Source organism: Vreelandella nigrificans (assembly GCF_002374315.1).
GTDB lineage: Bacteria > Pseudomonadota > Gammaproteobacteria > Pseudomonadales > Halomonadaceae > Vreelandella > Vreelandella nigrificans.
In genome coordinates, this window is the sequence record NZ_NWUX01000002.1 from 234514 (window position 1) to 292184 (window position 57671).

Annotated in this window: 45 protein-coding genes (2 of these 45 only partly in view); 34 read left to right on the forward strand and 11 right to left on the reverse strand. The window is 52.9% G+C overall.

From position 1 onward, the window contains the following. The 8 genes from CPA45_RS04300 to CPA45_RS23255 all read left to right on the forward strand — a co-directional run. Positions 1–2619 carry the 3' portion of an ATP-binding protein gene (locus tag CPA45_RS04300; protein WP_096650400.1) on the forward strand. The gene continues 1044 nt to the left of window position 1, outside the view, so the window shows 2619 of its 3663 coding nt (coding positions 1045–3663); its start codon lies beyond the left edge, outside the window; it ends in the stop codon at positions 2617–2619. Then, positions 2616–3245: a condensin complex protein MksE gene (locus CPA45_RS04305; RefSeq protein ID WP_078088594.1), complete on the forward strand. Its 630-nt coding sequence runs from the start codon at positions 2616–2618 to the stop codon at positions 3243–3245. The genes CPA45_RS04300 and CPA45_RS04305 overlap by 4 nt, the downstream gene beginning before the upstream one ends. After that, a complete protein-coding gene (locus CPA45_RS04310; protein WP_096650401.1) occupies positions 3242–4471 on the forward strand; it encodes a hypothetical protein in 1230 nt (409 codons plus the stop codon). The genes CPA45_RS04305 and CPA45_RS04310 overlap by 4 nt, the downstream gene beginning before the upstream one ends. After that, on the forward strand, positions 4468–5334 hold the full coding sequence (locus CPA45_RS04315; RefSeq protein ID WP_096650402.1) for a DUF7281 domain-containing protein: 867 nt from the start codon (positions 4468–4470) through the stop codon (positions 5332–5334). Before CPA45_RS04310 ends, CPA45_RS04315 begins: the two co-directional genes overlap by 4 nt. A 99-nt stretch (positions 5335–5433) precedes the next feature. After that, a complete protein-coding gene (locus tag CPA45_RS04320) occupies positions 5434–6279 on the forward strand; it encodes an EamA family transporter (RefSeq protein ID WP_096650403.1) in 846 nt (281 codons plus the stop codon). A gap of 368 nt (positions 6280–6647) precedes the next feature. After that, positions 6648–7532, forward strand: a complete 885-nt coding sequence (locus tag CPA45_RS04325) for a hypothetical protein (protein WP_096650404.1) — start codon at positions 6648–6650, stop codon at positions 7530–7532. Between the two features lie 371 nt (positions 7533–7903). Then, positions 7904–8860, forward strand: coding sequence for a ribonuclease Z (locus CPA45_RS04330; protein ID WP_096650405.1), 957 nt, complete (start codon positions 7904–7906; stop codon positions 8858–8860). 121 nt (positions 8861–8981) lie between these two features. Next, positions 8982–9137, forward strand: a complete 156-nt coding sequence (locus CPA45_RS23255) for a hypothetical protein (protein WP_422822001.1) — start codon at positions 8982–8984, stop codon at positions 9135–9137. 154 nt (positions 9138–9291) lie between these two features. Here CPA45_RS23255 and CPA45_RS04340 read toward each other — a convergent pair whose 3' ends face one another. The 3 genes from CPA45_RS04340 to CPA45_RS04350 all read right to left on the reverse strand — a co-directional run bounded on the left by CPA45_RS04340 (position 9292) and on the right by CPA45_RS04350 (position 13149). Further along, positions 9292–10485, reverse strand: coding sequence for an E22 family MetX-like putative esterase (locus CPA45_RS04340; RefSeq protein WP_096650406.1), 1194 nt, complete (start codon positions 10483–10485; stop codon positions 9292–9294). A 240-nt stretch (positions 10486–10725) separates the two neighbouring features. Continuing rightward, positions 10726–11967 (reverse strand): PD-(D/E)XK nuclease family protein, encoded by a 1242-nt coding sequence (locus CPA45_RS04345; protein WP_096650407.1) that lies wholly within the window; start codon positions 11965–11967, stop codon positions 10726–10728. Between the two features lie 9 nt (positions 11968–11976). Next, positions 11977–13149, reverse strand: a complete 1173-nt coding sequence (locus CPA45_RS04350) for a UbiH/UbiF/VisC/COQ6 family ubiquinone biosynthesis hydroxylase (RefSeq protein ID WP_096650408.1) — start codon at positions 13147–13149, stop codon at positions 11977–11979. Positions 13150–13264: 115 nt separating this feature from the next. On the opposite strand from CPA45_RS04350, the gene CPA45_RS04355 reads away from it, so the two are divergent. From CPA45_RS04355 to CPA45_RS04375, 5 genes are all read left to right on the forward strand, one after another. Further along, complete coding sequence (locus CPA45_RS04355) at positions 13265–14128, forward strand: NAD-dependent protein deacetylase (RefSeq protein WP_096650596.1); 864 nt, start codon at positions 13265–13267, stop codon at positions 14126–14128. A gap of 42 nt (positions 14129–14170) precedes the next feature. Next, entirely contained in the window at positions 14171–15634 is a 1464-nt protein-coding gene (locus tag CPA45_RS04360; protein WP_096650409.1) for a protein adenylyltransferase SelO, read from the forward strand. A 44-nt stretch (positions 15635–15678) separates the two neighbouring features. After that, on the forward strand, positions 15679–16725 hold the full coding sequence (gene dinB, locus CPA45_RS04365) for a DNA polymerase IV (RefSeq protein WP_096650410.1): 1047 nt from the start codon (positions 15679–15681) through the stop codon (positions 16723–16725). Positions 16726–16865: 140 nt separating this feature from the next. After that, positions 16866–17687: an alpha/beta fold hydrolase gene (locus tag CPA45_RS04370; protein WP_096650411.1), complete on the forward strand. Its 822-nt coding sequence runs from the start codon at positions 16866–16868 to the stop codon at positions 17685–17687. Positions 17688–17705: 18 nt separating this feature from the next. Next, the gene (locus CPA45_RS04375) at positions 17706–17954 is read left to right on the forward strand and encodes a YkoF family thiamine/hydroxymethylpyrimidine-binding protein (RefSeq protein WP_038481590.1); all 249 of its coding nucleotides are present in this window, start codon (positions 17706–17708) and stop codon (positions 17952–17954) included. A 77-nt stretch (positions 17955–18031) separates the two neighbouring features. On the opposite strand, the gene gabT is transcribed toward CPA45_RS04375, so the two are convergent. The 4 genes from gabT to csiR form a co-directional block, all read right to left on the reverse strand. Then, the gene (gene gabT / locus CPA45_RS04380) at positions 18032–19306 is read right to left on the reverse strand and encodes a 4-aminobutyrate--2-oxoglutarate transaminase (RefSeq protein ID WP_096650412.1); all 1275 of its coding nucleotides are present in this window, start codon (positions 19304–19306) and stop codon (positions 18032–18034) included. Positions 19307–19435: 129 nt separating this feature from the next. Continuing rightward, on the reverse strand, positions 19436–20650 hold the full coding sequence (locus tag CPA45_RS04385; RefSeq protein WP_096650413.1) for a CaiB/BaiF CoA transferase family protein: 1215 nt from the start codon (positions 20648–20650) through the stop codon (positions 19436–19438). A 71-nt stretch (positions 20651–20721) separates the two neighbouring features. Then, entirely contained in the window at positions 20722–21900 is a 1179-nt protein-coding gene (locus tag CPA45_RS04390; RefSeq protein WP_096650414.1) for an acyl-CoA dehydrogenase, read from the reverse strand. Between the two features lie 130 nt (positions 21901–22030). Next, a complete protein-coding gene (gene csiR / locus CPA45_RS04395) occupies positions 22031–22720 on the reverse strand; it encodes a DNA-binding transcriptional regulator CsiR (protein ID WP_096650415.1) in 690 nt (229 codons plus the stop codon). Positions 22721–22817: 97 nt separating this feature from the next. On the opposite strand from csiR, the gene lhgO reads away from it, so the two are divergent. The 4 genes from lhgO (at position 22818) to CPA45_RS04415 (ending at position 27709) form a co-directional block, all read left to right on the forward strand. Further along, complete coding sequence (gene lhgO / locus CPA45_RS04400) at positions 22818–24014, forward strand: L-2-hydroxyglutarate oxidase (RefSeq protein WP_096650416.1); 1197 nt, start codon at positions 22818–22820, stop codon at positions 24012–24014. A gap of 143 nt (positions 24015–24157) precedes the next feature. Then, positions 24158–25117 (forward strand): TAXI family TRAP transporter solute-binding subunit, encoded by a 960-nt coding sequence (locus CPA45_RS04405; protein ID WP_078088573.1) that lies wholly within the window; start codon positions 24158–24160, stop codon positions 25115–25117. A 24-nt stretch (positions 25118–25141) separates the two neighbouring features. Continuing rightward, positions 25142–25657 carry a DUF1850 domain-containing protein gene (locus tag CPA45_RS04410; RefSeq protein WP_096650597.1) on the forward strand — a complete coding sequence of 172 codons (516 nt, stop codon included), beginning with the start codon at positions 25142–25144 and terminating at the stop codon, positions 25655–25657. A gap of 33 nt (positions 25658–25690) precedes the next feature. Beyond that, positions 25691–27709, forward strand: a complete 2019-nt coding sequence (locus tag CPA45_RS04415; RefSeq protein WP_096650417.1) for a TRAP transporter permease — start codon at positions 25691–25693, stop codon at positions 27707–27709. A 165-nt stretch (positions 27710–27874) separates the two neighbouring features. Here CPA45_RS04415 and CPA45_RS04420 read toward each other — a convergent pair whose 3' ends face one another. Beyond that, positions 27875–30403, reverse strand: coding sequence for a penicillin-binding protein 1A (locus CPA45_RS04420; protein ID WP_096650418.1), 2529 nt, complete (start codon positions 30401–30403; stop codon positions 27875–27877). A gap of 194 nt (positions 30404–30597) precedes the next feature. On the opposite strand from CPA45_RS04420, the gene pilM reads away from it, so the two are divergent. The 9 genes from pilM to CPA45_RS04465 all read left to right on the forward strand — a co-directional run bounded on the left by pilM (position 30598) and on the right by CPA45_RS04465 (position 43457). Beyond that, a complete protein-coding gene (gene pilM, locus CPA45_RS04425; protein ID WP_096650419.1) occupies positions 30598–31659 on the forward strand; it encodes a type IV pilus assembly protein PilM in 1062 nt (353 codons plus the stop codon). Beyond that, entirely contained in the window at positions 31656–32222 is a 567-nt protein-coding gene (locus CPA45_RS04430; RefSeq protein ID WP_096650420.1) for a PilN domain-containing protein, read from the forward strand. The genes pilM and CPA45_RS04430 overlap by 4 nt, the downstream gene beginning before the upstream one ends. After that, positions 32219–32863 (forward strand): type IV pilus inner membrane component PilO, encoded by a 645-nt coding sequence (locus CPA45_RS04435; protein ID WP_096650421.1) that lies wholly within the window; start codon positions 32219–32221, stop codon positions 32861–32863. The genes CPA45_RS04430 and CPA45_RS04435 overlap by 4 nt, the downstream gene beginning before the upstream one ends. Next, a complete protein-coding gene (locus CPA45_RS04440; protein ID WP_096650422.1) occupies positions 32860–33381 on the forward strand; it encodes a pilus assembly protein PilP in 522 nt (173 codons plus the stop codon). The genes CPA45_RS04435 and CPA45_RS04440 overlap by 4 nt, the downstream gene beginning before the upstream one ends. 29 nt (positions 33382–33410) lie before the next feature. Then, complete coding sequence (locus CPA45_RS04445) at positions 33411–35432, forward strand: type IV pilus secretin PilQ (protein ID WP_096650423.1); 2022 nt, start codon at positions 33411–33413, stop codon at positions 35430–35432. Next, a complete protein-coding gene (aroK, locus tag CPA45_RS04450; protein WP_096650424.1) occupies positions 35432–36010 on the forward strand; it encodes a shikimate kinase AroK in 579 nt (192 codons plus the stop codon). Before CPA45_RS04445 ends, aroK begins: the two co-directional genes overlap by 1 nt. Beyond that, on the forward strand, positions 36007–37113 hold the full coding sequence (gene aroB, locus CPA45_RS04455; protein WP_096650425.1) for a 3-dehydroquinate synthase: 1107 nt from the start codon (positions 36007–36009) through the stop codon (positions 37111–37113). Before aroK ends, aroB begins: the two co-directional genes overlap by 4 nt. A 448-nt stretch (positions 37114–37561) precedes the next feature. After that, the gene (gene gltB, locus CPA45_RS04460; RefSeq protein ID WP_096650426.1) at positions 37562–42004 is read left to right on the forward strand and encodes a glutamate synthase large subunit; all 4443 of its coding nucleotides are present in this window, start codon (positions 37562–37564) and stop codon (positions 42002–42004) included. Between the two features lie 34 nt (positions 42005–42038). After that, positions 42039–43457 (forward strand): FAD-dependent oxidoreductase, encoded by a 1419-nt coding sequence (locus tag CPA45_RS04465; RefSeq protein ID WP_096650427.1) that lies wholly within the window; start codon positions 42039–42041, stop codon positions 43455–43457. Positions 43458–43486: 29 nt separating this feature from the next. Here CPA45_RS04465 and CPA45_RS23165 read toward each other — a convergent pair whose 3' ends face one another. Then, a complete protein-coding gene (locus CPA45_RS23165; RefSeq protein ID WP_279628795.1) occupies positions 43487–43609 on the reverse strand; it encodes a hypothetical protein in 123 nt (40 codons plus the stop codon). Between the two features lie 147 nt (positions 43610–43756). On the opposite strand from CPA45_RS23165, the gene CPA45_RS04470 reads away from it, so the two are divergent. The 3 genes from CPA45_RS04470 to eno all read left to right on the forward strand — a co-directional run bounded on the left by CPA45_RS04470 (position 43757) and on the right by eno (position 47690). After that, positions 43757–45412: a CTP synthase gene (locus CPA45_RS04470; protein WP_078088560.1), complete on the forward strand. Its 1656-nt coding sequence runs from the start codon at positions 43757–43759 to the stop codon at positions 45410–45412. A gap of 55 nt (positions 45413–45467) precedes the next feature. Continuing rightward, the gene (kdsA, locus tag CPA45_RS04475; protein ID WP_096650598.1) at positions 45468–46331 is read left to right on the forward strand and encodes a 3-deoxy-8-phosphooctulonate synthase; all 864 of its coding nucleotides are present in this window, start codon (positions 45468–45470) and stop codon (positions 46329–46331) included. Positions 46332–46400: 69 nt separating this feature from the next. Continuing rightward, positions 46401–47690, forward strand: a complete 1290-nt coding sequence (eno, locus tag CPA45_RS04480; protein WP_096650428.1) for a phosphopyruvate hydratase — start codon at positions 46401–46403, stop codon at positions 47688–47690. A gap of 570 nt (positions 47691–48260) precedes the next feature. On the opposite strand, the gene fdxA is transcribed toward eno, so the two are convergent. Together fdxA and mutS are read right to left on the reverse strand one after the other, a co-directional pair. After that, the gene (gene fdxA, locus CPA45_RS04490) at positions 48261–48584 is read right to left on the reverse strand and encodes a ferredoxin FdxA (RefSeq protein ID WP_044628866.1); all 324 of its coding nucleotides are present in this window, start codon (positions 48582–48584) and stop codon (positions 48261–48263) included. Positions 48585–48737: 153 nt separating this feature from the next. Continuing rightward, positions 48738–51311 carry a DNA mismatch repair protein MutS gene (gene mutS, locus CPA45_RS04495; RefSeq protein WP_096650430.1) on the reverse strand — a complete coding sequence of 858 codons (2574 nt, stop codon included), beginning with the start codon at positions 51309–51311 and terminating at the stop codon, positions 48738–48740. Between the two features lie 148 nt (positions 51312–51459). Here mutS and CPA45_RS04500 point away from each other — a divergent pair, with 148 nt between their 5' ends. From CPA45_RS04500 to CPA45_RS04520, 5 genes are all read left to right on the forward strand, one after another. Further along, positions 51460–51987: a CinA family protein gene (locus CPA45_RS04500; protein ID WP_096650431.1), complete on the forward strand. Its 528-nt coding sequence runs from the start codon at positions 51460–51462 to the stop codon at positions 51985–51987. A 96-nt stretch (positions 51988–52083) separates the two neighbouring features. After that, a complete protein-coding gene (recA, locus tag CPA45_RS04505; RefSeq protein ID WP_096650432.1) occupies positions 52084–53148 on the forward strand; it encodes a recombinase RecA in 1065 nt (354 codons plus the stop codon). Positions 53149–53192: 44 nt separating this feature from the next. Then, complete coding sequence (locus CPA45_RS04510; RefSeq protein ID WP_096650433.1) at positions 53193–53672, forward strand: regulatory protein RecX; 480 nt, start codon at positions 53193–53195, stop codon at positions 53670–53672. Positions 53673–53811: 139 nt separating this feature from the next. Next, positions 53812–56424 carry an alanine--tRNA ligase gene (gene alaS, locus CPA45_RS04515; protein WP_096650434.1) on the forward strand — a complete coding sequence of 871 codons (2613 nt, stop codon included), beginning with the start codon at positions 53812–53814 and terminating at the stop codon, positions 56422–56424. Between the two features lie 106 nt (positions 56425–56530). Further along, positions 56531–57671: the 5' portion of an aspartate kinase gene (locus CPA45_RS04520; RefSeq protein WP_078088551.1), read on the forward strand. 110 nt of this gene lie beyond the right edge of the window; 1141 of the gene's 1251 nt are visible here — the first part of the coding sequence; it begins with the start codon at positions 56531–56533; its stop codon lies beyond the right edge, outside the window.

Consider the following 57671-nt stretch of genomic DNA (forward strand, 5'->3'; position numbering starts at 1 on the left):
GGCTTGGAGCGGGATATTAACGCGCTGCCCCAGTGGCGTGAACAGCGTGACCAGCTCCAGCAGCACCTGCAAGTAATGCAGGAGGCGGTGAAAGAGAGCCAAGCACGTTTGGATGGCAGGCTACGGGAGCTTTCGGAAGTGTTAGCTCGGCAGACTCAGGAAACGCAGGCGCTGATTGATGCTCTGACCGAGGAAAAAGCCGAGCGCCGAGAGCAACAGTGGCAGGCTGAGCAGCAGCACAATGAGCGCTATCAGCAAGAGCGTCAACGCCTTGAAGGGGAGTATCAGGCTCAGTTAGAGCTAGGCGTAGAGCAACTGGCCGAGCTAAAAGCGCAGCTGGCCATGCCCAGCCAAACCGCTGAAGAGCTCCAAGAGGCTGAGCTGACCCAGGCGCGATTAGATCAGTCGCAGCAGGAGCGCAGCGCAGCGGCAGCAACCCTCGAAGCACTGCGCCGCGAGCTTGAAAGCCACAAACGGGAGCGGGCGTCTGCCGAGCAGCAGTTGGTGCAGTGCCGCCAGCAGCGTGAGCGTACCGAGCAGCACTGCTTTGCGCTCTATCAGCAGCGTGATCCTGAGCAGGGGAGTTTGCGCCATTTCCTGCGTTACCACCGCCCTGGTTGGGAGCAGCAACTTGGCAAGGTGATCGCGCCAGAGCTGCTTGAGCGGCGAGACCTTGCACCTCAGTTAGCTGAAGGGGCAAGCGAGGATCTGTTCGGCCTGGCGTTAGATCTAAGTGCGATTGCCCTACCTGATTACGCCCAAGACGAAGCCAGCCTGCTAGCTGCCATTGAAGATGCCGACAGCGCCAAGCAGCGTGCCCAGTCTGAGTGCCTTGCTGCAGAAAAAGCCCTGAAGCAGCATAACGAACGGGTGCAGCAGGCTGATGAGGCTCAAGACCAAGCACGCATGGCCCATCAACGCGCTGAACAGGAAGTGGAGTATGCCCTTGAGGCTCGCCGCCAGCAGCAAGAGCGCCATGCCAAACGCCAGCAGCAGCGGCGGGCGGATTACCAAGCCGCGTTGGCTCGCCAGGAGCAGGCACAAGCTGAACTGCGTGAAGAAAAACAGCAGGCGCTTGCTGCTCTTGCCGAGACCCACCAAGGTCAGCTGCTGGAGCTAAAAGCCGACGCCCAAAGCCAGCTGGATGGTCTTGATGCACAGCTGCGCCAGTATAAGCAGCAGCTCAACGATGCCAATGCTGAACACCAGCGCCAACGTAGCGAACTGGAAGCGGCCTTTAGTCAGGAGCTTGCCGAGCAGGGTGTTGACCCCGCGCAGTTAAAATCCACCAAAGCACGTTTAGAGCAGCAGAGCGATCGCATCCGTAAAACAGCTGCTCGCCAGGAAGAACTCACCGAGTACCAACGCTTTATGCGTGTGGAATGGGGGCAGCATAAGCCGCAGCTAGTCGCCCAGGAAGCAGAGCTGGAGCAGCAGGATCAACAACTCAAGCGTGACAAAGCCCGTTTGAAAAATGACTTTCACGCTGCAAGAGAGGCGTATCAACGCGCAGTTAATGAGTTAAAAACTCAACGCAGCCATGCCCACGGTAGCTTGGAGGCGCTCACACCGCTACTGACACAGCTAGAAAGCCTGGAGCTTGTGGCAGAAAATGCTTCTGTAGAAGCCTCTGTTGGTGATATGGATGAGCGTATTGAGCGTGCCCGTCAGGCGTTGGCGAGCCGTCATCAGCAGCTAGAACAGCTGCGACGGGGTTGCCTGGAGGTGGAAAGCCAGCTAATTAAAGATGCCAGTAGCGGCTTTGCTGATGCCCTGCAAAGCGAGCGTGAAAAGCTGCCAAACGATAGCCCACGACTGCTATTGCCACTGCTACGTGGCATGCTAAAACTGCTGGAAGATCAACAGCAGCAACTGATTCAGGAAGGGCGCAATTTAAGCGATGACCTGGATAAGTTCTTTATCGTTTTTCGTGATCTTAATCGGCGCATTAGTGCCCAGAGCCGTCGTCTTTCCGATGAGGTGGCTGATGACCTACGATTAGAGGGCATCAGCAAGGCGGAAGTACGCATTCAGTCCACCATCGACGAGCTAGGGTTCTGGGAGCCGCTGAAACTGTTCGCTCAGCGTTATAAAGCGTGGCGGGAATCTGGACAGGCGCTGCCCAGCGATGATTATCTCAACGCCCTGGCAGATGTTGTCGATTTGCTGCGCAGTGACCAACAGTACAGCTTTGAAAGCCTACTGCGGTTAGAGCTGCACTTAAACGAAGGCGGCACGGATTTGGTGATCAAGAATGACCGCCAATTGCTGGAGTCTTCCAGCCACGGCATGGCTTACCTGATTTTATGTAAGTTTCTGCTGGCGTTTACGCGGCTGCTGCGGGGTGATGCACAAATCGCCATTCACTGGCCTATCGATGAAATCGGTACATTGGCCTACCACAACGTCGAGAAGTTGTTCGACGCCTGTGATAGTAACCGCATTCATATCGTCGGAGCCTTCCCCAATCCGGAGTCGGATGTACTGCTATTATTCGCCAATCGCTACCTGATTGAGCGGGGCGCAGGCAACAACCAGCGCCAGCTAAAACGTATTGAGCCACGCCTTAGCCCCATCGCGCAGCGGATCAAAGAGCGTCAGCAGGAGGTTAGCGCATGATTGAACATGGCCCGCTACTGGAACGCCTGCTGGCAGGAGAGTTTATCTGCGCCGTAAGCGATGAAAATGCCTTCCGCCATTTAACAAACGAAGAGACTCGTGAAGCCATCGACAGCTACCTGCGCCCGCTCAACCGTCGGCTGGCCAGTAATGATGAAGGTAGCGTTTACTTCTTGGCTTGGCGGCAGCTTAACGAAGCTGCTCGAGACCAACTTTCACGCCAGTTGGGTGAGACAGTCAACAGCCTGCTGCCGTTGCTGGAGTGGTTGCAACTGGTTCAGGAAGCGTTAGGTCGCGATACCTTAGCGGCCCCTGGCGATGTGCTCAAACCCGCCGAGTTCAGCGCTAAGTGTGAAGATAACCAAAGCCTGCGCGAACGCTTGGAGCGGCTGGCAACGGATAGCTTCTTTGGCTCTCAGAGTGACCAACTAGATGCTCAGGTCAAGCAGCTGTTTAAGCGTTTAAAAGAGCATGGTTACTTGCTTCAGCCTCATACCGAACGCCAAGTATTTGTAGTCACCGGTAAAATCGACTACTTGATTGAGGTGGTGCGCTTTATCCGCGATGAAGAAAATCTGCCGATTGATGCGGAGCGCGAAGAGGGCACCCAGGAGGCGCTGCTGTGAACGAGCTGGAAAGTCGCCTGCTGAAAACCGGTGCTGAACGGCTGGCGCTGTTGGGCAAGCATGCCGAACGTCTGATGCAGGGTTACACCCGGGACGACGTACCCTTAGAAGGTTTAAGCGATGGCGCGCTGCGTAAGTTGTTAGCCGCTCGGGTGCTATGGCGGCCTGACGAGCAGAGTGGGGTGAAACTGGCTCCCAAGGTGCGCGATCTGATTGCGGAAATGCTCGCCGATGAAACTCGCCGCCATGTAAATGCCGACGTGGCGGAAACCCTGGAGCTGGTACGCTCGTTGGTGGATAGCTACCGGGAGGCTCGCAGCCGTGGTGAGCACTGGCGACAGGAGCAGCAACTGTTGCGCCTGCGCCAGGAAGTTGATGACCTGAATGGCCGCTTCGCTGATGCCATCGATAGCCTCTGGCAGCGGTTGAATAGTGATTTCGGCTTTGTCAGCCAGTTGAACGATAAAATTCGCGAAAACGACCGCGCCCAGAAGCAGATTGTCCGGCTACTGGATGGCTTGGCGTTGATCGACTTCGACGAGCTCATTGAGCTGGTGGGTAGTGATGGCAGCCTGCGTAAACTACTTATCAGCCAGTTACAGCATCGATTAAGCCACCACTACACCAGCCTGAGGGAAGTTCAGAGGCGGCTGATTGAACTTATGGCGCGTTTTCGCAAGCAGCAGGCGCGCAGTCGTTTGATCAGTGGCATGGTGGCGTTTATGCGCGAACACCCAGGCTTTGTGCCCGGCAACTATGCCAAGCGCAGCGAGGTGCCAAATTTGTTCAACCACGCAGCGCCATTAAGCGCAGCGGCCTCCCCAGCACTAGATCGAGTGCTGGAAAGCCGAGTGTTGGCAGAGTTACTACATGAGTTACCGATTCCGCGCCATGCAGCGCAAACTGTTGAGTCGGCAGTACCTACACTCACACCGGAAGACAATCTCGCCGCTGCTCGCCAGCAAGCGCTTAAGCTAGATGTCGAACGTTTCTACCTTGCGGTGTTGGATCAGCCCCAAACCGAGCCGGTTAGCGCGCTGGCCTACCTGAAGGAGAGCCACTTGGAGTGGCCTGGAGAGATTTGGCTGTTTCAGGTAATTGCTGAGTACCAAGGCCTGCCGCGCAGAGAGCAGCAGGCGTTCCACTTGCACCAACAGGAAACCAAAGCCAGCACCTTCAACGATTTACGGCTAATTCACGACGTAGCGCTGGCGGTAGCGGTATGACGTTATCGGGCCGTGCCCGGGCCGGGCTTAATGGTGTTGTGCGAGAGCTTAACCGCCAGCCCTTGGTAGAAAAGCCGCGCAGCAAGTGGGTAGAGGATGTAGTGGCTTGGTGCCACCAGAAGGATATCGATCTGACCACGTGGATTTCCAACCAAACGCTGCGCTTTGACGCCAACCTATTGGCGCAAATTAATAGCATGTTGGAAAGTGACCGTTTGGCACCGCTTGGGCACTCGTTAAGCGGTTTAAGTAGCGCCGCCCAAGCAATAGAGGGGCTTGAGGAGGATAAAAGCATCCGCGAGGGCCCCCGTGCAAAGCGGCTGTTGATCAACCTTCCGCAACAGCCCTCCACGTGGCTTGCGCCAGAGTCACGTAGCATTCGAGACGTTGATATAACCAGCTTAAAGCTGGCCGCGTTTGGGGCGTTAGTCCAGGTAGAAAACTTGGACAGCTTCTACGTATTTTCACCAGAGATAGATGCACTGAGCGGTTACGCCAACCCACTGGTGGTTTACCGCGGCGACAGCCACTATGGTGGCGGCTTTGCGCAGCTGGAAAAGGCTTGGCGAAAAACCAATCGACCACACCTTTATGCAGGTGATTTTGACCCCAAAGGAGTGACCCTAGCCCTAGACAGTGGTGCCACGCATCTACTGCTACCTAACATCGAATGGCTAACCCAGCACGTCACGCCATTACACATGCCCGCCGAACAGCTGCCTTTCCAACGCCGCTTGCGCCAACGCCATGTCACGCTACCGGACCACCATCCATTACGCCCATATTTAGTGCTACTGGAAAAACAGCGCGGATTAAAGCAGCAGTGGTTTGGTGGGGAGCTGGTGAGCGTGGGGTTAGCGTGAGGGTGGCAGTAGCAGAGCGTGCGGACATAAGGATTTGAACTACCCTGGGAAACTAGCTTTTCTTAACGTTGTATTCTGACCGCTCAAGGACACGATGACATGAGCACAGAAATCACAATGATCGTACTGCTCGCTGCCATCTTTAACGCCTGCTGGAATGCGATCGTTAAAGTGAGTGGCGACAGGATCGCCGTCATGGCGGTGATCACCCTGTTGGGCAGTCTCGTTTCTGCACTCGCCTTGCCTTTCGTGGCGCTCCCTGACCCTGCCAGTTGGCCGCTTCTTGGCCTAGCCATTTTGATTCATACCGCCTATCACTTTTGCCTGCCAATGGCTTACCACTACGGTGATTTTGGTCAGGTATACCCCATTGCGCGTGGATCGGCGCCATTACTCGTTACACTTGGCGCAGCCGCATTCGCTGGCGAAATGTTGGGGTTTCTCCCGTTACTTGGTGTGCTGTTTCTCGGGGTAGGTGTGATGTCGCTAGCGCTCGATACAAGCACCGGTATTACCAGAAATCCCCGCGCTATCCTTCTTGCTCTAGGTACGGGTGCTTTTATTGCTTCCTACACTCTGGTGGGCGGTCTGGGGGCACGACAAGCTGGCTCGGTACTCGGCTTTGCGGTTTTATTGACCCTCGGTAACGGCTTACTGACGTTTGCTATTGCACTGACATGGAAAGCCAAGGAGATAAAAAGAGTTATATCCAGCAATTTGGCTCCCGCCGTTGTTGGCGGCGGGATGCAGGTTGGTGCGTATTGGATCGTTATCTGGGCCATGGCCTATGCCCCACTTGGCATGGTTTCGGCCCTCAGAGAAACCAGCGTGCTGTTCGCCGCACTGATTTCTAGCATTATTTTGAAAGAGGGTTTCGGCGTATGGCGGTTTGTTTCTTCTGGCCTGATCGCTTGCGGTATTGCGTTGACACGTTATAAATCTTAGAAAAGCTCGTGCCGCTGATATGGCTTGTTGGTTATCTAACAGCTCTCCACGCCCCCGACAATGTCTACTCAATTAGCTCTAACCTTGTTCATATTGGTCACGCTTTATTTATAAAACCGAGCACACTGCATAACCGTTGAAATACCCTCATCTACCTCATGCTCATTGCCCGGAAGTATTATTGGAGTTGGCAAAATGCGGAGGCACATGAATTTCGGATATACTGTCAAAATTGGATTTTCTTCCAATTGAATCAGTGGGGTAGAGTCGAAATTGCTAGAGCCATAACCTCATTGGTTCTGCTGTCACGCTCATTGGGAGTATGTAAGCTACATATATTCTTTACTAAATTTTTCAGGAGAAATCAAGTGGATTATCATGAATTGAGGAAGTTTAGGAGTGAGATTGATCTGGCAGAAAATTTTTTTACTGAATTTGCTGCTAGAGAAGATGAGATTCTAACTTTCGGTATGCGGAAGGTAGCAAAATGGGAGAGCTATATTGCGACCTCAGAGCACCTTAAGGCGTTTGAGACAAAGATACATGAGTTCGAGGAGTTTTTAAGGCCGGTAGATAAACTGCTTTATGAGCGCGTAAGGAAGTTGCTCAATGATTCAAATATAGTTGAATCTATAACTGGAATTGAGGTTGCTTTGAGAATTGCTTCAAATAAACAAAAGCTAAGCGTGCCTAGTGAGGTTTTAAGTGGTCTACTTCTGCAACTTCCTTATTTAGCTAACCTTTTTAGGAGGCGTAAGTTGTTTTCTGAAGAAGTAATACCAATTCAGAAGCTTATAGTATCTCTTGGGCGGCTGAATAATCTTGTTGCAATGTCAGAGAGTTCTTATATCAAGCGTTGGAGTCGTGATAGCGATGTTTTTAAACCTTCCAATCTTGACGAGGAAAAAATAATCATATTTATTGAAACTGCAATAAGTGAGATAGAGGATAACTCGCCTCTGTCGGCTGAAGATAAAAAGCAATTGATAGAGTATTTGTACAAAGCCAAAATCGAGTTTGCTAGCGAGCGTCCCTCTTGGAATAAAATTGTTGGTGCACTTGTGATTGCTGCAGCGATCACAAGTGGTATTTCTGATTCTTCAGGAGCTTATGAAAATATTGACAAGGCCATAAAGTATATTCTTGGCACATCTATAGAACAGTACATGCCGGCGGAACGGAAATTACCTTTGCTTAAAGAACCTCGAAAAATAGAAAAAGAAGATGATTTTTCTGAATTTATCGACGTTTAAAAGACAGTTTGAGGTGGTCTTTGAGATGCAATTTCGTCAAGTGTTTTTTAAAATTATATTTTGCAGAGTACAAGCACTTTAAAGGTTGCAGCGGCGTGGCAATTATACATAGCCAAGGTAGTGCTGGCGTGCTGGTCTGCAAAGGCAATCAAGCAACGGACATATTCGTTCGGTCTTTCATTAAGAAGATATAAGTTTGCTTTAGACGCGACATATGGTGAGCTAACACATAACAAATGACATTTTGTCGGACGTAGTTAGGCCTCAATTGCATAAATGTACGCCTAATCATCATCGTATACGCACTAACGTTTAAATTTAGCTAGCTGGCAATCCACCGCTTTGGTCTCTAAGCGAGAGCACAGAAAAAGATGAACTTACTCTTCCTAGGCACCTCCGCCGGTGTACCCACCAAAAGCAGAAACGTCTCCGGAGTCGCTTTGCGCGAGAGCAAGGGGAAGGGCTGGTACCTGATCGATTGTGGTGAGGGTACCCAGCATCAGGTCTTGAACACGAAGTTGTCGTTTCATTCGCTGAAAGCCATCTTTATTACCCATGTGCACGGCGACCATTGCTATGGGCTGCCGGGCATACTGGCGAGTGCGGGAATGGGTGGCCGGAAAACACCGCTGACCATTGTGGCGCCAGCAGGTATCAAGGCATGGTTGGAGGCTACCTGTGAGGCCACACAGCTATGCTTGCCCTTCGCCCTGGAGTTTATCGACTCAGACGAGCTGCCCAGCGTTGAGTTTGAAAGCATCGCGGTTACCACCTTCAGGCTTTCACACCGGGCGCCGTCCTATGCTTATGGGTTTACGGAGACAAAGGTCGACGCTGCCTTGGACGTGGATAAGTTAGCGCAAAAGGGGATTCCGAGAGGACCGTTGTGGGGGCAGTTGAAGCAAGGGTTTGATGTTGATTTTGAGGGTGAGCTTTTAAAAAGCCATGACTACCTGATCTTCAAACATAAGCCAAGGAAAGTGGTGATCGCTGGGGACAATGACCAGCCTGAATTGTTGTTAGATGCTTGCGCGGGGGCACAGGTACTGGTGCATGAAGCCACCTACACCGAAGAGATGGCCCAAAAGGCCGGTGATGTAGGGCATAGCTACGCCAAGCTTGTCGCCGCGTTTGCCGAATCGGTACAACTACCCAATCTAGTGCTGACGCACTTTAGCCCCCGTTACCAGCTCAGCCCCCATGCATTGCCTTCCATTGAGGAGATTCGCCAAGAGGCCCAGAGTGTCTATTCGGGTTCGCTTTATTTGGCGCAGGATTTTGGTGAATACACACTGGATAAAGCGGGCCACTTTTCTGAACTGGCATAGCAAGTTTCTCGACTCTTTTTGATGTGTACCATACTGATGCCTAGATAGTGAATTACGAAGATTACTACTGAGGTACCGCTACAACCCTCCCCATCCTGGTGAAGTATTACGCGAGCTTTGTTTGGAGCCTCTAGGCCTTACTGTGACAGCTGCTGCCGAAGCGCTGGGTGTAAGCCGCAAAACGCTCAGTGCCGTGCTGAAGGCAAGGTGGGTATTAGCCTTGAAATGGCTGTTCGGCTTTCTATTGCATTTGATACCTCTGCGGAAAGCTGGCTGAACCAGCAGTCCCAATACGAACTCTGGCATGCCGAACAGCATCGTAAAGAGCTTAAGGTAAAGAAACTCGTTGCTGCCTAGCGCACCCAAAATAGTCTTAACGCTGGCTTTATAAAGCCAGCGCTTACTTCGTTATTTCAACAGGATTCCAAACGTTACTTCAAAAACTCTCTTAGCGTTTCGCTGGCTTGGTCAATAGTGACAATGCCGTCTAAATGCCCGCGGTTGCCTTCCAGGGGTTTAATCGTTACCTCACTGCCACCTGCTTCAATTAGCTCCGCTGTGTGGCGCACGCCTTCGGGGGCGAAGACAAGGTCGTTTTCGCTGTAGAGCATCAGCGTGGGGGCATCGATGGCGGCAAGCCCTTCCTCTAAAGAGTCGCCATAACCCGCTAAAAAGGTTTGGTTGGCACGCACCAGATATAGCAGGTGGTTAGCATCAGAAAGCTCCGCACGTGCAGCGGCGATATCATCCAGCGTTTTCTCAATGGCGTAGCGGGCGTTGATATCCTGGGCGGGGTTGTGTGCTTCGTCGGCCCAATCGCGGTTGAAGGTTTCATTGGCCCACTGCCAGTGATTGGCATTGAGCGTAACCAGTTTCAGAGCCTCTTTCAGCCCTGCGGTAGGTGGTTCGCTGTCGTAGTAGTTACCCTCGTTCCAGTGAGCGTCTACGCGAATCGGGGCCGCCCATGAGCTTAGCGTGGCCAACAACCAGGGGTCGGCAACGCCGCCGCCAATCACGGAGATTAGCCGTTCTACTCGTTCAGGGTAGGCGCTTGCCCACTCAATGGCCTGTAGCGCGCCCATTGAGGCACCCATCACCGCATGCAGCGATTCAATACCTTGGCTTTCCAGTAGCTCGCGCTGTACCTCGACAAAATCGCGGATGGTGACGACCGGGAAATCCATGCCCCATAGCTCGCCGGTATCGGGGTTGATGGAGGCGGGCCCGGTGGTGGTGACATTGGGGTCATTGGCATTCAGGTTAACCAGCGTATCCGAGGAGATGATGTAGTACTCATCGGTATCCAGTGGTTTGCCGGGGCCAATGATGGCATCCCAGTAGCCGGTCGGCTGCCCATCTGCCTCATAGCGGCCTGCCGCATGGCTGGTGCCAGAGAAGAAGTGGGTAATCAGAATGACATTATCGCGGGCGTCATTGAGCTCGCCGTAGGCTTCCCAACCCACCGTGACATTGGGGATCGTCTCACCGCCCTGGGTAGTGAAGCTGTCCATTTCGAAAGTCTGTTTCTCGACGACGCCATCCCAGGCCCAGAGGGGAGAGGCCAGAAGGAGGCCAAGGCCGGAACAGAGTGTTGCCGTGAAGAGCGTTTGTCGTATAGATGCCATTGGGTTGCCTTTAACGAGGATTTATTGTGATTGTTTTGGCCACCGGCAGTGGCCACCCTCTCAGCGTAGCCGACCCTAGCGCATTTTAAACGCTTTCAAGTCGCACCGTTTAGCGTATCAAGTGCTTGAGGAAAACCAGTAGCTAGCAATTTTCACGGCATAGTCACCGTGCGTAATATGCGGCTTTGAACCACCCTGATAAATTGGCACTAGTGCGGAACCGCGTCCGCATCAACCTCATTAGTCAGTTTTATTGGTTTCTGGCTCGAAAGCGTATTCATTCACCCATTTGGCTAAATCACCCAGCGCTTTCATGGCACCAAGCTTGGTGTACTCTCTGGGCCAAACACTCAAAGCCAACCAGCGTCCTTTGACTTCATACCAAGTATCGTTGTCTCCGCCATCTCTGTACCAACTGCAGCCCGGCTGCTTAGCGACAGGCGTTATGTTCAGAAATGCCTGTTCGGTCTCTTTCAGCCAAGGGTCATTGCTTTCCTGACTTTCCAAATATGCCCGAACCTCGAAACCAATGCTTTCATCGCCTTCTGACTCTGATGAAGGGTAATAAATAAGGCAAACTTGAGAGGCTCCACCATGACTCTTACTCCAAGCACGGGGAATGAAACGCCACACTCTTGCTTGTTTCCAATTTTCCGGCTTCTTATTAGTAGTGAGCTCGTTGATGTCTATGCCTAACTCAGCAGCGATAGAGCTTTTCCCTTCCACCATCAACTCTTGTTCGAATTGCTCTAAACGCTGAGATGCTTCGTGCAAGTCATTGAAATGTTTTAACGAAAATAACAGCTCATCTTTCGTCATTGTCTTTTCTTCTGTTGGATGGGCGATAGAGGAGAGGTGCTGCAACAACTCTTGATAGAAAATTTGCCATTTTGTCTGGCTAGATAGTGCTGCATCTTGCCCGTACAGTTCATAGGCCGAGACCAATAGTGCTGCATAGGATAGTGTCGGCCAGCCTGCGCTATTGGCGGGAGCAAGAACGCTTTGCTTTGCGTCGTCTGGGCATAGAATGCATTTGTAGGCTTTAACCCCGTAGCTGTTCAGCAAATCGTTATAGGCATCAAACGGATTATTCTCCGCCGAAGCCCAAACTTTATGCTCAATGCCCAAAACGAAGTCATTTCCTGAAACCACTAGATCAAGGCGCTTGGTCGTTTCGCTCTCAGCATTCCAACTGCCTGCTTCCCGCTCAGTAGTAACCGTTTCCCAGTCGATTTGCTGTAGATGTTCGTGATCGAATTGACCTCTACGTACGAGTGCATGCAGCAGGGCTTTGGCTAACCAGTGGGGCGCACCGGGATAACCGCCCATAAAGAAGGCCATTAAGTTCGATAGGCGATTCTCATTCTGCCCAGGCCCTGCAACGGAAAATAGATTGGGGATAGGGGGTGGCGGTTTGGGCAGCAGAGCCAGCTTCTCGAAAAACCGTTCCAACGCTGCCAAATCAGTTGTTTCTGAATGCATTAATTAATCCTAAAACATTTTGAACGGATTCAGCCCATTAGCTTGCTGCATCATCATGCGTTTGGCGAACGGGAAGCGCTCAGCGAGCTGCAGGCTTAAATCGCCTAGCTGGCGCAGCGGTTTGGCACCGGTAAACAGGTGATGAAAACTGTCGGTGGCGGCGATCATCGCCTGATTGGCCGCGCGGCGCTGGCACTCAAAACGCAGTAGGTTGAGGTAGTCGCCGGGGTCGCGGCCCTGAATAATGATCTCGGCCAGGGTGTCGGCATCATGAAGACCGATATTAAGCCCTTGCCCTGCTAGGGGATGCACCACATGGGCGGCATCGCCAATTAGCGCCAAGCGCTTGCTGATATAGCGTTTGGCATGCTGGCGTTTAATTGGAAAACTGCCCCGGGCCACAATGCGAGTTAGCTTGCCTAGGCGTTTGGGAAAGGCGGTTTCTATTGCCATCTGAAGGGCGTCGTCGGAGAGTTGCTCGCGTGCTTTAGACGCTTCATCACCGTCGTACCACACGAGTGATGCGCGCTGGCCTGGTAACGGTAGCATGGCAATCGGGCCTGTAGGGGTGAAGCATTGCCAGCTTACATCTTGTTGGGGAAGCTCGGTCTCTACATTGATAATCAACGCCCGCTGATGGTAGTCGTAGCTGCTGGTGCTGATCCCCGCTAGCTCTCTGAGTGTTGAACGTGCGCCGTCCGCGCCAACAATTAATCGGGCGCTTAAGGTTTGGCCGTTATCCAGCTCCAGCATACGGGCGGTGCTGGTCGCCATGGTGCTTAGCGGTACGCACTGGGTGTAACAGGTAATGCTGGGCAAATTCTCCAGGCGCTGCCACAGCGCATATTGCAGCGTGCGATTTTCAATAAAAATACCAAAGTCTTCCATGCCACTGTCTTGGGCAGAGAACAGCGAGTGACCAGAGCCATCCTGATTCGCTACATCGATATGACGAAACGGGCAGCAGCGCTCTTCCGGCAGCATGGTGCCACTCGCTTTCACAAACGCCAGCGAGCGGGCATTGAGCGAGGAGATACGCAGATCATAATCGCCACTGGGTGGGGTAGGGGCGTGGCCGCGCTCCACTAACCCAACAGAGATGCCCGCATGGCCTAGCCTAGCAGCCAGGGCGGCACCCACCATGCCGCCGCCGACAATAATAATCTCGTGATCCCACTGCATGAGATTCTCCTTACGTTGAATAATGAGGGCACATTGCATGTCCCTTGATTGTCATACAGTATCGTTTACTTGTCGTAATGTTGCCTAGGGTGATCCATTGACGCAGGCCGTGGAAATGATGAATAGCATTGCGCAGATGGGTGAAGCGCTGGCGGATTTTATAGAGCGCCACCCCAAACTGTGGGTGATTACCGGGGCGGGAGTGAGTACCGATAGCGGTATTCCTGACTACCGCGACGCAGATGGGCAGTGGAAGCGGCCGCCGCCGGTCCAGCATGGCGATTTTATGGCATCAATAGCGGTGCGCCAGCGTTACTGGGCGCGAGCACTGGTCGGTTTTAAAGCAATGCGTGAAGCCCAGGTGAGCGGTGCCCACCGGGCGTTGGCAGCGCTTGAGTCTATGGGGCATATAGAGCTATTGGTGACCCAAAATGTGGATCGCCTACACCAGCGGGCGGGGTCGAGAAAGGTAGTGGATCTGCATGGTCGAGCAGACATCGTGGCGTGTCTGTCGTGCGGTTATCAAATGATGCGTCATGCCATGCACAGCGAAATGGCCACCATGAACCCCTATTTTACAACCTTGGATGCCCGCCATGCGCCAGATGGTGATGCGGATTTAGAGACCGATTTCTCGACCTTTAAAGTACTGGATTGCCCGCGCTGTCGAGGGATTTTAAAACCCCAGGTTGTCTATTATGGCGATGTGGTGCCACCTGCTCGGCGCCTAGCTGCTCAGGCTGGACTTGAAAATGCCAACGCGGTACTGGCGGTGGGCACATCATTGATGGTCTATTCCGGTTACCGCTTCTGTCGCGATGCCCACGCCATGGGCTTGCCAGTTGCTTCGCTTTCACTGGGTGTGACCCGCGCCGATACGTTGTTAACTCACCAGTGGCGTGCCCCTATTACACCCGTGCTAGAACATGCGTTAAAGGTACTGCGCTTTTCGTCTACGCTGGTATCGACAACAGGTTAACCTGACTAGAATAGTCGGAAATAGCCACGCCTTGGAGCGATTATGCTGACCTTTGAACACCGCTTCGCCTCGCTGCCCGAGCCGCTCTGGGTTGCCTGCCAACCAACACCCGTGAATCACCCAGCGCTGATTGTATTTAATGAGCGCTTGGCAGAAATGCTAGGCATGCAGGTTAAACCTGATGATGCCACCCTTGCCCAATGGTTTAGTGGCAACCAGTTGCCGCCAGGCGCGGAACCACGTGCGCTGGGCTACGCTGGGCATCAGTTTGGCAACTTTGTGCCGCAACTAGGTGATGGCCGTGCGCTGCTGTTGGGGGAGGTCATCGACCAGCACGGTGTACGTCGTGATGTGCAACTCAAAGGCAGCGGCCGTACGCCATTTTCCCGTGGCGGCGATGGTCGCTCGCCCTTAGGCCCTGTGTTGCGAGAGTATTTGGTCAGCGAATTTATGGCTGCAATGGGTGTTCCCACCACGCGTGCCCTGGCTGCCGTCACCAGTGGTGAGCGGGTGGTACGCCAACTACCCGAGCCGGGCGCAGTATTTACCCGCGTGACCAGCAGTCATATTCGTGTGGGTACGTTCCAATTTGCTGCTGCACGTCGGGATGAGCAGGCACTAAAAGCCCTCGCCGACCATGTGATTGCCCGTCACTACCCCGAAGCTGCTAGTGCCGAAGATCCTTATTTGGCGCTGTTAGAAGCAGTGTTAGCTCGGCAAGTTGTGTTGGTGGCTCGCTGGATGAGCCTTGGTTTTATTCATGGCGTGATGAATACCGACAACTGCAGTATTGCAGGGGAAACCATTGATTACGGCCCCTGTGCCTTTATGGAGCAGTTTGACCCGCAAAAGGTCTATAGCTCGATTGATCAAGGCAAACGCTATGCCTTTGATAACCAGCCTGCCATTGCCCAATGGAATCTGGCACGCTTTGCCGAAACACTTCTGCCACTGATGCGCGAAGAGGGCGATACCGTGGTAGAGCAGGCTACCGAGATCATTCGCCGCTTTGAGCCACTGTTTGATGCTGAACAGCGCCGCCTGCATGCGGATAAACTGGGCCTCTCACCAGAAAGCGACCACGCTGTGTCACTGATGGAAGGGTTGGAAAATCAGATGCATCAAGGACGCATGGATATGACCGGTACCTTTGATGCATTGACCCATTATGCGGAAACCTCAAGTGAGCAGCACAAGAAGGCACTGCTAGCGCTGACGACTCAGCCCAACCAGTTGACGGTATGGCTAGATGAGTGGCAAGCAGTACAAGCTGCCAGCCAAGATAGCCAGCGCTTGGCCGACATGCGCCGTGCTAACCCAGTGATTATTCCCCGTAACCACCGAATTCAAGAAGTTATTGATGCGGCTTACGAGGGCGATTTTGGTCCTTTCCATACACTACTAGCGGTCGTCACCAAACCATTTGATGACTCCGTTGACGCACGCCGCCTGGCGGCACCCGCCACCCAGAGTGAACAGGTGTTAAGAACATTCTGCGGCACCTGATGCTGTGATAAACTGTGGTTTTTTACAGTTAGTAAAGGTGGCCAGTGCGCAAGATCATTCACTGCGACTGTGACTGTTTTTACGCCTCGGTGGAGATGCGAGATAACCCAGCGCTGCGGGATATCCCTATTGCCATCGGCGGCAGTGTGGAGCAGCGCGGGGTGGTCGCTACCTGTAACTATCCGGCTCGTGAGTTTGGCATTCATTCGGCGATGCCCATGGGCCAAGCACTGAAGCGCTGCCCGCACCTGACAGTCATTCGCGGTGATATGGCCAAATACAAGGCAGTGGCGCGTCAAGTCTTTGCGATTTATCGAGATGTAACCGAGCTAATTGAACCGCTCTCACTTGATGAAGCCTTTTTAGACGTTTCCGCTGTCACTCTGTACCACGGTAGCGCTACCCGTATGGCCGAGGCGATTCGCCAGCGTGTGAAAAGTGAAATCGGCATCACTGTCTCGGCGGGAGTCGCACCTAACAAATTTCTCGCCAAAATTGCCAGCGATTGGCGCAAGCCCGATGGCCTGTTTGTTATCACCCCCGATGAGATTGATAGTTTTGTGCAGCAGCTGCCGGTAAAGAAAATCCACGGAGTAGGGCCGCGCACCGCTGAAAAACTGGCAGGGCTGGGTATCCATACCGGCGCGGATTTGCGCGCTCGCCCACTCACCGAGCTGGTAGAGCAGTTTGGCCGCTTCGGCCATCGGCTGTTTGAGCTTAGCCATGGGCGTGACGAGCGACCGGTGAAAACCCACCGCGAGCGTAAGTCGATTAGCACCGAGCAAACCTACTCTAAAGACCTGCCTACCCTGGAGGCTTGTTGCCGAGAGCTGCCCGAATTAATTAGTGACCTAGAGCAGCGCTATTCCAGGCTAGACCCAGCGCCCGCTGTGCGTGGGCTAATGGTGAAAGTGAAATTCAATGACTTTACTCAAACCACTGTGGAGCACGCTGACCCAGCGCCTAATCTTGAGCAATTTGAAACGCTACTTAACGTTGGCTGGTCGCGAGGAGCAAGGCCTGTGCGGCTACTAGGTGTTGGCTATCGTTTGGCAGAAGAAACCACCGTTCAGCAACTCTCGCTGTTTTAATTAGCCTGTTAATACTTATGTCGATTGACGGTTTGTCAGGCGCACGTTAAAACAGATGTATGATAGTTTGTCCAAACAACCGATAGCGCTGATGCTGCGCCAGCGCTGCTCTTCTATCTTATTACTCTGCGAGCCAAACCATGCCTGCCCATGTTGCCCAACGCCCTCGCTTAGTGTTCGCCCATGCGAATGGCTTTCCTGGCTTAAGCTACCGCACCTTGCTGGATCCACTAGCGGACACCTTTGATCTCCACCCGCTGGATCGCTTGGGGCACCACCCTGACTACCCGGTAAATCATAACTGGGGCAATTTAGTCGATGAGCTACTGAGCTACTTACCTGATACTGGTGCGCCACTATTGGGTGTTGGTCACTCGCTTGGTGGCACTTTGATGGCCATGGCGGCAGACAAGCAGCCAGAGCGCTTTTGCGGGGTGATTATGCTCGACCCGCCGTTAATGCTGGGGCCGGATGCCTGGGTGATGAAAGCGGCCAAGCGGTTTGGCTTTATGGATCGCATCACGCCTGCTGGTAAAACCCAGGGGCGGCGCAGTGTGTGGCCAAGCCGCGAAGCAATGGCTAACTCGTTGCGCCGCCGTGGGCTATTTCGGCGCTTTACCCCAGAGGCATTAAACGACTACATTGAAGCAGGCTCGCGCTTGTTAGACGACGGTAGCGCTGAGCTAACCTTCGACCCGAGTGTCGAGGTGGAGATTTTTCGCCATTTGCCGGATCACCTTTCTGGGCTGCCACGCCGAGTAGGTGTGCCGCTTCAATTGGTGGCAGGAAGGGAGTCACACTTACTCACCCCCACACGGGTTAAGCGGCTCCAACGTCGCGGCTTGGCCATTAGCGAGGTCCCCGGCACCCACATGTTCCCTATGGAGCATCCAGATGAAACGCGAACCGCAATACTAGCGGCGTGGCAGCGTTTTGAACAGGGAGCCATTAAGCGCGCATAAATAGCCTAAGGAGGCAGGATGTATCTTTCCGTACAGCTCAGCTATTACCCGTTGGCCGATGATTTTAAGCCAGTGGTTAAAGAGGTGGTAAAACGTTTGGAAGCTACAGGATTGGAGGTACACCCTAACCGAATGAGTACCCAGGTGTTTGGGGAGTTCGATGCAGTGATGGCAGCCTTAAGCGATGTAATGAAGTGGTCGTTTGAGACTCACGGCAAAGCCGTCTTTACGGCTAACTTCCTTGAGGGTGACCGGCGTCCACGTTAAAAAAAACGCCGCCCAGCTTTGAGCTGACCCCCAATACCCAATAGTTGGGCGGCGTTTTGTCTGGTCGTGAATAATGCTTATATCAGCGATTCCAGGCAAGATTCGATAATATCCAGCCCTTCATTGAGCACGCTGTCTTCAATCGTGACCGGCATCAGGAAACGGATGGTGTTGCCGTACATGCCGCAAGAAAGCAGGATCAACCCTTCTTCACGGGCTTTCTTGCACAGCGCAGCGGCAAGCTCTGGATTCGGCGTGCGATCCGTTTTGTTCGAGACCAGCTCAAATGCCGCCATAGCGCCCATGTTGCGCACATGATCAATACATTCAAACTTGTTCTGCCACTCACCAAAACGAGCCGCTAACTTTTCACCCAACGCTTGGCTTTTCGCAAGAATGTTCTCTTCTTCGAACACTTCCATCACCGCGAGTGCTGCGGCACAGGCAGTGGGGCTGCCGGTGTAGGTACCGCCAAGAGAGTTGGGGCCTGAGGCGTCCATGACCTTATCAGTGCCGACAATCGCAGAGATTGGCATGCCGTCAGCCATACTTTTCGCCATGGTCATCATGTCTGGCTCTACGCCGCTATGCTCAATGGCGAACATCTTTCCGGTACGTCCAAAGCCAGACTGCACTTCGTCGACGATCATCAGCATTCCGTGCTCATCACAAATCTCGCGGATCTTCTTCAGGAAGCTTGTGGGCGCTGGGTAGAAACCGCCTTCACCCAATACCGGCTCCAGAATGATAGCTGCGGTATCTTTAGGGTTGGCGTCGGTTTTTAACGTCATTTTTAAGCCACGAATGGCTTCATCTTCACTAACGCCGTGATAGGGCACAGGGTAGGGCGCACGGAATACTGTGCCAGGCATCGGGCCGAAATCGGTTTGATACGGAGCAACTTTGCCGTTCATCGCCATCGTGTAGAAAGTGCGACCGTGATAGCCGCCGTCAAAGCAGATGACGTTAGAGCGACCGGTGGCAGCACGGGCAATTTTGACTGCGTTTTCCAGCGCTTCTGCGCCGGAGTTAGCCAGCATTACTTTGGCATGGCCACGCACCGGTACAATATGGCTGAGTTTTTCAGCCACTTTTACATAGCCCTCATAAGGCATTACCGTCTGGCAGGTATGCATTACCTTATCAAGCTGGGCTTTAACGGCAGCTACCACTTTGGGGTGGCGGTGACCAATGTTTAGTACGCCAATGCCGCCTGCGAAGTCGATAAAGCGGTTACCGTCAGCGTCCCAGATCTCAGCGTTTTCGGCACGATCCGCAAAGGCTGTAGCGGGGCTTGCAGCACCTGCTGCGACGTACTTCTGCTTTAGTTCGTTTAGCTCGGCATTGCTCATGGCTCAACTCCTTCGTATGGTGAATACTACCTCAGCATAGTGCGCAAAAAACGTTAACACATGTATAGCAACGCAATGATGTCTGGGAAGTGTTATATCGCACCTTGCACGATGAGGCGTTGTCCTGCGTTAAATGATGCCTGCCTTTTTTAGCGCTTGGCGCTGTTCGCTGGTAATGCCAAGTTCATCGAGGATCTGCTGAGTGTGTTCACCTAGAGAAGGGGGAGCTGTCTGAGCGCTGATGGACTCACCGTTGATGCGGATAGGGTTAGCCACTAAGTCGACATGACCTGCTTGGCTGTGGGGTAGGGTTTGCTTTAGACCGCGGGCTTTCACATGGGGATCATCAAAGACACGGTCCAGGGTATTAATTGGCCCGCTGGGTACACCGGCGGCTTCAAAGTCTGCCAGCCATGCATCGGTATTTTGTGTCAATAATACGGCTTCCAACAACGGAACCAGTATTTCTCGGTGTTGCACACGTGCGCCGTTGGTGGCAAACCGTGCGTCTAACGGCAGGCTTGACTGGTCGATCACGTGGCAGAAACGCTTAAACTGTTCGTCATTGCCGACCGCAACAATCATATGACCATCTGCCGTGGCAAACGCTTGATAGGGCACAATATTGGGATGCGCATTCCCCAGCCGCTGGGGTACTTGACCGGAAGTTAAGTAGTTGAGCGCTTGGTTTGCCAGTACGCCCACCTGCACGTCCATCAGCGACATATCAATATGGCAGCCGATGTCGGTGTCGCGGCGCTGGTAAAGTGCTGCCAGCACTGCATTGGCGGCATAGAGGCCGGTGAAAATATCGGTAAAGGCAACGCCGCTTTTGACGGGGCCACCGCCGAGTTCATGATCAGGCTTGCCGGTCAGGCTCATAATGCCGCCCATTGCCTGAATCATAAAATCGTAGCCAGCACGGTGTGCGTAAGGACTTTCCTGGCCAAAGCCAGTGATCGAGCAGTAGATAAGCCGAGGGTTCAGTGCCTTAAGACTAGAATAGTCCAAGCCGTACTTTTTCAGGCCACCCACCTTGAAGTTCTCAAGTAGCACATCCGAGGTGGCGGCAAGCTGCTTAATCAGCGTTTGGCCTTCAGGCTTGGCCATATCTACCGTGAGCGAGCGCTTGCCGCGGTTGGCACACAAATAATAAGCTGACTCTGAACTGCCAGAGAGCCACGGTGGCCCCCAGTGGCGAGTGTCGTCTCCACTGATGGGGCGCTCTACCTTGACCACATCAGCCCCCATATCTGCGAGCATCTGTCCGCACCACGGGCCAGCCAGTACGCGTGAAATATCGAGTACTTTAATGCCTGCCAGTGGCTTGGTTACTATGCTCATCAACGGCCTCACTCGATCAGTCTTGAAATAGGTAGATTCAACGCTTGGTGGCTAGGGGCTTAGCAGGCCGCTTAAAAGAACGCTTGAATGCCAGTTTGGGCACGGCCAAGAATCAATGCATGCACGTCGTGGGTGCCTTCATAGGTATTTACTGACTCAAGGTTAACCATATGACGGATCACGCCGTACTCGTCGGAGACACCGTTTCCACCGTGCATATCCCTGGCAACACGCGCAATATCCAGCGCTTTGCCACAGTTATTGCGCTTTATCAGCGAGATCATTTCAGGAGCCCAGTTACCGCTATCCATCAGGCGGCCCACTTGCAGGGCGGCTTGTAGACCCAGGGTTATTTCAGTTTGCATATCAGCGAGTTTTTTCTGGATCAGTTGGTTAGCTGCCAGCGGGCGGCCAAACTGCTTACGGTCCAGCGTATATTGGCGGGCCGCGTGCCAGCAGAACTCTGCAGTGCCCATGACACCCCAGGCGATACCATAGCGGGCTTTGTTTAAACAGCCGAAGGGGCCTTTTAAACCGCTCACGTTGGGTAGCAGGTTCTCTTCAGGTACGTAGGCGTTGTCGAGTACGATTTCACCGGTGATAGAGGCGCGGAGCGACACCTTGCCCTCAATCTTCGGCGTGGTGAAACCTTCGGTTCCGCGTTCAACAATAAAGCCCTTGATCTGGTTGCCGTGGGCAGCAGACTTGGCCCATACCACTGCGATATCGGCAATTGGGCTATTAGTGATCCACATTTTTGCGCCGGTTAACCGGTAGCCGCCATCGACTTTCTCTGCCCGAGTAATCATTGAACCGGGATCAGAACCGTGATCCGGCTCGGTTAAGCCAAAGCAACCGACCATTTCACCACTGGCAAGCTTAGGCAAATATTTATGCTTCTGCTCTTCTGAGCCATAGGCCTCAATGGGGTACATAACCAGGGAGGATTGCACACTCATCGCTGAGCGGTAGCCGGAGTCTACCCGCTCGACTTCCCGAGCGATCAAGCCATAGGCCACATGGTTGACTCCCGAACCGCCATACTCGGGTGCAACAGTAGCTCCAAGTAGGCCTAGCTCCCCCATCTCACTCATAATCTGGCGGTCAAAGCGCTCTTCACGGAAGGCGCTAAGCACACGAGGCTGCAAGTTTTCCTGGCAGTAGTCGTGAGCAGCGTCGCGAATTTGGCGCTCTTCGTCAGTTAGCTGATGTTCTAGCAGCAGTGGGTCGTCCCAGTTAAAGCGTGTCATGGCATGAACTCCTTGGTTCGCTCTTAAAGACGCCCACAGCGTCTGCGGCGATAAATGAGCAGGGTGGCGTTGCTTAAACCAATGTATCGTCGTTTTTTTAAAATATCTACATTTTTTTGGAACGAAGAATTTAGTTGATACCTCTTGCTGTTAAAACACGGGTAATAATCGGCACTGGGGTCATCAGGTGATCACGCATTAAGTTAGCCGCTTGGGCGGTGTCCCTTGCCAAAATGACTTCAACTAATGCCGCATGTTCTTGGCGCTTGATATCTAAAGCTTGGGGGGACATCACTGTTTCTTGTAGCCAAAGGTGGCGGTAACGCTCTACTTGGTCAAATAGCGTGTCACGCATTTGTAGTAAATGTGGGGAGTTACAACCGCTGGCAATGGCTGTATGAAACGCCTTATGGCGCAGGTCCCAACCATCAAGAAGCTCATCAGGAGAGCTAATGTCGGTCACTTTCGCAAGGCGGTGTGCGGTAGCTAGCACATTGGCTTCCCAGTCGTCGTCGCCACGCTCAATGGCCAAGCGCAAGATTAGCCCTTCCAGCTGAGCTCGGGCGTCGTAAATATCGTTGAGCTCGGCAAGCGACATGGGCGCAACGCGGTAGCCTCGCTGGCTAATAGCTACCACCAAGCGGTCGGCGACTAATTGCGAAAGTGCTTCCCGAAGTGGGCCGGTACTAACGCCGTAATACTCCTTGAGGCGGCTCATTAATAGTTTTTCTGCAGGCGCATAGCGGCCGCGAATAATGTCGTGCTTCAGCTCGCGGTAGGCACTGACAGCGAGATTTTGGCGCGGCTCATCGTGCTCCATAGTGTCTCCTTAAGACCAAAGTCGGGTGATGGCGATCCACGTTCATTAAAGGCTATTATCAGTAAATTTTGAAAATTTGGCACAGGTAACAATATTTATGTGGGATTTCATCATTATTGGTGGTGGCATTCTAGGCATGTCTACGGCGATGCAGCTAAAGCAGGCCTACCCAGATAAGCGCATGTTAGTGGTCGAAAAAGAGTCTGGCCCTGCTCAGCATCAGACTGGCCATAATAGCGGCGTTATTCATGCAGGAGTGTATTACACACCGGGAAGCCTAAAGGCCAAATTTTGCCTGGAAGGCAATCGTGCGACACGAGAGTTTTGTGACCAGCACAATGTGAGCTATGACATCTGCGGTAAATTACTGGTCGCGACTAATTCGCTTGAAAAACAGCGTATGGAAGCGCTGTGGGAACGAACTGCCGCTAATGGCCTGGAGCGAGAGTGGTTAGAAGCTGGTGAGCTAAAAGAGCGTGAGCCTAATATTACTGGGGTGGCAGGCATCTTGGTACCGTCCAGTGGCATTGTGAATTATGCCGAGGTGACCCGCGCCATGGCTGCTGAATTTGAGCGTTTAGGTGGCGAAATCAGCTACGGTAGCTGCGTCACCGGGCTTGAAGAGCGCACTGAAGAAGTGGTGGTGGACACCAGTAATGGAAGCTTTGTCAGCCGCTATTTGGTGTCTTGCTCGGGGTTAATGGCCGACCGTGTGATTCGTATGCTGGGTAAAGAGCCAGGCTTTACTATTTGCCCGTTCCGAGGTGAGTATTACCTGCTACCTGAGCGTCTCAACCAGATTGTTAATCACCTGATTTATCCGATTCCTGACCCCAATATGCCATTTTTAGGCGTACACCTGACGCGTATGATTGATGGCACAGTGACTGTTGGGCCGAACGCCGTTCTGGCGCTAAAGCGTGAAGGCTACCGTAAGCAGGATATGTCGCTTGGTGATATGCGTCAGATGTTCACCCATACGGGTGTCTTAAAAGTGTTGGGCAAGCACCTTAAGCCCGGGCTATTTGAGATGAAAAACTCGCTTTACAAGCGAGGCTACTTGGAACTAGTGCGCAAATACTGTCCTAGCCTGAAAGCAGAAGATCTAACTCCTTATCCTGCGGGGGTTCGTGCCCAAGCGGTCTCTAATGATGGAAAGTTGGTGGATGATTTTCTATTTGTGAATACAAAGCGGACGGTAAACGTAGGCAACGCGCCGTCTCCTGCGGCAACCTCAGCGATCCCCATTGGCGCGCATATAGTGGAGCAAGTAAAAGCTCAGCTTAGCTGGTAGTGTTGCGATTAGCATCCAACGCGCAAGCCGTGCTAACTTCTCACCACCGCTTCCGCCTGCTGTATGGCAGCGAGAAGCAGGGGCTTCACACCTCCTCAATATCAACCATACCTATAAGTCCAATTAGGACGGAGGAAACGCTCATGCGAATTCTAAAATATGCAGTGGCAACATCTATGTTAGCAGTGGCACTTCCTGCCAGTGCGCAGCAGCTTTCTATCGCAACCGGCGGTACCGGTGGCGTTTACTATCCGATTGGCGGTGGTTTTGCCGAGATGATCAACAACCATATTGAAGGTGCTCAGGCGACAGCAGAGGTAACCGGTGCTTCGGTTGAAAATATGGGGTTGATAATGCGCGGCGACGCGGACCTTGCCCTCGTGCTGGCGGATACGGCTTACCAAGCATTCACCGGTACCGGTGATTTTGAGAGCCGCCAAATTGAAAACACTCGTGCATTGGCTTCTGTATACCCAAATGCGGTGCAGCTGGTCACGCTAGCGGACTCCGATATTCAGAGCATTGCTGACCTTGCCGGTAAGCGCGTTTCCGTGGGTGCACCGGGCAGTGGCACCGAGCTTAATGCCCGTGCATTGCTTGAGGCTAACGGCGTTAGCTACAGTGATTTTACCCCTCAGCGCCTTAACTTCAACGAAACTGCTGATGCTATTCGAGACGGCGATATCGATGCTGGCTTCTGGAGTGTTGGGCCGCCCACTAGCTCTATTCTTAACTTGGCAGCAACCCGCAATATTCGTTTGATTGGTTTCTCAGACGAAGAGATTGCTAATGCCCAAGAAGCCGAAGCAGTATTCGCCCCTTACGAGCTTGCGGCGGGCATGTACGACGGTATGGACGAAGCCGTTCAAACCATTGGTATTCCCAATGTGCTCGTCGTGAATGCGGATATGGACGAAGAGCTAGCCTACCAACTGACTCAACTGTTGTTTGAAAATATTGATGAGCTGATCGCCGTGCACCCAGCTGCGAACGACACCACGGTTGAATTCACCATGAACTCAACGCCGGTTCCGCTACACCCTGGCGCAATCCGCTACTTTGAAGAAGTAGGCGCTGACATCCCGGATCGTCTTCAGCCTTAATTGAAATATGAAGGGCTGTTCGCCATGCGGCGTCAAGCACAGCGGCTGATAATGCTCTTCTTAGTAGGTTTACCGTTCGCCGAAGCGGGGAGTTCCCTCGCTTCGGCGTTTGTGCCTGCGCGGCTAGTGGTAATGACGCAACAAGGTGAAGCATTGCTAGATGTACCTGCTCCCGTAGAAGCGCGTTGGTGCATCCAGTGGAACCATTCAGTAGAAAAATTTACGGTGCTGGATTGCTACCGTAATGTGGCGGGAGTAATGCAGTTAGAACGTAGCCATCAACCCGATTTTGCCGCAGGTCTTGGGCATGTGGTAGGCAGAGGAGAGCAAGTCTCCGATGGCCAAGGTGGGTACTGGATTAATGCCATTAATGAACCCGTGGCGAATAATCGCTACGTGTTGAGAGTCGGTTCACTAGCGGTTAATCACCAAGTGGTGTGGCCTGATGGCGAGCATCCTTCGGTGAGCTTAAGTGAACACGCGTCGGGGCAACGCGTGACTATTCAGCTGATACAGTCTCACGTTGCCCCACGTGAATAAAAATATAAGCTAGCTAACGCTTCCGAGGACTTCATGAGCGAATCCACTCCACCGCCGGTTTTAATGCCAGGCGGTAATGCGATTCAACCCCGCATGGTGCTGTGGTGTATTACCATCGTGGCGGTGGGTCTTTCCCTGTTTCAGCTTTACTCTGCTGGCATTCAGCCGCTGGGGCTGTTTTATCAGCGCAGTATTCACCTAGCGCTGATCATGCTGCTGGCATTTCTTATGTTTCCTGCCTTTGGGCCTAACCGTAAACGCGGTGTGCTTGGCTGGGGGATAGACTGTCTATTTTTAGCCGGCGCGCTGATTACGGGTGGCTATTTGGTGCTTAACCTGGACGCGATTTTTAGTCGTGCTGGGTTTTGGAGTGAAACCGATATTTTAGTGGCCTGTATCGCTACGGTGACTGTTTTAGAGGCTAGTCGCCGTGCGGTGGGGTTTGGTATGACTGTTATTGGTCTACTTGCCATCATTTACGCCTTTGCTGGTCCACGGGGTGAGCTACCTTGGCTTGGTGAGTGGATGCCAGGTATTTTGGCACATCGTGGCTACTCACTTGACCGTGTAGCAGGCCAGCTCTATCTCGGTCAGGAAGGTATTTTCGGCCTGCCCTTGGGCGTTGCAGCAACCTATATCTTTATCTTTGTACTGTTTGGCGCCTTTTTGGAAAGTACTGGCGCGGGTAAATTCTTTATTGATATGGCGTATGCCGCTACCGGCCGTCAGCGTGGTGGCCCCGCAAAGGCAGCCGTACTGGCCTCTGCAGGGATGGGATCCATTTCAGGTAGTGCCATTGCCAACGTAGTGACTACTGGCGCTTTTACCATTCCGTTAATGAAAAAACTGGGCTACAAGCCTAAGCAGGCGGGGGGGATTGAAGCGGCAGCATCGACGGGTGGGCAGATAATGCCGCCGCTAATGGGCGCTGGGGCATTCTTAATTGCCGAGTACACCAACACGCCTTACCTGGAAATCGTCAAAATCAGTATTTTGCCAGCGATTATGTACTTTGCGACGGTTTACTTATTTGTGCATATCATCGCTTTAAAGCAGGGTATGCAGGGCATGCCCAAAAGCGAACTGCCGCAAATGCGTCAGGTAATGAAAGATGGCTGGCACTTCTTACTGCCACTTGCGGTGCTGGTGTGGCTACTCGTCATGAATATGTCGCCAATGCGAGTAGGTTACTACGCAGTCGTTACCATGGTGGTGGTGGCGGTGCTTCGCTACGCTTTGTGGTACTTTTTTGTTGCCCCTAAGCAAGGCCAACCGGTAACACTTGAACGCACTAAAGGGGTGGTTTGGGCTGGGCTTGTCAAGCTAGTAGAAGGCTTGGAGCTGGGCGCGCGTAATGCGGTCGCGGTGTCGATGGCGTGTGCGGTGGCCGGTATTATCGTTGGGGTGGTTGGGCTTACTGGGCTTGGCCTTAAATTCTCCTCTATGATGCTGGCTTTCTCAGGCGGTAACTTGGTGCTGGCGTTAGTGATGGTGTTATTGGCAAGCTTAATCCTAGGGATGGGCCTGCCGGTCACCGCTAGCTACATTGTATTGATCGTGCTGGTTGGTCCCGCACTTACTGCTGAGTTTGGTGTTCCGCTGTTGATTGCTCACTTAGTGGTGTTCTGGTACTCCCAGGACTCTAATGTGACGCCGCCGATAGCCCTGGCAGGGTTTGCTGGGGCAGCCATTGCAGGTAGCAAGCCAATGGAAACCGGCTTCCAGGCGTGGAAGTTTGCCAAAGGCCTCTACTTAATCCCGCTGTTCATGGTATTCAACCCGGAAATTATTGTGGGTGGCCCAGTGCCTGTAGTGATCTGGAATGCGGTCATCGCGATTCTCGCGTTGTGTGCCTTTGCCGCAGCGTTGGAAGGGTATCTCTTTACCAAAATGTCGCTGCTGCCTCGTTTGGCGATTGGTGCTGCTATCTTTGGCGTGTTCTACCCAAGCTTGCTTACCGAAGCTGCAGGGGTGGTCGTTATGGCCGTGGCAATTGGTGCCAACTGGATGGCTAGCAAACGTGAGGTACCGTCGACACCTATGACGAGTTAAGAGGCTCGACTAATGTATGTAGGCTGAATACAAAACAGTTAGGTGCGTTGATATCACAGTATGTTGGCGTAAAAAAGCCCGGAAACCGTTAGGTTTCCGGGCTTTTACTTGCTACGTGGGTATTACTTAAAGCTCAGTTTTAGAAGGCTGTTTTAGAAGATTGTTTTAGAAAATGGACTCTGCCGCTCCTGAGCCTTGGGAGCCACCTACCTCTTCCAGCTCACGGCTGATACGGCTAGGCTGATAATCAGGTAGGTGATCCCGGTGGAACAGTTCTGAGATACCGCCTGACTGACCATCCCGCAAGCGGCGTCCCGTTCCTGAATCTACTCGGAGAGACACAACGCTACTTGGGCGTTCAGGTATTGCCGATGGCTTGCCAGATAACGCATCACCCATAAACTCGACCCAGATAGGCAGAGCAACGTTAGCGCCATACTCAGCAATGGTTTCGTTGCTGTCTTTACCCACCCATACGGTGGTAACTAGATCGCTATTAAAACCTGCGAACCAAGCATCACGCTGATTGTTAGTCGTACCGGTTTTACCTACGATATCGTCACGGTTAAGGCTAAGTGCTCCGCGTCCTGTTCCCGAGGTAATAACGTCGCGTAGCATATCGCGCAAAATATATACCGCAGCGGCATCAGCCACACGAGCTGCAACAGGGTACTCTTTGCCATCGATCTCAACAGTTTCTTGCCCTTCCGCACAGCTTGGACAAGCAACCTGAGGGGTTGCCTCGTCAATCAGTTCATTGTCATCGTTACGCGTTACGCGTTGAATAAACCAGGGCGCAACTTGGAAGCCACCGTTGGCAATGACTGCATAGGCATTGGTCATTTCCATCGGAGTTAAGTCGGCACTGCCTAGGGCTAACGATAGCCCACGGGGAAGTCGGCTGGGGGCAAACCCAAAGCCTTCTAAATAGTTAATTGTGTGATCCAGCCCCATGGTCTGTAGAACACGAATCGTCACTAGGTTGCGTGAGCGGGCAAGGGCAGGGCGAAGGCGCATGGGACCCTGGAAGTCACGGCTAGAGTTAACAGGACGCCACAAAGAGCTACTGCCGTCATTCAGTACCACGGGTGAATCGTTCACTACACTTGCGGCGTTCATTTCACCATCTTCCAATGCCGCTAGGTAGATAAACGGCTTAAAGATGGAGCCTGACTGACGCTGGGCTTGAACGGCGCGGTTGAACTTGCTGGCGTTAAAATCAAAGCCACCTTGCAAGGCTAGAATAGCCCCTGTACGTGGGTCTTGAGCCACCAGCGATCCTTCGGCGTCAGGTCGCTGAGATAAGCGTACGCTGCCATCTTCATTTACAACGACGCGCACCAGATCTCCGCGCACGGCAATTTGGTCGGCTGAGCTAGGCTCTGCCCCCCGGCTGCGCGGGCTTAAATATTGGCGGGCCCAGCTTAGTCCGCTCCAGTCAATGGTGTGTAGCTCGCCGCCTCGCACAAGTACTTTCATTTCACGGCCACTACTTTCTACCACAATAGCAGCGCGTAGCAGGCCGTAGTTAGGTGTACGCTCAAGTACTTGTAGCCAGTTGCTGACATCGCCATCAATGCCTGCAATTTCCGTTTGGCTGCGCTGGGCTGCCTGGCGGGCCGTTTGACGGATTTCAGGGGACTCTGCAAGCTCTTCTTCCAAACCCTGTGTGGCTGTCTGCTCTTGGGCCTCTACCAAGCTTGAGGCGATGTCGCGCTGCTCTGGCCCACGCCAGCCATGGCGGAGGTCATAGGCAATCAGGCCATTAGCTAATGCCTGGCGAGCGAACGGCTGTAGTTCGCTGTCGATCGTTGTGTAGATACGATAACCGCCGGTATAGGCCGTATCGCCAAAGCGCTCGATTGCATATTGGCGAGCCATCTCAGACACATAAGCGGCATCAACTTCCGTTTGGGTAAAGTGACGGCGGGCAGTAACCGGCGCTTGAACCGCCTCCTGGTACATCTCATCGTCGATGTAGCCAAGCTCGCGCATGCGGAAGAGTATCCAGTTACGACGTATCAAGGAGCGCTCAGAGTTAGCCAGGGGGTTAAACGCAGAGGGCGCTTTCGGTAGCCCTGCTATCATGGCGGTCTCCGCTAGGGATAACTCAGCCAGCGGCTTGTCGTAATAGGTTTCTGAGGCAGCCGCGATGCCATATGCACGGTTACCGAGAAAGATTTTGTTAACGTAAAGTTCAAAAATCTCTTCTTTACTGAGTAACTTCTCCATCTGCAGGGCAAGCAGGATTTCACGGATTTTCCGAGTGAAGGTTTGATCCAGCGTTAACATGTAGTTACGTGCGACCTGCATGGTAATGGTGGAGCCACCCGACTGAATCGTACCGCCGCTTTGGACCAGCTCTACGGCGGCCCTTGCCAAGCCACGTGGGTCAACACCAGCATGATCGAAGTAATTGGTATCCTCGGCAGCAACCAATGCATTGATCATATCCTGAGGGATTTCATCAAAATCGATTGCCATACGGCGCTCTTCGCCAAACTCACCAATTAGTTTGCCGTCATTGGTGAAGATGCGTAGCGGTGTGTGCAGCTCGAAATCCTGCAGTTGCCGCACGTCGGGCAGCCCCGGTGAGAAGTAAATGGCCGCGCCTACCACTGCTAGCGCAGCAGCTCCTATCAGCGCAACGATCAGTGAAAACAGCGACAGGATGAGGGTTCGAAAAAACTTCATGAACAGTGGGCACCCGTGGAAAGAAGAAGTAGGTACGGCATCCAAAGGGCCGTATTACGCAGTTTGGCTGCCATTATAGGAAGGTGAGGCAGCGGCCACCAGTGTTGATATGTCGTAAAGCCACTCACGTGTGACTTAACTAAAAATCATGTAACCTCGGAATTCGCAAGATTGGCAGGCGGAGCCGAACCTATATGCGCTTACTTAAACCCTCTAAAGGGTTGATTGGTGTCGATATTACCTCGGCGGCCGTCAAGCTGTTAGAGCTAAAGCAGTGTAGCGATACTTACCAGGTAGAAAGCTATGCAGTGAAGTCGCTACGTGAGGGTGCCGTGGTAGAACGTCGCGTACGCGATATACACGAAGTAGCACGTGTGCTGCGTCAAGCGATAGAGCATGCAAAGCCTTCTACGCGTAAGGCGGCTGTGGCAGTGCCTGCAAGCGCAGCTATTACAAAAACACTCATGTTTCCCATATCGCTAAGCGAAGATGAAATTGAGGAGCGCATTACTGCCGAATCCGACCGCCATATTCTTTTTCCGTTCAATGAAGTGGTATTTGATTTTCAGTGCCTGGGACCTGCGCCGTTTGATGCTGACCAGCAGCAAGTGGTGTTAGTGGCATGTCATCAGCAGGATGTGGCTCGGCTTGCCGAAACCATAGAGCGTGCTGGTCTAGAACCCGCGGCTGTGGATGTAGAAACATTTGCTATGGCACGCACGTTGGCTGAGTTGCGCCGCCCGCTAAGCGTCGATAATGACCTGAATGTGTGTGTTGGGTTAGTAGATATAGGCGCCAATACGAATACGTTTCACGTGGTGCGTGGAGGGCGAACTATTTACAGCCGCGATACAGCATTTGGCGGATGCCAGCTTACTGATGCTATTCGCGATCGCTATGCAATGAGTCATGCAGAAGCCGAGTTAGCAAAAAAGCGTGGCGGCTTACCTGAAGATTACCAGGACGTTGTGCTTAACCCGTTTGTGGAAACTGTGGTGCAACAGGTAGGGCGTTCACTGCAGCTTTACTATACGACAGGCCGCCAGCATGAGGTGAAGTACATAGTGTTAACCGGTGGCATTAGCGTGATTCCTGGGCTTGCCGAGCGCATCGCGAAAAATAGCAGTTTGCCGGTGACCATTGCTAACCCTTTTCAGCGTATGCGGTTCAATAAACGGCTTGATGTACAAGCCCTAACCAATGATGCTCCCGCCATGTTAACTGCTTGCGGTTTGGCCATGAGGGTCGGCCTGTGAGCATTCATATCAACCTATTACCTTGGCGTGAAGCCCGGCGCAAGCAGCGTACCCGTGCTTTTTACGGCACCATCCTCTTTCTATTGCTTTTGGGGCTGCTGCTGGGCTTGGCCGTTGCGCATTTTTATCAGCAGCAACTAGTCACTCAGCAGCAGCGCAATGATTATATCTCTACTCATATTGAGCGGCTAAATAGGGAAATTGCCGACGTGCATCGCTATCAGACTGATGTTAAGCAGCTAGGTGAACAACTGAGCTTATTTCATATGCTACATAGTGAGCGGGTTAACACCGTTCAGTTATTCAATGAATTGGCGGAAAGCATTGCTGATGGAGTTGTTTATCAGCGCCTAAGTCGCAGTGGACAGCTGATTAGTTTATCTGCTGTAGCGGGCAACGACCGGCAAGTGTCGGAGCAACTACGTACTATCGCCAGTATGCCAGGGTTGGGAGTTCCGGTGCTTTCGGAGGTGGCAATTGGGCTGGGTGGCAGCGAGCGGGTTTTCCAGTTCGATGTGACTCAATTGACAGATGAGGCCGCTGCGCAGGAGGCGCTGCGATGAGCTGGAATCGTGAGCGCTGGCGTGATGAATGGCAACGCTTACAAAGCGTTGATTGGCAGGCGTTGGATATTACCGAAGCAGGAGAGTGGCCTTCGTTGCTTAAAGGACTGTGTGGGGTGCTCGCCTTTTTGATGATGTCGGGAGGCGTCAGCTGGTGGCTGGTAGGAGAAAAGCGCGACCAGCTAGTCATTGAGAAGCGCCAGGAAGTGCGCTTATTGAACGAGTATCGTAGTAAAGCCTCGGAGGTCGCCTTTCTGCCAGATATACGCAGCCAACTGGAAACGTTGGAAGAGCAGATGGTACTCATGCGTTCAATGTTGCCCACCAGTGCAGAAATACCTTCGCTATTAGATAGCATCAGTGATGCTGCAGTGGATAACCGGCTGACTATCGAAGCCATCCGCTTAAGACCAGCGGTTAGCCAGGCCCACTATGTAGAGCACCCGCTGGATATTCAAGTGCTCGGAGGCTACCACCAGCTGGCACAATTTTTATCGGATATCAGTCAATTAGCGCGTATCGTCACGCAGCATGATTTAACGCTCGCGCCTGTAGAGCCACAGGGCGAGATGCTGCGGCTTTCTCTACTTGCCCGTACGTATAGCTATAGAGAGAGCGTTGATGAGGGGAGCACGCTATGAAGCGTTTTATGTTGGCGTGCTGTAGTACTGCCTTGGTAGCTTGCGGTGATGCGAACCTTGAGCAATTAGATACCACGTTGGCAGAAATTCGCCGTACTCCTGGGGGGCAAGTGCCAGCTATTGTCGCATCATTGCCAGATCCACAGCCTCTTCACTATCAGCATGCTGAGGCACGAAGCCCTTTTCTTGCTCCTGAAATTGTAAGCAGCGCTGAACGCCTACTATTACCTGAAGCGAGTGAGTTTGTACCCGATCTGCAGCGTGTAGCTGAGCCACTGGAGAGTTTTCAGTTACAGTCTTTACGGCTAGTTGGAACTCTAAGTATGGAAGGACGGCAGATGGCTCTCATCGCTACTCCTGAGGGTAATGTGATCAATGTTCGAGCGGGAAACTACCTAGGTAACAATCATGGGCGAATTACTCGTATCGTCCCGCAGGAAGTTACCATTGTAGAGCGAGTATTTAGCCAACAGCAGGGATGGCAAGAGCGTAAAGCGGCGCTTGTCATTGATGAATAGCCTTGTCTACTTGTTACTGGATGCTGCCTATGGAAGCCACGCTTCTGAGAATTACACTGCTATTGTTAGCTCTAACACCATCGTTCAGCTTGGCATCGGTGCTGACGAATATGGATGTACGCCAAACTAGTAGTGGAGAAACGGAGTTAGTACTGCAATTTAGTGGCGGTGTCGCTGAAATGAATGGCTATCGCTTGGATGCGCCGCCGCGTTTAGCCCTGGATTTAGCTGATACCCAGAGTGGCTTGGCTCAGCGTCGAGTAGATGTGGGTAGTGGTGGTGTTGAGCGAATTACAGCGCTTGAGGGTAGTGGTCGTACTCGTCTTGTGGTCGATTTAAACGAACCTCTTGAGTACCGCTCCCGCGTGGAGGGTAGCCAGCTGAGAATTACCCTAGGGGTATCCAGTACTAATGGTCCGGTGGATGCACGAGCAACTGCCCAAGGGCCCCGCGTTGAACATATTGATTTCCAACGCGGCTCAAATGGGGCGGGGCTACTGCTGGTGACCTTTGACCGTGGAGGTGTCGTGAGTAACGTGCGCGAAGCCAGTGGTGGACGAGTGATTGCTGAGCTGCGTGACGTTGACCTGCCCGCTGCGCTGAATCAGGTTTATGACGTGACGGATTTTGCTACGCCTATTAGTCGCATTACGCCGCGTATTGGCCAGCGTGGTACGTCGCTAGAGCTACAAACCAGCGGCGCTTATGCAATGATTTCGTCACAAAGTGATCAAACGTTAACCATTGAAGTACAGCCTGTTAGCCAAGCTCCCCTGCAGGTAGGGGAGCAACAAGGCGATAGCTATACTGGTAAGCGACTAAACCTCAACTTTCACGATGTTGAGGTACGCGCTGTACTGATCACGCTTGCGGAATTTATGGGGCTTAATCTGGTAGCAAGTGACAGCATCACTGGACGAGTCACACTCAATTTAAACGAAGTACCTTGGGACCAGGCGCTGGCGTTGATTCTGCAAAGCCAGGGGCTATCCAGTCATAAGCAGGGTAATGTGATTGTCGTTGCTCCTGCCAGTGAGCTGGCGGCTAGAGAGCGTCAGGAAATTGAAATTCGTAATCAGCGCGAAACGTTATCCCCGTTGGTCTCCGAGTTTATTGAAGTGAAGTATGCTCGCGCCGAAGATCTTGCTCAGTTGCTGCGTGGCGGAGATGGCTATGGCTTATTGACCGAGCGCGGTCGTGTTAGTGTCGATAAACGCACCAATATATTGGTAGTTCAGGATACTGCTGAGCAAGTGCGTGACATTGCCCGTACCCTGGAACGTCTCGATGTGGCGGTGCGTCAGGTGCAAATAGAAGCGCGCATTGTTATTGCCCGAGATACTGCCTCCCGAGAACTGGGAATTAACTGGGGGGCGTCCAGTACACGAGGGTTTCAAGAAAATGAGGCTGGTGGTTTTGAAGGGCGTAACATCAACCCGGGTGGTTTAAATCGTGCTATGGGTGGGTTAGCAGTAGATCTGGGCTCAATGGGGGCTGCAAGTACGGGCTTTAGCTTTGGCTACCTATCCGGTGATATATTGCTAGATCTGGAGCTGCGTGCGCTGGAAAGTGAGGGCAAAAGCCAGACAATTTCACAGCCTCGGGTAATTACCGCCAACCAGCGTACAGCCATAATTCGGCAAGGGGAGGAGCGCGCCTTCCAAAGCGTTGACTCCCAGGGGAATCCTGACACTGAGTTTAAAGAAGCAGAGCTTTCCCTGGAAGTAACACCGCAAATCACCCCCGATAATCGCATTATCATGGATCTGGTGATTAAAAATGACAGTTTCCGCGAGAGCGAGTTTGGCGGCGAGCCACCCATTGACACCAACCAGATTGAGACCCAAGTACTGGTGGATAATGGTCAAACGGTGGTGCTAGGCGGTATTTTAACCACAGAGCAGTTGAGCCAAATTGCCAAAACGCCACTATTAGGTGATTTGCCGATGATTGGTCGACTATTCCGCTATACCGAAGAGAGCAATGAAAAGGTAGAGTTATTGGTCTTTATCACTCCACGACTACTTGACGACGGTTTGGCGATTCGCTGATGCAGGATTTACCTAATCTTTTTTTAATTGGTCCCATGGGGGCTGGTAAAAGCACGATAGGTCGCCTGTTGGCGGCAGAACTATCGCGCCCGTTTTACGACAGCGATCATGCCATACAGGATCGTTGCGGAGCCGATATACCCTGGATTTTTGATGTCGAGGGTGAGCCAGGTTTCCGTCAGCGTGAAATTCAGATGATTGACGAGCTTACCCAGCTGCCTGAGGTGGTGGTAGCTACCGGCGGCGGCGCAGTGCTGCGAGAGGAAAATCGCCGCGCCCTGCGCGAGCGTGGCACGGTTGTGTATCTGATGACCACCGTAGAGCAGCAGCTTAAGCGCACAGCCAAGGACCGTAATCGACCACTGCTGCAGTGCGCCAATCGTGAGCAGGTGCTGAATGATATGTTTGCTGCCCGTGACCCGCTTTATCGCGCTACGTCGGATATTACCGTGCGCACCGATCGGCGCAGTCCTCGAGCCGTGGTGAATGAAATATTGCGCCGTGTGTACCGCTTGGTTGACCCGCTGGAAGCCGCCGGGGTGTTAAATAAACTTCAGAATAAGAAGGTGTCGCAATGACTGAGACGGTAACCCCCCAGCGTACGTTGACGGTAGCGCTTGGTGACCGCAGCTACCCTATCCATATTGGGGTGGGGCTTTTGCAGCAGGCTAACGTGCTAATGCCTTATTTAGCCGGGCAGCAGGTGATGGTGGTGACGAATGACGCCATTGCACCGCTCTATCTAGAGACGTTATGCGCTACATTTCCAGATCACTTAGATGTGCGAACCGTTGTGCTTCCCGATGGGGAGCAGCATAAAACCATCGAGCAGGTTGGCCGTATTTGGGATGCGCTGCTTGAAGCAGGTTTTAATCGCCGCTGCACTTTGATTGCGCTCGGTGGTGGGGTGATTGGAGATATGGTCGGTTATGCTGCGGCATCTTATCAACGCGGCGTCGCTTTTATTCAGGTGCCGACTACGTTGCTTTCCCAGGTAGACTCCTCTGTAGGTGGGAAGACGGGGGTTAACCATCCGCTCGGTAAAAACATGATCGGCGCTTTCTGGCAGCCTAAAGCGGTGTTGGTGGATACCGATACGTTAACCACACTGCCTAGCCGCGAGCTTTCAGCAGGGCTGGCCGAGGTGGTTAAGTACGGCTTGATTCGTGATGAAGCGTTTTTAAGCTGGTTGGAAGAAAACATGCAGGCGCTTCGTAACGTTGAACCTGTGGTTATCGCGGAAGCCATCGCCAAAAGTTGCCAGATCAAGGCGGATATTGTCGCTGAAGATGAAACCGAGCAGGGGGTGCGAGCGCTGCTTAACCTTGGCCACACCTTTGGGCATGCTATTGAAGCCCACCAAGGATATGGTAACTGGTTGCATGGCGAAGCTGTCGGGGCGGGAATGTCCATGGCGGCCATGCTATCTCACCAATTGGGCTGGATTGATGATGCGGCGCTGGCAAGAGTTCAGGCTGTGATTGAAAGCGCAGGATTACCTCTGGCTGCCCCAGCAAATATGTCAGTGGATGATTTCTTAGTACGCATGCGTTTGGACAAGAAGAATATTGACGAAAAACTTCGCCTGGTGCTGCTAACTGCGCTAGGCGATGCTTGTGTTAGTGATGAGACACCCACCGCAACTCTGCGTGATTTGCTGCAACGCTACCCCCGTGACTAAGCGTGAGCGCTCCTCAATGTCAAAAGCCCGCCGCGTGCGGGCTTTTTGTTGCCTGTTTGGTTTGTGGGAGTGAGAATCTTTTGCATGTAATCCGTATGCCTTATGCGCTATCGGCATGGCTTTTTTGGATGGCTTTAGACTAAAGTTCTATACTTCTATTTTTCCGTTTAAATATCGTTTTATTGCTTTGCAAGTGGTTGAAGTGTATGTGTTTTTTAAAATGTTGTGCATGTAAGGCTAGGATTTGACAAGGGTTTTTTGGGTTTTGTACGTCGTGAGAGATTGCGCAGGGCGTGGGCAAATCGCTATGCTGAGCGGCCATTTCTTACAGTGGCGAATAGGGAAAGCTTCCCTTTTGGATGGGTTGACAACGGGTGTATAAAAAGAAAAACCCATAATTATACCATATGTTCGCTGCTATTAAAATACGCTTATTAGGGGCACGCCCATGAATAAAGGTCTTCACCAGCCCGGCGAGTTTCGCGACAACTGCGGCTTTGGCCTAATTGCCCATATGGAAGGGCAGTCCAGCCATGACTTGCTGAAAACAGCGATCGAATCACTTACCTGCATGACCCACCGCGGTGGCATTGCGGCAGATGGCAAAACCGGTGATGGTTGCGGACTGCTGATTAAAATGCCGACGCAATTCATGCGTGCTGCGGCCAAGCAAGCGCTGGGCGTAGAGCTTGGCGAACGTTTTGCCGTTGGCGTTGTGTTTCTACCTGACGACAATGCCCGTGCAGCTCAGGCTAAAGAAACGTTAGAGCGTGAGTTGAACGGCCGTGGTTTGGAGGTGCTGGGCTGGCGCGAGGTACCTACCGATCCTAGCGTTTGTGGGCCCATGGCGTTGGACTGTCTTCCGCGCATTGAGCAACTGTTTGTTCAGCCGGGTAGCAGTGAGAGCTTCGATGTTGATCTGTTTATGGCCCGCCGCTATGCAGAGCAGGCGCTGCGCGGCGATGAAGACTTTTATGTTGCTTCCCTTTCCTCGGAAGTAGTGTCGTACAAAGGCTTGGTGATGCCGGAAGACTTACCGGCGTTTTATAAAGATCTTAACGACCCGCGCCTGGAAACCGCCATTTGCGTGTTCCACCAGCGTTTCTCGACCAATACTGCACCTCGCTGGCCCCTGGCGCAGCCATTCCGTTTGCTGGCCCACAATGGCGAAATCAACACCATTGAAGCCAACCGTGGGTGGGCAAACTCGCGTAAAGCAAACTTTGTGAATGAGCGTTTGCCGGATATCGCTAAGCTTGATGAAATCGTCAATACCACAGGGTCTGACTCCTCTAGTATGGACAACATGCTAGAAGTGTTGCTGACCGGTGGTATGGAGCTGCATCGTGCAGTGCGCATGATGGTGCCGCCCGCCTGGCAAAACGTAGAGACCATGGATGCCGAGCTGCGTGCATTCTATGAGTACAACTCTATGCATATGGAACCTTGGGATGGGCCTGCCGGTGTGGTTATGACCGATGGCCGCCAAGCAGTGTGTATGCTAGACCGTAACGGTTTGCGTCCGGCGCGTTGGGTAATTACCAAAAATGGCTACATCACCTTGGCATCTGAAATTGGTACCTATGGTTATCAGCCAGAAGACGTAATTGCTAAAGGTCGCGTTGGCCCTGGTCAGATTCTGGCTGTGGATACTCAAACCGGTGAAGTGCTGCATACCCAGGATATTGATGACCGTTTAAAATCTGCGTACCCCTACAAACGTTGGCTTAAGCAAGAGGCTAGTTATCTAGAGTCTGCGCTGACCGAGCTTGCTCGTTTCCAGACCATGGATACCGACGCGCTTAACGTTCAGCAAAAGATGTTCCAGGTGACGTTTGAAGAGCGTGATCAGGTGCTGCGCCCGTTGGCAGAAAGCGGCCAAGAAGCGGTGGGCTCAATGGGGGATGACACTCCTATGGCAGTGCTGTCTAGTCGCCCGCGCTTACTAACCGACTTCTTCCGTCAGAAGTTTGCCCAGGTTACCAACCCGCCCATCGACCCGCTGCGTGAAGCAATCGTAATGTCGCTGGAAACCTGTTGCGGCGCAGAGCTAAATGTTTTCAAGGCAACGCCTGAGCATGCGCACCGGCTGATTTTGACGACTCCGGTGCTATCGCCGCGCAAATTTACGGCATTGGTCAGCCAAGACGATCCTGCGTTTGCTAGCCACACAATGTCGTTGGGCTACGATCCTGAGCACACCAGCTTACAGCAGGCGATTACGGCGTTATGCCAGGAGGCCGAAGCCCAGGTAATTGCTGGTAAGGTCATTCTGGTGCTGACCGATGCTGAGCTGCCCAAGGGACAGCTACCGATTCAGGCTGCGTTGGCGGTGGGTGCTGTTCACTCCCACCTTGGCCGTTTAGCGCTACGCCCCAATGCCAATATCGTTGTAGAGACCGGCTACGCTCGTGATGCTCACCAGATGGCAGTTCTGTTCGGTGTCGGTGCCACGGCGGTTTATCCGTGGCTGGCGTATCAAGTCATGGCTGATATGCACCGCACGGGTGAGTTGACTGGTAACCCCGCCGATGCTCGAGAAAATTATCGTAAAGGCCTGCAGAAAGGGCTATTTAAGATTCTCTCGAAGATGGGGATCTCAACACTGGCCTCCTACCGTGGCTCGATGCTGTTTGAAGCGGTTGGCCTCTCTGACGAAATTATGGATACCTGCTTTGTGGGTATGGCGTCGCGTATCCAGGGTGCCGGCTTTGCTGAGTTGCAGTTGCAGCAAGAGTTACTGGCTAAAGATGCCTGGATTCCCCGCAAGGGTATTTCCCAGGGCGGTATGCTCAAGTATGTGCATGGCTATGAGTACCATGCTTACAACCCTGATGTGGTTAAGTCGCTACAGGCGGCGGTACAAGAGGGTAGTTACGCCAAGTGGAAAAAGTTTGCTCAACTAGTTAATGAGCGTCCGGTAGCCACTATTCGTGACCTACTGAAGCTTAAGCCTGTTGACGCGCCAATCCCGCTGGAAGATGTTGAGCCGGTTGAAGCGTTGATCCCGCGTTTTGATAGTGCTGGCATGTCACTCGGTGCGCTTTCACCAGAGGCGCATGAAGCGCTGGCTCAGGCGATGAACGAGGCGGGTGGTCGCTCCAACTCAGGTGAAGGTGGTGAGGATCCTGCTCGCTACGGCACTATTCGTAGCTCGAAGATCAAGCAGATTGCCTCTGGACGTTTTGGTGTTACCCCAGCGTACTTGGTCAATGCAGAAGTATTGCAGATTAAAGTAGCGCAAGGCGCTAAGCCCGGTGAAGGTGGCCAGTTGCCTGGAGGTAAGGTCAATCAGTTGATTGCGCGCCTGCGTTACTCGGTGCCTGGTGTGACACTGATTTCACCACCACCCCACCACGACATCTACTCCATTGAGGATTTGGCACAGCTAATTTTTGACCTGAAACAGGTCAACCCAGATGCACAGGTGTCCGTGAAGCTGGTTTCTGAGCCAGGTATCGGCACTATTGCGACTGGTGTTGCTAAGGCTTATGCGGACTTAATCACTGTATCCGGCTACGACGGTGGTACGGCGGCGAGCCCCCTGACCTCAATCAAGCACGCCGGTTCACCCTGGGAGCTGGGTCTTCCAGAAGTGCATCAAGCACTGCGTATTAACGGTCTGCGTGACAAAATTCGCCTGCAAACCGACGGCGGCTTAAAAACTGGCCTTGATGTTATCAAAGCTGCAATTCTGGGTGCTGAAAGCTTTGGCTTTGGTACCGCGCCGATGGTGGCATTGGGCTGCAAATATCTGCGTATTTGTCACCTGAATAACTGCGCCACCGGTGTTGCGACCCAGGATGATTTTCTGCGTGGAGAGCATTTCCGCGGCACCGTGGATATGGTCAAAAACTACTTCCGCTTTATTGCCGAAGAAGTGCGTGAATTGATGGCCTCGTTGGGGGTGCGCCAGCTTACTGATCTAATTGGTCGCACTGATCTGCTAGAAGTGCTGGAGGGTAGTACGGCCTCTCAGCGCAAGTTAGATCTCACTCCTCTGTTGGTTAACGACTCTGTTCCTGCTAATGCACCGCAGTTCTGTCAAGTGAGTCGTAATGTGCCTCATGATCCGGGTGCTAAGAATCAGGAAGTACTCGCAGCGTTAAAAGAGGCGATCGAAAACCAATCGGGGGGCGTCTTCGATTTTACGATCACCAACTGCGATCGCAGCGTGGGGGCGTTGACATCAGGAGCAATCGCCAAGCGCTATGGGGAGGATGGTCTAGAAGTAGCGCCGGTCACTGCGCACTTCACCGGTGTTGCGGGCCAAAGCTTCGGGGTGTGGAACGCACGTGGTTTAAACCTCTACCTTGAAGGTGATGCCAACGACTACGTGGGTAAAGGAATGAACGGTGGCAGTATTGTGATTGTGCCGCCGAAGGTGAGCCAGTTCGAAAGCCATAAAACTGCCATTATCGGTAATACCTGCTTGTATGGTGCGACCGGAGGGACTCTGTTCGCAGCAGGGACTGCTGGTGAGCGCTTTGCCGTGCGTAACTCGGGGGCTACCGCAGTGATTGAAGGTGCAGGCGACCACTGTTGTGAGTACATGACTGGTGGCTTGGTCTGTGTGTTGGGTGAGACCGGCGTTAACTTTGGTGCAGGTATGACCGGTGGCTTTGCCTATGTGCTGGATGAAGATCGTACCTTTGTGGATAAGTACAACCACGAACTGGTAGAGATCCATCGGGTCAACACCGAAGTGATGGAAGCGTACCGTCGTCACCTGCGGGAGATGATCGAAGCCTATGTGGCGGCAACAGGCTCGGCCCGTGGAGCAGCGATTCTGGAAGACTTTAGTGACTACGCGCGCCACTTCTGGCTGGTGAAGCCTAAAGCGGCAAGTTTAGGTAGTTTGCTGAATCAATCTCGGCGTCAGCCGGAATAACCCGCCAGAGCCCATCGCTGAGAGGAGAGAGACCATGGCTAACCGTTTAAATAACGATTTTCAGTTTGTTGATGTGGGTCGTAAAGACCCGCAAAAAAAGCCCGCCCACTTACGCTCAAAAGAGTTTGCGGAAATTTACGAGTCGTTTAAACCGACCGATGCCGCTAGCCAAGCGCATCGCTGCTTACATTGTGGTAACCCGTACTGTGAGTGGAAGTGCCCAGTGCACAACTATATTCCCAACTGGCTGCAGCTGGTGGTGGAAGGCAATATCATTGAAGCGGCTGAGCTTTCCCATAAAACTAACTCGCTGCCGGAAGTGTGTGGCCGTGTGTGCCCCCAGGACCGCCTGTGTGAAGGAGACTGCACGCTGAACGATGGCTTCGGCGCGGTTACCATTGGCTCGGTGGAGAAATACATCACGGATACCGCTTTTGCCATGGGCTGGCGCCCGGATATGTCAAAGGTGGTCTGGACCGATAAAAAGGTGGCCATTGTAGGTGCTGGGCCTGCGGGGCTTGGTTGTGCCGATATCCTGGCGCGCAACGGTGTCAAGCCTGTGGTGTTTGATAAATACCCCGAGATCGGTGGTCTGCTGACATTTGGCATTCCAGAGTTCAAGTTGGAAAAGAATGTGATGGAGCGTCGCCGCGCGGTCTTCGAGGAGATGGGCGTTGAGTTTCGCTTGAATACCGAGATTGGCACCGATATTGAGTTTGATACTCTGCTTCAGGAGTATGATGCGGTTTTCCTGGGTATGGGGACTTACAAATACATGGCTGGAGGCTTCCCCGGTGAAGACCTGCCCGGTGTGTATAAAGCGCTGGATTTCCTGATCGCCAATGTGAATCGTCGTTTAGGGTTTGAAAAAGACCCTAACGACTTTATCTCCATGGAAGGGAAGCGTGTGGTGGTACTGGGCGGTGGTGATACTGCTATGGACTGTAACCGCACCTCGATTCGTCAGCGGGCTGCTAATGTAATCTGTGCCTACCGTCGTGATGAAGAGAATATGCCTGGTTCTCGCCGTGAAGTCGCCAATGCCCGAGAAGAGGGGGTTGAGTTCCTGTTCAACCGCCAACCCGTTGCCGTGGTGGGCGAAGAGAAGGTGGAAGGCGTTAAAGTGGTACGTACGCGCTTGGGTGAGCCTGATGAAAACGGCCGCCGTCGCCCTGAAGTAGTGCCTGGTTCCGAAGAGATCATCGCTGCTGATGCGGTGGTGGTGGCCTTTGGTTTTCAAGCGAGCCCTGCACCCTGGTTCGACAGCGCTAATATTGAACTCAACGACTGGGACTTGGTAAAAGCGCCGGAGCATGGCCAATACGCCTTCCAAACCAGCAATGAAAAAATATTTGCTGGTGGTGATATGGTGCGCGGTTCCGACTTGGTGGTCACCGCAATTTATGAAGGCCGCCAAGCTGCTGAAGGGATTTTGAATTACCTGGGCGTTTGATAGTGAGGTTGGGGAAGTGCCCAAGCGGGCTACTTCCCCGCCCAAGGCCTGCGTGAAGGTGCTGTGACTCCATCCATGGGGGCAACTTTTGTCATCTGACGGCCTGGGGCGGCGGAAATGCCGGAAAAGCAGGCATCACTTTTTCCGGCCATGACCAAAGATCCTCTCTTAGGTTTGGCTTTGGCATTGCCCATCAAGGGCAGTTCAAATTGAGCCTTAAGGCGTATTCTGCTATTCTGTCGTCCCATCCTGGTGTGGCTTTCTGTTACGCCTTTTGATCACGTTTCGACAGGTTTTCCATGACACGATATATCTTCGTGACCGGCGGCGTTGTGTCCTCTCTTGGCAAGGGCATCGCGTCAGCCTCGCTGGCGGCGATTCTCGAGGCCCGCGGCCTTAAGGTCACCATGCTCAAGCTCGACCCGTACATCAATGTGGACCCGGGCACTATGAGTCCTTTCCAGCACGGCGAGGTGTTCGTCACCGAGGATGGCGCCGAGACGGATCTGGACCTCGGGCACTACGAGCGCTTTATTCGTACTAAAATGACCCAAGGTAATAATTTCACCACAGGCCGTGTGTACGAGCACGTGCTGCGTAAAGAGCGTCGTGGTGATTACCTGGGTGGCACCGTTCAGGTCATTCCGCACATCACCGATGAGATCAAGCAGCGCGTCTACGCCGGTGGTGAAGGCTTCGATGTGGCGTTGGTGGAAATCGGTGGAACGGTAGGTGATATTGAATCGCTGCCCTTCCTAGAGTCGATTCGCCAGATTCGCAGCGAGTTGGGGGCTAACCGCGCTCTTTTCATGCACCTTACACTGGTGCCGTACATCAAGACCGCTGGCGAAACCAAAACCAAGCCAACTCAGCATAGCGTCAAAGAGTTGCGCTCTATCGGTATCCAGCCGGATATTCTGATCTGCCGCAGCGAAGTGGAACTTGAAGAGAGCGAGCGTCGTAAAATCGCCCTGTTCACCAACGTGGAAGAGCGTGCAGTGGTGCCGCTGCAGGATGCTGACACCATCTACCGTATTCCGCTGATGCTGCACGAGCACGGTTTGGACGATATTGTTTGCGACAAGCTACGTCTGGAAGCAGAACCAGCTGATCTTTCTGAGTGGGTTAAGGTCTTGGACGCCAAGCTGAATCCGCTGAAATCGGTCAGCATCGCCATGGTTGGTAAGTACATGGAACTGCTTGATGCCTACAAGTCGCTTAACGAAGCGCTAATTCATGCTGGCATCCAAGGGCGTATCAAGGTTAACGTCGACTATATCGACTCTGAAGATATTGAGCGCCACGGCACAGAGCGATTGGCGGGTAAAGACGCCATTCTAGTGCCGGGTGGTTTTGGCGAGCGTGGCGTGGAAGGCAAAATTCTCACTGCCCAGTTTGCCCGTGAAAACAACATTCCCTATCTGGGTATTTGTTTAGGTATGCAGGTGGCTGTCATTGAGTTTGCCCGCAATGTGGCAGGCTGGGAAGACGCTAACTCCACCGAATTTACCCACGACACTAAGCACCCGGTGGTGGGGCTGATTACCGAGTGGATTAACGCCGAAGGTAAGATTGAGCTACGCGATGCGGCCTCTGATTTAGGCGGCACAATGCGTCTGGGTGGGCAGGTTTGTCACCTGGCGTCAGGCAGTAAAGCTCGTGAAGCCTACGGTTCCGATGAGATTGTCGAGCGTCACCGCCACCGCTTCGAAGTTAATAACCAGTTTATTGATGAGCTGGAGAAAGCGGGGCTGGTAATCTCGGGTAAGAGCGTCGATCAATCGCTGGTTGAGGTAGTGGAGCTAGCGGACCACCCTTGGTACGTTGCATGCCAGTTCCATCCGGAATTCACCTCAACGCCTCGCGATGGCCACCCACTGTTTTCCGGGTTTGTGAACGCGGCGCTTGAGTATAAAACAGCACGTACCCGTGCCCACGCGGCACCTCAGGAGTAGGGGGGAGCGAGTGTCTTCTAAAAACATGGTTTCCAAAAGTATGGTTTCCAAAAACATGGCTTCTCAAGCTTCACTTCCAGAGCGTCATATTAACGTTGCCGGCCTAACCGCCGGCAATTCTTTGCCGCTGATGCTGCTAGGCGGTATGAACGTACTGGAGTCGGCAGAGCTTGCTGATGAAGTGGCCCAAGCCTACGTTGAAGCGACGCAAAAGCTAGGCATGCCTTATGTATTTAAGGCAAGTTTTGATAAAGCTAACCGCAGCTCGATTCACTCCTATCGTGGTCCGGGCTTGGAGAAAGGCTTACAAATTCTGGCGGATATTAAAGCCCGCTACGGCGTGCCGATTATCACCGATGTGCATGAACCATGGCAGGCTGAGCCTGCGGCGGAAGTTGCCGATATTATCCAGCTACCAGCATTTTTGGCTCGCCAAACCGATTTAGTGGTCGCGATGGCCAAAACTGGAGCGGCCATCAATATTAAGAAGCCGCAGTTTCTGGCTCCCCATGAAATGCGCCATATTCTGAGCAAGTTTCAGGAAGCAGGCAACGATCGCCTAATGTTATGCGAGCGGGGTACAAGCTTTGGTTATAACAACTTGATTGTTGATATGCTCGGTGTTGGGGATATGAAGCAGACGGGCTATCCAGTGTTCTTCGACGTTACCCACGCGCTACAGCGCCCAGGTGGACGTGCTGATAGCGCTGATGGTCGCCGTGCCCAAGTCGCAGAGCTGGCCCGGGCAGGTGTTGCGGTTGGTTTGGCTGGATTGTTTTTGGAAGCGCATCCAGACCCAGATAACGCCAAATGCGATGGCCCGTGCGCACTGCCGTTAGATCAACTGACGCCTTTTTTAACTCAGCTCACGCAGTTGGACACTCTCGTGAAGGGTTTCGACCCGCTGACCATTCGCTGATTGCGGTAATAAACGTAATACAATTGGACGCACCACCATCTATTAGACTTATAACTTAAGGATATTGTCATGACCAAAATTGTTGAAATCAGTGCGCTGGAAGTACTCGATTCCCGTGGAAACCCTACCGTCCAGGCCATGGTTCGTCTGGAAAGTGGTGCTGTGGGTGAGGCCTGTGCACCCAGCGGTGCTTCCACAGGCTCTCGCGAGGCACTTGAGCTGCGCGATGGCGACAAGGCACGTTACCTTGGCAAAGGCGTTTTAAAAGCCGTTGAGGCCGTGAATGGCAAGATCCGTGATGCGTTATTGGGAATGGATGCACGCGATCAACGAGGCCTGGATGACGCCATGCTGGCCTTGGATGGCACTGAAAATAAAGCTAACTTAGGCGCCAATGCTATTTTGGCGGTCTCATTAGCAGCCGCTAAAGCCGCTGCTAATGCTAAGGGTGTGCCGCTGTATGCACACATTGCTGAATTGTACGGTCAGCCAGGCCAGTACAGTATGCCTGTGCCGATGATGAATATTATCAATGGCGGTGAGCACGCAGATAACAACGTCGATATCCAGGAGTTCATGGTACAGCCGGTGGGTGCGGCCAATTTCCGTGAAGGCCTGCGTATGGGGGCGGAAATTTTCCATGCATTAAAAAAAGTACTGTCGGCCAAAGGGCTTTCTACCTCAGTAGGGGATGAGGGTGGTTTTGCGCCTGACTTGGCCTCTAATGCTGATGCGCTGGCAGTTATTAAACAGGCTGTGGCTGATGCGGGGTACACGCTAGGTAGTGATGTTACGCTGGCACTCGACTGCGCTTCATCTGAGTTCTACAAAGATGGCCAGTACAACCTTTCCGGCGAGGGTAAAAGTTACGACGCTGAAGGCTTTACTGATTACCTAGCGGGCCTGTGCGCTGACTATCCAATCGTGTCCATCGAAGACGGTATGGATGAGTCCGACTGGGCAGGCTGGAAAGCACTAACTGATAAGCTGGGTGACAAAGTTCAGCTGGTAGGTGATGACCTGTTTGTTACCAATACCAAAATCCTTAAGCGCGGCATCGATGAACAGATCGGTAACTCCATCCTGATCAAGTTCAACCAGATTGGTTCGCTGTCTGAGACTTTGGATGCGATCAAAATGGCCCAGGATGCGGGCTTCACTGCAGTTATCTCACACCGTAGTGGTGAAACAGAAGATACCACCATCGCTGATTTAGCCGTGGGGACCTGTGCAGGCCAGATTAAAACAGGCTCGCTATGCCGTTCTGACCGTGTCGCTAAGTACAACCGCTTGTTGGTGATTGAGGCCGAGCTTGGCGATGTTGTTTACCCCGGTTTAAAGGCAATTAAAGGGCAGTAAGCGTATAAATGATGCTTGCGTGTAAGAGATCTCTCAAGATTTTGTAAGAGATCTCCTACAAATGCCGACGACATTCGCTCGAATTGGGTAAGAAAAAACGAAATTTTTCACTAATTTTAATTTAAGTGATTGTTATTTAAGGTGTTGTTAAAAAGAGGCGAGCCGATAAGGCTCGCCTTTTGCATTTTTGGCCTCCTTGAGGTGCCTCAGTTATCTGTCACAATGTATTCAGGACTAGGGGAGGCAAGGATGCTTCAGGCAGGATGCAACGGGATGCAGGTAGGTGTGCTGGGTGACATAGTGACATGGGCCCCGGCAGGGACATCACCTAAGGAAGTTGACATAGGGAGTGGTCAGAGGAAGTGCTTGGAGCGGGCGGCCTACGGGCCGCCTTTTTTTATGTGTGCCATCCACACAAAAACCAGCGCAAGCGCTGGCTTTGAAAAGTACTGGTAACGAAAGCACTGGTAACAAAAGTACTCCTATTAACAATCAAGTACTTTTAATAGGAGTGGCTTGTAAGAATTGGTTTCCAACAAACAGCTTCTCGGAACGAGAGGCGTGAGCAGGTTAACGTTCTAACTTTTCAAGCTTACCTGTTTTACCATCCCACTCTTCAGCATCAGGCAGAGGGTCTTTCTTCTCTGCGATGTTTGGCCATACCTCTGCAAGCTCCGCGTTTATCTCGATAAACTGCTCCTGGCCATCAGGTAGCTCATCTTCCGAAAAGATTGCCTCGGCAGGGCACTCTGGCTCACACAGTGCGCAGTCGATGCACTCGTCTGGGTGAATGACCAGAAAATTGGGGCCTTCGTAGAAGCAGTCGACCGGGCAGACTTCCACACAGTCGGTGTATTTGCACTGGATGCAGTTCTCGGTAACGACAAACGTCATCTTGCTATCCCTCTTGCTAGACCGGATGCTTCCGGTCGTGGTCAATCGTGAATGGTTATAAACCAGCGGTTTTTTATAAGCTAAAGTGTATGAGCGACATTCTAGTGGTGCCCTCTCGCGGCGGCAAGCGCTTGCGCTCATCCATTGACACATTCACAGCAACTCTCGCCATTGATACAGCAGTGCCAGAGCTTCGCGGGGAGATAAATCATCTATGTCTGCTTTGCCAAGAGCATCCACTACCGGGTGAGGGGCGCTAGCAAACAAATCGTTCTGTTGCGGCGCTTCCATGCTGGCTGGGGCAGGATGGTGTTGTTGTTGGTCAACATCGCGCTGTTCCAAAGCAATGAGCTTTTCACGTGCCCTAGCAATGACCGGGGTGGGGACGCCAGCCAGCTGTGCAACCTGTAAGCCGTAGCTCTGACTGGCAGGGCCAGCCTCAATACGGTGCATAAAGACGATGCCATCGCCGTGCTCGGTAGCCGTTAGGTGGATATTCGCCACCCCGTTTGCCTGCTCCGGCAGCGCGGTCATTTCAAAATAGTGGGTGGCAAACAGCGTTAACGCGCGTGCAGCCGCCAAATGCTCAGCACTTGCCCAGGCCAGTGAGAGGCCGTCAAAGGTGCTGGTACCACGCCCAATTTCATCCATGAGCACTAGGCTGTGCTCAGTCGCGTTGTGCAGGATGTTCGCGGTTTCCGTCATCTCCACCATGAAGGTAGAGCGTCCGCCTGCTAGGTCGTCGGAGGAGCCAATGCGGGTAAAAATACGGTCAATAGGTCCAATTTCAGCGGCGCTGGCGGGCACAAAACTGCCGCTATGGGCGAGCAGGGCAATTAGCGCGGTTTGGCGCATGTAGGTGGATTTACCGCCCATGTTAGGGCCGGTGATAATGAGCATATGCTGATCGGGAGATAGCGTGACATCGTTAGGCACAAACGGTTTGTCACTAACGTGCTCAACCACTGGGTGGCGGCCTGCGCTAATGGTGATGCCGGTAGCATCCACTAATTGCGGGCGTACCCAGTTAAGCGCCTCGGCACGTTCGGCAAATGCACACAATACATCCAGCTCGGCCAGTGCTCGTGAGGTGCTCTGCAGCGCGTGTAGCTGTGCATTTAGTTCACTCATTAGGCGTTCGTAGAGCCACTTTTCACGGGTTAGCGCCCGTGACTTAGCCGAGAGTGCTTTATCCTCAAACTCTTTTAACTCGGGAATAATAAAGCGTTCGGCGTTTTTCAGCGTTTGACGTCGGATATAGTCTGCTGGTGCCTGCTGTGCCTGAGAGCGGGGTAGTTCAATGAAATAACCGTGCACTCGGTTGTAACCGACTTTCAGATTGGCTAGGCCGGTACGCTCGCGTTCGCGTAGCTCTAGTTGGACTAAATAGTCGCCAGCATTCTCAGCCATGCCGCGATGTTCATCCAGCTCAGCGTCAAAACCGTCGGCAATCACGCCACCATCGCGAATCACGACCGGCGGATTCTCGACCAGCGCGCGGGTGAGTGTATCGGCCATTTCTGGGTAGGGCCGAATGTGTGGCTTAATGCTATCTAAGGCACTGCCGCTATCAATCTCGCTAAGTAGTTGCTCCAGTGCGGGTAGTGTCGTCAGCGCATCGCGAAGGCGTGCTAAATCACGTGGACGAGCACTATAGAGCGCTACACGGCCAAGAATACGCTCGACATCACCCACATCGCTTAACGTCTCGCGAAGTGGTTGGTAGGCAGCATCGATTGACAGGAGAGCCACGCCTGCCTGGCGTCCTTCCACAATGTCGCGCTGGCGTAGTGGGCGGTTAAGCCAGCGTTTTAACAGCCGAGAGCCCATGGCAGTGGTGCAAGTGTCTAAAACACTGGCTAGGGTATTTTCGCTGTTGCCGCCCAGATTAATATCAATTTCTAGGTTGCGGCGGCTGGCCGCATCAATCACTACCGCATCGTCACGGTTTTCCACGCTGATGGCGGTAACGTGGGGTAGGCGTGAGCGCTGGGTATCGCGAGCGTAGTCAATCAGCACACCAGCAGCCACCAGAGCTGTGGTTAGGTGTGCACAGCCAAAGCCGCGTAAATCCTGTACTTCAAATTGATCACACAGGCTGCGGGTTGCGCTTTCTAAATCAAATAGCCATTCGCCCTGGCGGCGTAGACTGCGTTTTTGCGACCAGGCATCGGGCAGCGTTAGGCTTTCTGGTACCAGCAGTTCGGCAGGAGATAAGCGGGTTAATTCCGCCAACATCTCTGCTTCGCTTGCTACTTCCAGTACATTAAAGCGACCGCTGGAGAGCTCTAGCCAGGCAAGGCCCCAGCTGTCTTTTCCAGGGGAGACTGACACTAGTACGTTATCGCGGCGCGCATCTAACAGGGCTTCGTCATGGAGTGTGCCAGGGGTGACAATCCGTACAACTTGGCGTTCAACGGGGCCTTTGCTGGTAGCGGGGTCGCCAATCTGCTCGCAAATAGCCACGGATTCGCCAGTAGCTACTAATCGAGCTAAATACCCCTCAGCGCTATGATAAGGAATGCCAGCCATGGGGATCGGTTTGCCACCGGACTGGCCTCGCTGAGTAAGGGTGATGTCCAGCAGTGCTGAAGCACGTTTGGCATCATCAAAAAACAGTTCGTAGAAATCCCCCATACGGTAAAACAGCAGTACCTCGGGGTGGTCGCGTTTGATTTTAAGATATTGCGCCATCATTGGCGTGTGCTGGGGGCTGGCCTGTGACATGGGTGTCCTGGTTGAGCGTGGCGCAAGCCATTGGGCTTACAGCAGGTTCTTTGGGCAATTTCTTTGAGCAATTTCTTTGAGCAATTTCTTTGAGAAAGATAAACGCAGTATTCTACGCTACCCTAAGGTCTCACATGAAGGAGTCACAATGGCACCTAGCGTTTCTAGCCTTAAGAATCTCGATTTGTCGCTACTTGCTCAGCGGCTTGGGCGGCTATGTAAGCAGCTTGGTATTGAAGTCACCACGGCTGAGTCGTGCACCGGTGGTGGTGTTTCAAGCGCAATTACATCGGTAGCGGGCAGTTCTAGCTACTTCACCTCGGGCTACGTGACTTACTCTAATGCGGCTAAAACGCGTTTATTGAACGTGCCGCCGACAACGCTAGAAGCTCATGGGGCTGTCAGTGAGGCGGTTGTCAAAGCGATGGTCGAGGGCGCTTGCCGAGAGAGCGGCGCTGGCCTTGCGGTTGCCGTGAGCGGCGTTGCAGGCCCAGATGGCGGCAGTGTTGATAAGCCCGTGGGCACCGTATGGTTGGCCTGGGGAGACACTGACCACCAGCAGGCGGAGTGTTTTCACTTTCCAGGTGATCGCCAAGCGGTGCGAGAGCAGGCTGTGCGCCAAGCTCTTGCAGGGTTGGTGGTGCGATTGGATACTCTTGCGAAGGCGTGTAAGTAGAAATAATTGTGAGAAAGCGAAGCCGAGGATTTGTTTACGGCTCAATCTTTGGCATACTACTGGCTAATTATACAGCTTGTTATGAGGAATCTCTGCATGGCTCAGGAAGACAACCGCACAAAAGCGCTTAATGCTGCACTTAGCCAGATTGATCGCCAGTTTGGCAAAGGTACTGTTATGCGCCTTGGCGACGCGCCTCGCGTCATTATGCCGTCTGTCTCCACTGGTTCGCTGGGGCTTGATATCGCACTTGGCATTGGCGGTCTGCCTTATGGCCGTGTCTGCGAAATCTTTGGCCCGGAATCTTCCGGTAAAACGACCCTGACCCTCTCGGTGATTGCTCAGGCGCAAAAGCAGGGCAAAGTGTGTGCGTTCGTGGATGCTGAGCACGCCCTTGACCCCAGCTACGCTGAAAAGCTTGGTGTTAATCTGGATGACTTGCTCGTTTCCCAGCCAGACACTGGCGAGCAAGCGCTTGAAATTACCGACATGCTGGTGCGCTCTGGCGGTGTCGATGTGATTGTTATCGACTCAGTCGCTGCCTTGACCCCGCGTGCTGAAATCGAAGGCGAAATGGGTGATTCCCATGTAGGCCTACAAGCGCGTTTGATGTCCCAGGCACTGCGTAAAATCACCGGTAACATCAAAAACGCTAACTGCTTAGTGATCTTTATCAATCAGATCCGTATGAAGATTGGCGTTATGTTTGGTAGTCCTGAAACCACTACAGGTGGCAATGCGCTTAAGTTCTATGCCAGTGTGCGTTTGGATATTCGACGCACCGGCTCGGTGAAAGTGGGTGATGAAGTCACCGGTAACGAAACTCGTGTGAAAGTGGTTAAAAACAAGGTGGCTCCACCGTTCCGCCAAGCTGAATTCCAGATTCTGTACGGCAAAGGTATTTATCATGCCGGTGAGGTCATTGATCTTGGTGTGCAGTGCAGCCTAGTCGACAAAGCTGGTGCCTGGTACAGCTATAAAGGTAAGAAAATCGGTCAGGGTAAAGCGAACTCGGCACTGTATCTGGAAGAGCATCCTGAAATCATGCTTGAGATCGAAACCCAGATTCGCGATCAGTTGTTGGCCAAAGCTGAGCCTAAAAAAGAAGAGGCAGCGTCTGTTGCAGATGTTGCCGCTGATAGCGATGACGATTTGCTATAAACCGCTGCGTGGTGCTGGGCGCTAAACCACTGTGAGTGATTACTATGTTTTCTTCCGGTGGTGAGTCAACTCCACGTGAAGTGGCTATTCAATTACTGGCTCGGCGCGAATACTCTCGCGCCGAGTTGGTGCGCAAGTTGCAGCAGAAGTCCTTTGAGAATGATGACATCACGGCTTGCCTGGATGTTCTTGCAGAGCAGGCGCTGCAATCCGATTCCCGCTTCGCCGAGAGCTTTGTACGGTCACGTATTGCCCGCGGGCAGGGTGTCATCCGTATTAAAGGCGAGCTACGCCAGCGTGGTATTGATCAAGAAACGTTAGCAGCTGCACTTGCTGCCGTTGAAGAGCGCGAAGATGTGGACTGGTTTGAGCTAGCCCGCGAGACGTTGGCTCGGCGCTACACCTCCCTAGGTGAGTCCCCTAAAGAGCGTGCCAAGCGCGAACGCTTTCTGGCATCTCGTGGGTTTAACTTTGAGCAAATTCGCTACGCTCTTACCTGCCTATCTGACTCCTTTTCTCAGTAAATATGCCCTCTGTTTGAATCTCTGCCACTAACTGCGGCTTTAGTCGTTTGACAACTACGTTATAATGGATCCTTTGCGACCCCAGCGGGTGGCGGCGACAGCGCCCTGGGGCATCACGCTTTCTTGTTACGGATACCCTATGAAAAGCGCAGAACTCAGACAGGCCTTTCTTGATTACTTCGAACAGCAGGGGCACACCATCGTGCCAACTGGATCACTAGTCCCGGGCAACGATGCCACCCTGTTGTTCACTAATGCAGGCATGGTGCCCTTTAAAGATGTCTTTCTAGGTCGTGACCCGCGCCCCTATGTGCGAGCCACTTCTGCACAGCGCTGCGTACGGGCTGGCGGTAAGCATAACGATTTGGACAATGTTGGTTATACTGCGCGCCACCATACCTTCTTTGAAATGCTTGGTAATTTTAGTTTTGGGGATTACTTCAAGCACGATGCGATTCGCTTCGCTTGGCAGTTTCTCACCGAGCGACTTGGGCTGCCTGCAGAGAAGTTATGGGTCACAGTATTTACTGAAGACGACGAGGCCTACAATATCTGGGCCGATGAAATTGGAGTACCTCACGAACGTATCGCGCGTATCGGTGCAAAAGATAACTTCTGGCAGATGGGGGATACCGGTCCTTGTGGTCCCTGTTCAGAGATCTTCTACGACCACGGCCCCGAGGTTTGGGGTGGCCCGCCGGGAAGCCCAGAAGAGGATGGCGACCGCTATATCGAGATCTGGAACCTCGTATTTATGCAGTTCGATCGCGATGCTTCGGGTACGCTAAACCCACTGCCTAAGCCTTCCATTGATACCGGCATGGGGTTAGAGCGCGTGGCCGCTGTAATGCAGGGGGTGCACTCCAACTACGAAATCGACCTGTTCCAGAACCTGCTAAAAGCGGCAGCTGATGCCACTGGCCACAGCGACACCAGCACGCCTTCGTTGCGGGTCATTGCCGACCATATTCGTTCCTGCGCCTTTTTGATTGTCGATGGCGTACTACCTTCCAATGAAGGGCGTGGCTATGTGCTGCGTCGGATCATCCGTCGGGCGATTCGCCATGGCCACAAACTGGGTGCCACTGAACCCTTCTTCTATAAGCTGGTTGCAGCGCTGGATACCGAAATGGGCGCTGCCTACCCCGAGCTTCGCGAAGCCAGCGACCAAATTGCCCGCGTACTACTAAAAGAAGAGGAGCAGTTTGCCCGCACACTGGATCACGGTATGGGGCTTTTGAATGCTGCACTTGAAGAGCTTCAGGGCAATGTGTTGTCTGGTGAGACGGTGTTTAAGCTATACGATACCTATGGCTTCCCCTATGACCTTACTGCTGATGTATGCCGTGAGCGGGAAGTTTCTCTGGATGAAGAGGGCTTCCAACGTGAGTTAGAAGCCCAGCGTGAGCGTGCTCGTGCTGCTAGCCAGTTTGGCGCTGATTACAGCGCATCCATTGAGCTAGAAGGTGAAACCCAGTTCACCGGTTACGAGCAATTAGAAGACCAAGCCACAGTTACTGCCCTTGTCGATAGTGAAGGAAATGCTCTGGCCGCTCTGGAAGCTGGTCAGAAGGGGACCGTGGTGCTAGATCGCACGCCGTTTTACGGTGAGTCGGGCGGTCAAGTGGGCGACACCGGCTATCTATATGTAGCTGGTGGGCGCTTTCAGGTAACAGATACCCAGAAGCAGAGCGGTCACCATCTTCACCAAGGGATGATGGTGGAGGGGGTATTAAATGTTGGTGCAAGCGTGCGTGGCGAAGTAGATGCTAGCTTGCGCGGTGCCACCATTCGTAACCACTCAGCAACCCACTTGCTGCATAAAGCGCTACGCATGGTATTAGGCGATCACGTACAGCAGAAGGGCTCTCTAGTGAACGCTGAGCGCCTACGTTTTGATTTTAGCCATTATGAGCCGATGACTGCTGAGCAACTGGCTGAAGTTGAGCGGCTGGTCAATGAGCAAATTCTGGCTAATGCGCCGACGAAGATTGAGCAAATGAGCTTGGCTGATGCCAAGGCAAAAGGGGCGGCAGCACTGTTTGAAGCTAAATATGCTGACAGCGTACGTGTGTTGACCATTGGGGCCGATGACTTCTCTATCGAGTTATGTGGCGGTACCCATGTTAATCGCAGCGGTGATATTGGCTGCTGCCATGTGATTAGCGAAGTGGGCATTGCCTCAGGAGTACGCCGCATAGAAGCCATTACCGGTGAAAATGCGCTGGCGTATTTCCGTGAGCAAGAAGCACGTGTGCAGCGCCTGGGCGAGCGTTTGAAAACCAAGCCCGATCAGGTTGAGGCGCGAGTTGAGTCGCTGGTTGAGCGCAATCGTGCGCTTGAGAAAGAGCTTGAACAGCTTAAAGCCAAACTGGCTAGCGCGGCGGGCAGTGACATGCTTAGCCAAGTGCAGGAGGTTAATGGCGTTAAGCTACTGGTCACCCAGTTGGAAGGGGTTTCTGGTAAAGATTTGCGTGGCGTGCTCGACCAATTAAAAAATAAGCTGGGCTCAGGTGTGGTGATGCTCGGAGTAGCTGATGCGGCAGCCGGTAAAGTGAGCCTCATTGCAGGGGTAACTCAGGATTTGACGGGCCGCGTTAAAGCAGGCGAGCTGGTTAACCACGTTGCCTCGCAGGTGGGAGGTAAAGGTGGTGGTCGCCCGGATATGGCGCAAGCCGGCGGTAGCCAGCCTGATGCCCTGCCTGGAGCGCTGAACAGTGTTCCTGCCTGGTTGGAAAACACGCTTCGCTAATTAAGGAGGCCGGTGGCATTATCTGCTACCGGCCTTTTTGTTGGTTAAGGAAATCAGTAATAACAACATTCACCCTCCATTCCCGAACGCATAGGAAAAACGGCATATGGCATTATACGTACAGAAGTTCGGCGGCACCTCGGTGGGCTCTGTCGACCGCATCAAGGCCGTGGCGGAAAAGGTCAAAGGTTTTCGCGATCAAGGCCATCAGGTGGTTGTAGTGGTCTCGGCGATGAGCGGCGAGACCAATCGCCTGACCGACATGGCTCATGCCCTTAATGAAGACCCTGCACCGCGTGAAATGGATATGCTGCTGTCAACCGGCGAGCAGGTCACCATTTCGCTGCTAGCCATGGCGCTTCAGCAAATTGGGGTATCTGCCACTTCTCATACGGGAGCTCAGGTAGGCATCCATACCGATAGCGCTTATACCAAAGCGCGTATTCAGCGTATTGAGACCGACGATCTGAAAGCCGATCTGGATGCGGGCAAGGTAGTCGTCGTAGCTGGCTTTCAAGGCGTTGATGAGAACGGCAATATTACAACGCTAGGACGCGGTGGTTCAGACACCACTGGGGTTGCATTGGCTGCAGCGCTAGGTGCCGATGAGTGCCAAATCTATACTGATGTCGATGGTGTTTACACTACCGACCCCCGTGTGTGTTCCAGGGCGCAACGCCTTGAGAGCATTACTGTAGAAGAAATGCTTGAACTAGCGAGCCTAGGCTCCAAAGTGCTGCAAATCCGCGCTGTGGAGTTTGCAGGCAAATACAACGTGCCGCTACGGGTATTGTCGAGCTTTGAAGATGGCCCAGGCACTCTAATTGTTGCAGACGCAGACCAAGACGAGGACTCTATGGAAGAACCGCTGATCTCCGGTATCGCTTTTACCAAAAATGAAGCTAAGCTCACCCTGCTGAATACGCCAGACGTACCTGGTGTCGCCTCACGCATTCTTGGCCCCATTGCCGATGCCAATATCGAAGTCGATATGATTGTCCAAAATGTAGCTCCTGCCGGTGACTATACAGACTTCACCTTCACCGTAGCTAAAGGCGACTACAAAGCGACTAAGAAGCTAATCGAAGAAACCGTTATTCCTGACTTAGGCGGTGGCGAGCTACGCGGCGATGATAATATTGCTAAGGTATCACTGGTGGGGGTAGGTATGCGCTCTCACGCCGGCGTTGCTTCTAAGATGTTCCGCGTGTTGGCGGATGAAAACGTTAATATCCGTATGGTATCGA

Bases quoted from the DNA above. Each gene is read 5' to 3' on its own strand.
- csiR (WP_096650415.1), bottom strand. From the start codon at position 22,720: ATGGAGCACGATGAGCCGCGCCAAAATCTCGCTGTCAGTGCCTACCGC.
- aroB (WP_096650425.1), top strand. From the start codon at position 36,007: ATGACTGAGACGGTAACCCCCCAGCGTACGTTGACGGTAGCGCTTGGT.
- kdsA (WP_096650598.1), top strand. From the start codon at position 45,468: ATGGCTTCTCAAGCTTCACTTCCAGAGCGTCATATTAACGTTGCCGGC.
- recA (WP_096650432.1), top strand. From the start codon at position 52,084: ATGGCTCAGGAAGACAACCGCACAAAAGCGCTTAATGCTGCACTTAGC.
- aroK (WP_096650424.1), top strand. From the start codon at position 35,432: ATGCAGGATTTACCTAATCTTTTTTTAATTGGTCCCATGGGGGCTGGT.
- CPA45_RS04345 (WP_096650407.1), bottom strand. From the start codon at position 11,967: ATGCATTCAGAAACAACTGATTTGGCAGCGTTGGAACGGTTTTTCGAG.
- gabT (WP_096650412.1), bottom strand. From the start codon at position 19,306: ATGAGCAATGCCGAGCTAAACGAACTAAAGCAGAAGTACGTCGCAGCA.
- CPA45_RS04415 (WP_096650417.1), top strand. From the start codon at position 25,691: ATGAGCGAATCCACTCCACCGCCGGTTTTAATGCCAGGCGGTAATGCG.
- CPA45_RS04500 (WP_096650431.1), top strand. From the start codon at position 51,460: ATGGCACCTAGCGTTTCTAGCCTTAAGAATCTCGATTTGTCGCTACTT.
- CPA45_RS04390 (WP_096650414.1), bottom strand. From the start codon at position 21,900: ATGACACGCTTTAACTGGGACGACCCACTGCTGCTAGAACATCAGCTA.
- gltB (WP_096650426.1), top strand. From the start codon at position 37,562: ATGAATAAAGGTCTTCACCAGCCCGGCGAGTTTCGCGACAACTGCGGC.
- CPA45_RS04420 (WP_096650418.1), bottom strand. From the start codon at position 30,403: ATGAAGTTTTTTCGAACCCTCATCCTGTCGCTGTTTTCACTGATCGTT.
- CPA45_RS04410 (WP_096650597.1), top strand. From the start codon at position 25,142: ATGCGGCGTCAAGCACAGCGGCTGATAATGCTCTTCTTAGTAGGTTTA.
- mutS (WP_096650430.1), bottom strand. From the start codon at position 51,311: ATGTCACAGGCCAGCCCCCAGCACACGCCAATGATGGCGCAATATCTT.
- CPA45_RS04375 (WP_038481590.1), top strand. From the start codon at position 17,706: ATGTATCTTTCCGTACAGCTCAGCTATTACCCGTTGGCCGATGATTTT.
- pilM (WP_096650419.1), top strand. From the start codon at position 30,598: ATGCGCTTACTTAAACCCTCTAAAGGGTTGATTGGTGTCGATATTACC.
- CPA45_RS04305 (WP_078088594.1), top strand. From the start codon at position 2,616: ATGATTGAACATGGCCCGCTACTGGAACGCCTGCTGGCAGGAGAGTTT.
- CPA45_RS04405 (WP_078088573.1), top strand. From the start codon at position 24,158: ATGCGAATTCTAAAATATGCAGTGGCAACATCTATGTTAGCAGTGGCA.
- lhgO (WP_096650416.1), top strand. From the start codon at position 22,818: ATGTGGGATTTCATCATTATTGGTGGTGGCATTCTAGGCATGTCTACG.
- eno (WP_096650428.1), top strand. From the start codon at position 46,401: ATGACCAAAATTGTTGAAATCAGTGCGCTGGAAGTACTCGATTCCCGT.
- CPA45_RS04385 (WP_096650413.1), bottom strand. From the start codon at position 20,650: ATGAGCATAGTAACCAAGCCACTGGCAGGCATTAAAGTACTCGATATT.
- CPA45_RS04445 (WP_096650423.1), top strand. From the start codon at position 33,411: ATGGAAGCCACGCTTCTGAGAATTACACTGCTATTGTTAGCTCTAACA.
- CPA45_RS04330 (WP_096650405.1), top strand. From the start codon at position 7,904: ATGAACTTACTCTTCCTAGGCACCTCCGCCGGTGTACCCACCAAAAGC.
- CPA45_RS04340 (WP_096650406.1), bottom strand. From the start codon at position 10,485: ATGGCATCTATACGACAAACGCTCTTCACGGCAACACTCTGTTCCGGC.
- alaS (WP_096650434.1), top strand. From the start codon at position 53,812: ATGAAAAGCGCAGAACTCAGACAGGCCTTTCTTGATTACTTCGAACAG.
- CPA45_RS04355 (WP_096650596.1), top strand. From the start codon at position 13,265: ATGATGAATAGCATTGCGCAGATGGGTGAAGCGCTGGCGGATTTTATA.
- CPA45_RS04510 (WP_096650433.1), top strand. From the start codon at position 53,193: ATGTTTTCTTCCGGTGGTGAGTCAACTCCACGTGAAGTGGCTATTCAA.
- CPA45_RS04440 (WP_096650422.1), top strand. From the start codon at position 32,860: ATGAAGCGTTTTATGTTGGCGTGCTGTAGTACTGCCTTGGTAGCTTGC.
- CPA45_RS04465 (WP_096650427.1), top strand. From the start codon at position 42,039: ATGGCTAACCGTTTAAATAACGATTTTCAGTTTGTTGATGTGGGTCGT.
- CPA45_RS04315 (WP_096650402.1), top strand. From the start codon at position 4,468: ATGACGTTATCGGGCCGTGCCCGGGCCGGGCTTAATGGTGTTGTGCGA.
- fdxA (WP_044628866.1), bottom strand. From the start codon at position 48,584: ATGACGTTTGTCGTTACCGAGAACTGCATCCAGTGCAAATACACCGAC.
- CPA45_RS04470 (WP_078088560.1), top strand. From the start codon at position 43,757: ATGACACGATATATCTTCGTGACCGGCGGCGTTGTGTCCTCTCTTGGC.
- CPA45_RS04360 (WP_096650409.1), top strand. From the start codon at position 14,171: ATGCTGACCTTTGAACACCGCTTCGCCTCGCTGCCCGAGCCGCTCTGG.
- CPA45_RS04320 (WP_096650403.1), top strand. From the start codon at position 5,434: ATGAGCACAGAAATCACAATGATCGTACTGCTCGCTGCCATCTTTAAC.
- CPA45_RS04370 (WP_096650411.1), top strand. From the start codon at position 16,866: ATGCCTGCCCATGTTGCCCAACGCCCTCGCTTAGTGTTCGCCCATGCG.
- CPA45_RS04435 (WP_096650421.1), top strand. From the start codon at position 32,219: ATGAGCTGGAATCGTGAGCGCTGGCGTGATGAATGGCAACGCTTACAA.
- CPA45_RS04350 (WP_096650408.1), bottom strand. From the start codon at position 13,149: ATGCAGTGGGATCACGAGATTATTATTGTCGGCGGCGGCATGGTGGGT.
- CPA45_RS23165 (WP_279628795.1), bottom strand. From the start codon at position 43,609: ATGGCCGGAAAAAGTGATGCCTGCTTTTCCGGCATTTCCGCCGCCCCA.